This is a genomic window from Ornithinibacillus massiliensis, from assembly GCF_018310345.1.
Lineage (GTDB): Bacteria > Bacillota > Bacilli > Bacillales > Amphibacillaceae > Ornithinibacillus > Ornithinibacillus massiliensis.
Window position 1 is genome coordinate 115,344 of the sequence record NZ_JAGXBY010000007.1, and the last position, 47,737, is coordinate 163,080.

Genomic DNA, 47,737 nt, shown 5'->3' on the forward strand with positions numbered 1-47,737 from the left:
AATGCATTGTTCATAATGTATTGCTTTTTATTGTGAATACTAGGTCCATTTACCTGGATTAGTAAAGTAAAAAAAGAGGAATAGATAGAGTAGAGTTGATTCTCAAATATATGAGATTGACTCGAGGAAGGATTACTTTATTTTATACACTCGGGGGAGGTTTTTCATGAAAAAAAATAAAAGAGAGCATAAACAGATATCGTTACAAGAAATTAACGACAAACGTGCTATATTAATCGAGGAAACATCTAAATTTGGTTTGAATAGTCAACGAGTACTAAAAGTAAGTGAAGAACTGGATACGATGATTATAAACTATATGAGAGATAGGAAATAAACGAAAGAGCAAAATCACATCTTTGACCTCCATTATACGAACCTCTTACGAAATATCCTACATGTTCTACTAGCAACCTCCTCAACTAGATGCTTGGATTTTTACTTGAAAGTGATTAAACTATAAGAATGGCATCAGAATAAAACCTACTTATTCGAATAAACTGTTGTAAATAGATTGATAATATAGGAGGGAAATATATGCTAGGTGCTATCACGAATTTTTTCGACCGAATGGTTCGAAGGTATTTACCTGACGCATTTTTGTTTGCAATTATTCTTACTTTTGTTGTATTTATACTTGGGATGATTTTTACTGGCAGCTCACCTGTTAACATGGTGAAATACTGGGGTGGGGGCTTTTGGGGATTATTAGAGTTTGCTATGCAGATGTCACTCATTGTTGTAACTGGGTATATTCTTGCTAATAGTCCCATTGTGAAAAAAATACTAGGGAGGATTAGTAAGTTAGCTAATTCACCAGGACAAGCAGTGTTATTAGTAACACTAGTTGCGTCCATTGCATGTTTAATTAATTATGGATTTGGTCTAGTTGTAGGAGCGTTACTTGCTATTCACGTTGCAAAACGTGTCCCTTCAGCAGATTATCGTTTACTAATGGCCAGTGCTTATAGCGGATTTTTACTATGGCATGGAGGGTTGTCAGGATCCATTCCATTGTCAATAGCAACAGATAATCACATGCTAATAGAGGAAATTGGTATTGTGCCTGTATCAGAAACATTGTTTGGTGGTCCTAACTTGTTTATCGTTGGAACATTACTATTGACCCTGCCATTATTGAATAGACTACTAATGAAGTCTGCTAGAAATGTGGGGCAAATCGATCCAGAGTTATTAAATTTACAACAGAAAGTAATGGAAATAGAAGAGGAAGAACCAGAGACAATTAAATCGGTCACGCCAGCGGAACGTTTGGAGAATAGTAGAATCATATCCTTACTTATTGGCATATTAGGATTAGCCTTTGTTTTGTACCATTTTGTAAGCAAAGGGTTTGATTTAAACCTTAATATCGTAAACTTTATTTTCCTATTTTTAGGGATTTTATTCCATGGTACACCACGTCGATTCTTAAATAGTGTGTCTGGTGCTGTAAAGAATGCTGGCGGCATTATTATTCAATTCCCGTTCTATGCAGGTATTATGGGAATGATGACAAGTTCAGGTTTATCGGAGCAGTTATCCATGTTCTTCGTTAATATTTCTAATGAAGTTACATTACCATGGCTAAGCTTTATTAGCGCGGGCATCTTGAACTTCTTTATTCCATCAGGTGGTGGACAATGGGCAATACAAGGCGATATTATGATGAGTGCTGCAATGAATTTAGGTGCAGATATTCCAAAGACTGCTATTGCGGTTGCTTGGGGTGACGCTTGGACAAATATGATTCAGCCATTCTGGGCATTGCCTTTACTTGCCATTGCTGGATTAAAGGTCCGTGATATTATGGGATTCTGTGTAATGGTGTTGTTCTTTAGCTTTATTCCAATATCGATAGGCCTGCTACTCTTCTAAATGGAAATACTATAGTGATGGATACATGAAAAAGCAAATCTACTAAGTTAAGTAGGTTTGCTTTTTATATTTTTAGAAATTCTTAAAGCCAGAAAGAGCTCTCCTTCTCTACTTTCTTAGGTGAAATCTCCTGTTTTATGGGTATTATGTTAGATTCATCTACTAAATTTTAAAGTTATGTAAATAATCTTAAAATTACGTAAAGTATTAGTAAATATAAACATGAGTTAACGAGATTGTGGTTTAATAGGTACCGATAACAGGTTTAGACAACCAATCTATATCATCTTTTTATTACTAGGAGGAGAAAGAAGAAAATGAAAAAGATCGTTAGCGTCCTGTTTTTTATTGGTTTGGTTATTGTATTAAGTGCATGTACTAGTGGAAATGCACAAGAGCCAGGTGATTATGATGTTATTGATATCGTTTGGTATCCAAATGAATCTGGTAATGATTTAAAAGCTGCTCGTGATGCTATTGGTGAGGCTATTGCTGATGCAACTGGAAAAGAAGTAAAACATCATTTAACAACAGATTACGCTATCGCAATTGAAACCATCGCTAATAATAATGCTGGTGTAGCATTTATGGGTGCTCAAGGATACATAGAATCAAAAGAGCGTAATGATGCAATTGAGGCCATTGTTGTGACCAGTGGTGCATCTGGTACTTTAGACGATGCAAAGTATCATAGCTGGTTAGCAGTAAATGTTGATGAGCAAGATGATTATAAAGTGAATGGTGAATTTTCATTAGATACAATTGAAGGTAAAAAATTCTCATTTGTATCCAATAGTTCTACTTCTGGATTTGTCGTACCAAGTAACACAATCATGGGACATTTTGATGATAAAGATTTAACAGCAGAAGATTTAATGGAGGGTGGACCATTTTTCTCACAAGTACTATTTGGGGGATCTCACCAAGGGTCAGCGGTAAACCTTTTAAATGGTAGTGCTGATGTGGCAGCTTTCTGTGATTCTTGTGTAGATAACTATGTGGAATTGGCTGAAGGTGAAGAAAATGAAATTGGATCAGTTTACCGTGTTAAGGATGATGCAGAAGAGCCATTTAATACCGTTACAGGTAAAGAGTTCGCTCTAATGAGTGTTACACCAGTATTGAATGCACCTTTTGCAGTTAATAAAGAAGTTCTGAATGAAGAAGATATCAATAAATTAATTGAGGCATTTACTTCTGATGAAATTGCAAATAATGAACAAATCTTTGTACCAAAGGATTCAGATATGTCTGGGTTATTCTCTAAAACAGAAAATGAAAGATTCTTAGAAGTAGAAGACGCTTGGTTCAATCCAATCCGTGAATTGTCTAAGTAAAACATTTATGTAAAGGCTAAAGCATGGAACATCTGAAAGTCTAAAAGAGCAATTAGATAACAAGAGCGATATACAAGTAAAGTGCAAGGATACATTAATACCAGGTCCTTTACTAGGAAGAATGTACGTATATCTCCAAATTGGGGGTATGCGTACTATCCTTTATGATTCAAGTTTTCTAAGATAAGCCGGTAGTACCAGCCTCTTATCACATTTTCACTCAATTACGCCAATATAAACTAGAATAAGGAGTGTTATGTATGGCATTGTTAGAATTAAAGGAATTAAATAAATCCTATAATTCAGAAGTTCAAGTTTTAAAGAATGTGGAGTTCACTGTTAATACAGGAGAATTTGTTTCGATTATTGGTCCTTCTGGAGCAGGTAAATCGACACTATTACGTTGTATCAATCGTATGGTTGACATTGAGCCAGGAAGTGTTTATTTCGATGGTCAAGATGTCGGAGCACAAAGTAAGAAGGAATTGCGTAAATTACGTACGAACATTGGAATGATTTTTCAGCATTATAACTTAGTTCCACGATTAACGGTAATTGAAAATGTGCTACATGGACGTTTCGGTTACAAGTCTACTTTACAAGGTATACTTGGTCGCTTTACTGAGCAAGAGAAGCAAAATGCATTTGACCTATTAGAGAAATTAGGTATTGCAGAACATGCTTATAAGCGTTGTGATCAATTAAGTGGTGGGCAGCAGCAACGAGTTGGTATTTGTCGTGCACTTATTCAAGAACCTAAGCTTATTCTTTGTGATGAGCCAATTGCCTCGTTGGATCCTAATTCTTCAAAAATCATTATGGATCATTTAAAGAAAATATCGGAAGATCTTGGTATTACTTGTATTGTTAATCTGCATCAGGTAGAAGTTGCTAAAGACTATGCAAGTCGGATCATTGGTCTGAAGCAAGGTGAAGTAGTATTTGACGGGCCAAGTCCTTTACTTTCTATAGACAAAATTGAACATATATATGGAATGGAATCAAAAGAATTAATCACCGTATAAGGGGAATAGCAATGGATGTAAAAATTTTACGTAAGAAAAAAATGCAGTTAACCTTAATGTTTATCATTATTATTGTCATCACCTATCTGTCCTCAAGTATAACAGATTTTAACTTTATAGAAAGCATCGCTACCATTCCTGCTGCTTTCACTTGGATTTTTTCCAATTTAATGATTACGCAAGATTCTTTTGAGAAGCTACCAAATATATTAGTTAAACTAAATGAGACGATTTTCATGTCTATTGCCGCAACGACAATTGCTGCATTCTTTTCCATATTCTTAGCTTTACTAGGATCTAAAACAACAAAAACAAATAATATATTCAGTATTATTGCGAGATTTGTTGCATCGTTATCTCGTAATATACCAGTTGTAGCATGGTCATTAATTCTCTTGATTTCATTTGGACAGAATTCATTGACTGGTTTTCTAGCATTATTTGTTGGAACTTTAGGATTTTTAACGAGAGCATTTATTGAATCTATTGATGAAACAAATCAGAGCTCTGTAGAAGCATTGACTGCTACTGGGGCAACCTATTTCCAAATCGTTAGTAAAGCCGTCCTACCGCAAAGCATTCCACAAATGCTTAGCTGGATATTGTTTATGATTGAGACGAATATACGTAGTGCTACACTAGTTGGAATACTTACTGGAACAGGGATTGGCTACCTGTTTGATTTATATTATAAGAATATGAACTATCCAGTAGTTGCCTTAATTACTGCTACTATTGTTATTTCAGTTATTGTAATTGAATTGATATCTAACCAAATACGGAAGGTGATCTTATAATGGAAGTAGGTTTGAAACCTTCTACTATAAAACGAACAAAAAGCGGAAAAATTGATATTAAATCCGGTAACAAGATTGATTTAGTTATCAAATGGACCATTTGGATACTGACTATATTAACTATTCTAGCATTTTTCTTTTTTAACTATATGGGTTTGCAGTTAGAAAGAGCCGTAACGGAAACCTTACATAATCTTAGGGTAATGTTTTTTGAACCTACATTAAATCATTTTAGTTGGGGAGAAGCTTTCTATCAAGTTGGCGTAACATTAGGCTTAGGAATATTAGCTACCATCCTAGGTGCAATTATTGCTTTCTTTTTAGCTTTAATGGCAGCGGAAAATCTATCCAAATCTTGGTTGTCTAAAACAGTGAGAATTTTTGTAGCGTTTATTCGTGCAGTACCAACTGTTCTTTGGGTGCTTATTTTTGCTATTGCAGCAGGACTTGGTAGTGAAGCAGCAGTTCTGGGGATGTTATTCCACTCTGTGGCGTATCTAGTAAAAGCATTCTCTGAAGCATTTGAAGAGGTGGATCCTGGTATTTTAGAAGCATTGAAAGCAACAGGATCTAATTGGTGGCATACAGTCGTGCACGGGATTATTCCGTCTACCTTTACCTATTTACTATCTTGGACATTTTTGCGTTTTGAGATTAATTTCTCCGTTGCAGTTGCCATGGGAGCTGCAGCTGGAGCAGGCGGTATAGGCTTTGAACTCTTCATGGCATCCGGCTTCTATTATGACCTTAGAGAAGTTGGTTTAATCACATATCTTATTCTAATCATTGCCATTATACTAGAATTTATCTCCACTCGCTTGAAGGACCGATATTTTCCTTCGACAGTGAAAAACTAAATAATCCTGTAGCCAAATACGAATTATAGAATCCTAAAACCTTTGGAGAAAATATTCCTTTTCTCCAAAGGTTTTTATAGTTAGTAGAATGAATAACAAGTGCAATGTCGTAGGTATAAAGTACTAGTTGTTTTGCGCAATGGAGATGAAATAAACGAACATGCAAACTTAAAAACTAGTAAACGTAACTGGTATCTCTTAAAAGTGTTCATCGATAATTATGTATAGAATCTTCCAAAGAAAATGGTGGAAATACGTTTAATCTATACAAGTTCCGGGTATAAAGTACTAGTTGTTATTTTAGGACTTATAATAATGTAAAACATTTCATGATTATATTGTCAAATTATTGAATTTTTGTAGAATTGGTGTAGAATAGGTAATAAGTAATAGTAATTAAATACCAGATGTGTTGAAAAGGCAAACTATTCGAAAGAGTAGGACGCAAAGCAAAGGGTCTAATGTTGAAAAACGATGATCGCCTGGCTACCAAAACAGTTTTTGGCTATTCACATATTTGAATAGCTTTTTCTTATGGTATGCAATGAATCATCTCAGTGAAGAAAGCTCCCAATATGTATACACTTATACAATATCAAAAACTACAATTGTCAAACCTTAATACAGGTATGATATTTCAAGTGGAGTGAAGGATATGGAAATCATCAACAATAGATATAGGTTAAAAGAACTTATTAAACAAGAGAAGCATGTCATGGTTTATTCAGCATATGATATGCGTAAAGAAAACAAAGTTATTCTGTTAAGCTTATTAAATAATGAATATTTACCAAAGCCTCTGATTGACTTTTATATCACTCGTTTTCTGGATATTAAACGTATAACGAGTAAAGCAATTATCCGAAATTATAGTTTTAATAAGGTCTTCTATATTGATAACAAACGACAGGTAGACCCGCAATACTTTTTTACTTCGGATTATATTCCGAGAACAGGAGATTTGTTCCAGTCAACAAAAAACATGACATTTGATGAGATTATGGAATGTTTTGTAGAGATATGCTCAGCAGTATACTCCCTCCATTTAAAGGGGTTTGTTTATGGTGCATTAAACCCCTATACTATTCGAGTGTTGAAGGGGGAGGGACACTCCCAAGTGTTACTAACGGATATTGCTACCATACATATGGAACAATTAACCCATGCAGAACGAATAGAAGACCCGGTATATCAATCACCAAAGGTCCTAGCGGGAGTGCCAGAAGATGCAGAAACAGATAGGTATGCTTTAGGTGTTATTCTACTCGCACTCATAACGAAAACGCCTACTATAGAAGAACCTAAAAAACAGTTCACCTCGCTGCTTGAGAAATCGAATGACACCCAAGTGAAACACGTTATTCCTGTTGTTAAAAAACTATTAAATACCGAAAATGACAATACTTATAGCAACCTTTATGAACTAATTGTAGATTTAAATGCTGTACTAGGTACGAACTACTCGATTATAAAAAAAGAAGAAATAAATGGATTAAATCTTTATACCAAGCTTGTTGGCAGAGGAAATGAGATTAGGACTATCATGAGAGCCTACGAAAAGATGATTTCCTATCAGCCTGGTAAACGAATCTTTTTCGTTCAGGGTGCCAATGGTGTTGGGAAAACTCGTTTTCTACGCGAAGCCACCTTTTTACTTGGGCTAAGTAAAGCAAGTGTTTATGCGAGCTATAGCTTGAATCATGCTTCCACAGATAGTAAGCAAATGTGGATTGATATTTTACGAAAATTAATCATGGAGACAGATAATAGCATAGTAGAGAAATATAATACCGAATTAATTAAGTATTTCCCAGAACTTATGGATCAGAATTATAACGATTCTCTTAACTATGCTAATGAACATCATACAAAATACCGCCTTCTAAATCGCATTGCGGGTTTTATCAATGAAAGTATTCAAAATCGGCCAACGGTAATGATTATCGATAATATTCATCTCGCAGATGAATTTACAATTGATACGTTTAACTATTTATGTACAGAAGTATTAGAGAATACGAATCTAACTTTAGTTTTTTCATGTGAGGATCGAGCGGTTTCTCCGAATTCAGTCGCTTCTGAATTTATCTATATGATGAAAAGGCGCCCTGATACAGAAACCATTCGTATGGAGCAATTAGATGAACAACAAACAGGAGAAATGATTCAAAGCATTCTATCCATTTCCTTTACACCTAAAAAACTCTCAAGCAGAATCTATAGTCAGTCCTACGGTAATCCATTATTTATAAAGGAAATTATGAAAGACTTGTATAGCCGTCGAATTCTATATGTAAGTGAAGAAACTGGAAGATGGCAAATTGATTTACCAGAGGAATCAGAGGACTATAATCTCTTAGATTTGCCAAATAATATTGAGCATGCACTAGTCAACCAATTGAAGGATCTTGATCCGGGAAAAATGAATATTCTAACAAGTATCTCCATATTTTCTAAGCCTATTGCCACACAAATAATAGAGAAGCTCTTACCAAACACACTGATGGTGGATGAACAATTAGAGGAATTGGTGAATAAGGGAATCTTGCAGCGGCTTATTGATGATAGCTCTTACTTATATGATTTTCGCAGCAAGATATTGAAGAACGTTGTGTACGATAGAATTTCCCAGCAAGAGAGGATATCGAAGCATCAGCTAGCAGCAACTAGCTTAGCAGAACAGAACGGAGTGGAATTGGAGAAGAACCTCGATGAAATTATTTTCCATTATTCAAATGCTAGAAATAAGGAGAAAGCAAGAATCTATTACCTTGAAAAAGCCAAGTTAATGAAGGGTAGATGGAATACGAAAGGGCAAATTGAAAATCTAAGAAAAGCGCTCGATATAACAGATAATCCTGTAGAACAAACAGCACTTTATCTTGAGATAGGGTCGTTATTAACTGACACAGGAGATACCAGATTAGCTTTTGAGTATTTGGAGAAGGCGGAGCGACTAGCACTGGAAGAAAACTATGTGGACCATTTAATGATGGCATACATACATCTAGCTAATGCGAATCACTCTACCTATCAGCTTTCCAAGGTAAGAGAGTATATCGAGAAGGTAGAACATATTTTAAGAAGCCATCCTAATGAAGCGGCGAGGTTAGAAGTGAAACGTCTTCAAGCTATCTTGCTTACCGAGGAGAATCAAATAGTAGAGGCAGCTGCTCTTTTTGAAGAATTAATTGCAGAGTGCGGTAACAAATTTTTGGAAATAAAGGGGAATGCATACCGAACATTAGGATTTATTTTTGTTCACTTAGGAAAAGCGGATGAGGCTTTAGAAGCCTATCATGAGTCATGTAAACTATCAGAAGAAGTCCAAAATGCGAGAGGTATGCTATTTTCGCTCAACAATATAGGTGCGCTTTATGCAGAGGTTTATGAAGACTATGGCAAAGCAATGGAATATCATTTAGAAGTTAAACAGCTGAGTGAGGAATATGGCATTTATACAAGTGAAGTATTTGCACTAATAAATATTGCAGAATCCTATCTCAATCAATTCGATTATAATACGGCATTTGAACACTTTAACCAAGGGTTAACGAAAGCAGAGCGCTATAATCTCGTTCTCGAGAGGTATATGCTATTAAATTACCTAACACAGGTGAGTTTAGAGCGAAATAATTTTGTGGATGCCTTAGAATACTTCAGTAAATTACAAGTGGACATACAGGATAATCCAAATAAGGGCTTTGATATTGGTGGATATTATCAAACTTGCGCGAAGCTGTATCAGGCTCTTGGTAATTATTTTGAAGCAGAACGTTATTACCAAAAAATAATAGCGTTCCATAGTGAACATGAAAATATGATGAAATACACTGCAACTGCACAAGTCCTCATCAATCAATTACGAGAGCCGGAACAAGACTTTGATGATTTTTTAGTGAAACAAATTGTAAAGGTTATTGACAAAATAACAAACAAGTCAATTAGCATTGAACGACTATGTGAAGCTATACAGCATCTTAGTAGGAAGGGGAAACACCACCAAGCGACGGAATTACTTTCCATGGTAGAAGTCTTAGTTAGTGAGGACACACCATATAGGTTAAAGGCTATATATGAGCATGCGAAGGGAATCGTTGCATTTAACTTAAATCGGTCAAGTTCCATCACTTATTTTGAAAGCAGCTTACATTTAGCGAAAATATCTAAAAGTAAGGAATTAACCGCTCGTATTCAGGCAGATATAGGCAATTATTACTTTAATTCAAAAGCGTATTATGAAGCAGCCGCTTATTATCTAGAAGCTTTTGAAACGATTAAGGAATTAATTCAGCAGCTTCCAGCTGAATATAAATTGGACTACATTAATGGTCGAAGTTTCTCAAGGGAATTTTATCGACTTGATGAAATAAAAAGGTGGATTCAATCCGAACAAGAGCAGATTCTAGATCAAGAGGCGTTGATTCATAAGGTCAGCTCCTTAGATGAATTGCAAGCTATTTTAAACACCGAGCAGATTGATTTCTTTATGGGAAATTATCGGTTTATGCGAAATATTAGTCGTAACTATATGGAAAAGTTATCTGATGGGATTTTTCAACCAGAGGATCTTTTGAAACAGTTAGATAGTGATGTATCGAAAAATCTAACCATGATAGTAAAATTTCTTTCTGGTCGATTCCTTGCGACAAACGGGTATATTCTTTCCGAGGAAAAGGGACAGCAGGTAACCGTTCTTTCTTCCCTAGATAAGGGCGTTAGTATACCAGAAAATCTTGCTATCTTTAATCGTGTTAGGTCCACGATGAAGCCTCTACTCCTATCAGATAGGTTGACGCAGGATAAGGTAGATCATCAATTTCTAGAAAATGATATAAAGGCTATTCTTTGCATCCCTATTATTAAGAAGGCAGAATCACGCCCAATAGTTGGGGAAAGTCATCAATTATTAGGTTATATTTATTTGGAAACAGACCGAATCGTGAATAACTTTAATCCGTCATGCCTAGAGAAGAGTATGGAATTGAGTAACTTCCTTGCGTTACTCTTGGAGAAACGCCAATTATTGATTACTGCTTCGATTGATCGATTAACAGGTGCATTGACAAGAAAGTATTTAGAAGATGCTTTACAAAACACCCTAGATTACACAAGGAAAAATGGCAATGAATTTAGCATTATTATGTTCGATTTGGATAAATTTAAAGGAGTTAATGATCGTTATGGGCACCAAATTGGCGACAAAGTTCTAAAGGAAGTTTCCCAGATTATCTTGGAAAATCTTGATCAGAACAGTTTATTGGGGAGATATGGTGGGGAGGAATTTATTATTATTCTTCCTTCAATCAATATAGAGGAAGCACAGGAAATTGCAGAAGCATTACGCTCTACTGTTCAAGGTCATAAGCTATTAGGTGATAAACAGGAAATAACCTTAAGTATGGGACTAGCCTCTTATCCTGAACATGGTCAAACCGTCCGTGAGCTTATTCTAAAGGCTGACCAAGCATTGTACATTGCTAAGGAAAATGGGCGAAACAACTCTCAAGTTTGGCAAAAGGATTTTGATGATAAAGTGAAGCCAGCGAATAAGCTTACTGGAATCATTTCTGGGGACGAAATTAGGGATGCGAGAAATGTACTAGCATTAGTTGAACTCATCCAATTAACCAATCTTCCTATACCAAGTGAGGAAAAAATCTATCAATTTCTTGGTAGAATAGTTGAAATTATGGAAGCACAATATGGATATATTCTACTCACAGAAGGGCATTCCATCATAAAGTCCTTTGGTAGGAAGTCCCAGGAAGAAGAATGGGTCACTGAATATACCTTTAATCAGCAGATTATTACGACGGTCCTAAAAGAGGAAAGTGGTATGTTTACCATTGATTGGGAAGCAACAGAGAAAATTAACCCCGTTAATGGGTTGCCTGATTGGGATTCTATACTAGCAATGCCAATAACGGCTGATGGAACGGTAAAGGGTGTTATGTATATGGCAGCACCTGCTAGGTTAAAAGAATTTGGAGCGGATGAGTTAAATGTCTTGAACGTGTATAGTGAATTAGTGGCAAATATTATATAATAAAATCAATAACATTTGAATTATCAAACTATAACGAATAGATTTGTCATGAGTAATGAACGAAAATCCTTAGTTAAGCTGGATATAGCAAACTATTCAAATGATAGGACTCAGGTGTTAAGGGAATACAAGTATAATCGCTCATGATAGCCTGACGGACAAATTTGTTGGTTTTATGCATGCATGAATTATTTTGGCTATTCGTTCTTCGAATAGCCTTTTTTTATCGTAATAGGCGAGTTCTTAAACGGTATTCCCATCAACTTAACGAATACGAGGTGAAGTCCATGGAAGTTATTAATAATCGGTATCGACTTGTTGAGCTTTTGGAGCAAAATAGAATCGTATCCATCTATTTAGCTATGGATTTATTCCATGAGAACCGCTATGTCCAATTAAATCTATTAATCTCGGAATATACACCCAGTTCGTTAATTCACTTTTTTGAGAAGCAATTTATAGCAATAAAGAATTTATCAAGTAAAAGAATAGCACGAAATGAACAATTCGGTGCGGTCACCTTTGTAGATAATAAGCCTTATACAGAAAAGGCGTTTTTTTATACGGTAGAATTTGATAGAAAGAATGAATCATACTTCTCGTTGATAAAGCAGTTTTCAATTGATGAGGTAATCGAACAATTCATCGAAATTTGTTCAGCAGTCCATTATGTACATACAAGTGGGTTTATTTATGGATCATTAAATTTGAAGGCAATTTACCCAATGAAACAAGGTAATCGTCTTTTACCCAAATTAAAAGACCTTGCTACCATTGAATTAGAAAAGTATTTTCATCATGATTTAGAGAATTCATATTTTTACTCACCCAAATTATTAGCTGGAATAGAGCCAAATATTGAGACAGATATGTATGCGTTAGGACTAATTCTATTAGCGATGATAACCAAACAAGCTTACATAGAAAATCCAAAGCAGGCGCTTCAATCACTCGAAGACAATCTAGGGCAATCATATCGTGCCCATGATCGACATAGGCTACGTAACCTATTACCTATTATCAAGAAAATGATAGGGACAGAAGAGGATTATCCCTATCTAACTATTCAAGACATGATAACGGAGCTTAGAGAAAGTCTAGATACCGATATTTCCATCATTGAGCAAGAGGCATTGGAAAAGCTTCATTTTCATACCCGTATCATCGGAAGAGATGAAGAACTATCATATGTTTTAAATAATGTCCAGAATATGATGAGCTATAAGCCCAGTAAACGTATTATCTTTGTTCAAGGAGAAAATGGTATTGGCAAGACCCGCTTCCTCCAAGAACTTCATTATTTACTAGAATTACGCAAAGTAACGGTATATGCAAGTTTTCACCTAGGTAGTACTGGGAGTAGTAAAAACCTATGGCTAGATATTCTGCAAAAGCTAATCAGTCAAACAGACTATTCTATTTTACGTAAATATCATGCAGAACTAGTAAAGTACTTTCCGGAATTAGAAAAAGGTGGAGCACCAACCTCATTAGACTATTTAACAGATGATAATAGCGAATATCGGCTGTTAAATCGTATCGGTGCATTTATTAATGATAGCTTACAAGGGAGACCAGCGGTATTCTTAATAGACGACCTTCATCTAGCGGATAGGTTCACATTAAATTTATTACATTACTTGAGCATGAACAATAGTCATCAAAATAATTTGATGTTTATTGTATCAGGTGAACTAAGAGAGGATGGAGAGAAGGATTTTCTAGAAAACTATCATTTAATGAAAAAGCGTTTAGACACCAGTATCATCCGATTAGATCTGTTAACAGAAGATCAAGTAGCAGAAATGATCAGGCAAATTCTGTCCTTATCTTATAAACCACTAAGGCTAACCGAGAAGATATATGCCCGTTCTTTTGGAAACCCATTATTTATACAGGAAATTATGAAGGATCTATATAGTCGAAGGCTTCTTCAGGTTAATAAGGATAATGGTATGTGGAGTGTTTTGCTAGATTATAATGCATTGGAAATTCCGGAAAGTATTGAACAAGTGCTAGTAAACCAATTACGGGACTTAGAAAAAATCGCATTACAAATACTGGAGACCATTGCTATCTATAATAAGCCGGTTTCTAAAAACATAATGAGTGAGTATCTCGAGTTAGACGAAGTATTAATTCATTCTACTGTAGATTATTTAGTTCAAAAAGGAATTATTCATCAATTAGTATCGGATTATGGTTTTCTTTTTGATATTTATAATAAGGTATTGAAGCGGATTGTGTATGAAGCTATTGGTGCTAAGACAAAGATTACCATGCATGCACATGCAGCAGCTTTAATGGAAAAAGCCTCGGATACTAAAATCGAGGAGCTGATTCATCAGTATGAAGGTGCTCACAATTGGGAGAAGTGTCTGGTTTATTATATGGATATTGCTAAGCAACTCCATGTTCAGCATGAAATTAGAAAGGAAGTTCAATATCTTCAAAAAGCGGAGAGGTTAATGGTAAATCCATATGAAAAAACAGAAATTCTGGTGAAAATAGGTGGGCTATGCATTGAAATCAATCAAACAGAACAGGCATTAAAAACCTATAAGTATGCATTGGAAATTGCTGAGAATCATGATTTGCAAGATTTAATTTTAAAAGTACATTTAGAGTTAGGAAATCTATTTGCAACATCCTATAAAGTGGACAATCTGAAGCACTATTTACAAAAAATAGATGAAAACTTCCCTATAATATTGGATAGAGAATCGAGGCTTGAATACAAGAGACTGCAAGCATTACTATTGAACATAAAAAACCAATTAGATGAAGCAGATATCATTTTAAAGGAAATTATTGCGGAAAGCGGGGATGATTTTCCTAGAATAACTGGAAGAACCTACTTATTATTAGGATTCTCTAGTGTGCAGAATAATCGTTACGATGAGGCAATACGCTACTTTAAAAAGGCGATGAAGCTTCTAGAGCATGCAGGATATTTGAAAGGATATTTGGGAGCGATTAACAATATTGGTATTATCTCTCAATCATTTCGAAATGAATTCGATGAGGCAATAAATTATTTTGAAAAGGTAAGGGATATTAGTGAAAAGTATGGTATTTTTGAGACAGAAATTCAAGCATTAAATAGTATAGGTAGAATTCATGCTACTGCATATCACTTTTCTGAAGCATATGATCATTTTAAATACGCGCTTGAAAAAGCACAAGCGGGTCGAGCAAGTTGGCTTTTAAGCCCTCTCTATAATCAACTATGCTTTACATCTGCAGAAATGGCAGAATATAAGCGAGCATTTAAATATTATCACATTATAGAAGCGTTACATAAGGAAGATAACTCTCGTGAATTAGATATATTTGAATACTATAATACGAGCATGAATCTATTTTACTTTATCGGTGACTTCGAGCGTGCCGATGAATTTGGAAAATTGGTCGTGGAGTTTAATAAAGGCCGTGACAATATGTATTCTGATAGTGCCATCACATATCAGAAGCTTCATCTTTTAAGGAATGCTCCACCAGAGCAACTAAAGAAGATTATTTTTAATTTGTTAGAGTTAGTGGAAAAGATACCTCATAATACGTTTAATATAAAAGTAATAACAACAGCATTGGTTGTGTTAAGTGAACGTGGTTATTATTCTTTAACCAGTAACCTGTGTAAAAAGCTGGGGGAATTGTTTACAGATAAAACACCGGATGCTTTAAAAGCAAGATATTTTTACTTTCTTGGAACAAAGGATAGTTCTAAGAAATCAATTTATTATTTAAAGCAGGGGTTGAAACTAGCTAAACGGGGTGAAAATAGGGAGTTAATAGCTAGAATCTTGATGGTATTGGGAGAGTATGCTTTTAAGGCTGAGAAATGGTATTGTGCTGCAAATTATTATTTAGATAGTACCGAATTAGTGAAATCATTAGTGGAAGGTGTGCCGAAGCAATACCAGCTAACTTATGTGAATAATAATCATTATGCTAAAGGGTTTATAGGTCTAGAACGAACTTACAATTGGATATCCGAAGAGCAACATATATTAACTTATAAAGAAAAGGGTAAGCAAGATCAACTATCTCAAGAGGATTTAAATCGATTTCTAGCAAAAGATTATGTTAGCGCATTTTTGGAACATCAGGACTTTATGGAATACATTCGCGAACAGCACATGAAGAAATATTCAAAGGAAATTCGTACAGCCCAGGATATTCTACCAAAGGTCGGCCCTAATACAATAAAGAATATTAATATGCTATTACATTATCTCACAGGGATAACACTTGCTTCGAGGGGAATCATTATTACGGAGAATCAAAAGGAAGAATTAGCAGTTCTAAGCACAACAGATGGGAATCGTGAATTACCACAAAATCGCTATATGATTAATCTCGTTCATGATACAAGAGAGGCTGTTATTTTAGGTGCTAAGGAACAAAAGTTGGAACCCAAAGGATTACAGAGTATCATGTGCATTCCAATCAATCAGAATCACGGTATTTCTAAGCCGTCTATTCTAGGTTATATCTATTTAGAAACAGATTTGCTTGTGAATAATTTTAATGAAGCAGGAGTAGAAAAATGTAAAGAAGTGATGGGCTTTTTAGCTACAATACTAGAACAGCACCAGTTAAAGCTTTCGGCAAGCATTGATAAACTGACAGGCACGTTGACTAGAAAATACTTAGACGATGCTCTATTAGAGGCAATAGATGTATCCAAACGTACAGGGGAACCTTTCAGTATCGTCATGTTCGATCTCGATAGATTTAAGCAGGTAAATGATCGATATGGCCATCAAATCGGGGATGAAGTATTACGAACCGTATCTCATATCGTTATGGATATGCTCGATGAATCTTATACTCTAGGTCGTTATGGTGGGGAAGAATTCATTATTATATTACCAAACATTAAAACGGAAGAAGCAGTAGTATTTGCAGATAAAGTTCGTGAGGAAATTGCGGCACAACAGTTATTAGGGGATAAGTTTGATATAACCGTAAGTATTGGAATAGCGACATATCCGCTTCATGGTCAGCGGGTGAAAGAGTTAATTGAAAAAGCAGATCAAGCTTTGTATGGTGCAAAGGAAAAAGGACGGAATTATACACAAGTTTGGTATAAGGATTTTCTCACTACATCCAAGCAGCAAAATAAACTAGCAGGCATTCTTACAGGAGATGATATTAAGGATTCCAGAAATGTCTTAGCTATGGTAGAGCTCATCCAGCTCCCTATTAAAAACCTATCTTCTGAGGAGAAAATCTATCAATTTTTAGGAAGAATAGTCGAAATCTCGGAGGCACAGGTGGGCTATATTTTATTGTATACGCCAAATGGGGAAAAGGTATATGGAAGGAGAGCACAGGAAGAGGGTTGGTTAGAGCAAGTGTCGATAGAATCAGATATATTGCATTCGGTTTTATTGGAGGAACGTGGACTATATACGATTACTTGGGATGTGAAGGATAAGCATAATAAGATTAGTGGTTTACCAGATTGGGATTCAATTTTAGCTGTTCCGATTATGGTTAATGGAAGTGTACGCGGTGCTATCTATCTTACAGCGCCGAGTAGGTTTAAGGAATTTGGAGCAGATGATTTAAATATGGTAAGTGTCTATAGTAGTTTGCTAGCTGGTATGATTTAGAACAGCAAACTAAAGTGAAGAATTGCAAGCAATAGAAAATCCGAACTACTACTGAAAAATTAGTAATCAGAATTCGTAGTAGCTCGGATTATCTATTTTTAGTATAAGAAAGTATCCAATCAAAGTAGGTGCCCTTCCCTTCCCTTTTCTTAAACGGTAAAGTATAGAAAACCTTTTCGCCAGTATAAGAAAAGCGTAAAAAAGGGTTATCTCTGTTACCAAAATGAGGAAAGAAAGCAGAAAAAGGTAAAAGAGAGCCTGTCTCTGTGCCCCAAATGAGGAAGGAGAGGGAAAAAAGGTAAAAGAGATCATTTCTCTGTTACCCAAAAGAGAAAGAGAAGCGGAAAAAGGTAACGGAGAGTCTGCCTCTGTGCCCCAAATGAGGAAGGAAAGCAGAAAAAGGTAACGGAGAGTCTGTCTCTGGCCCAAAATGAGGAAGGAGAGCGAAAAAAGGTAAAGAGATCAATTCTCTGTTACGCAAAAGAGAAAGAAAAGTACAAAAAGGGAACGGTCTCCCCATCCGTTCCCTTACAAGTAACAAATTCATTTTTATGAGCTATTCTCAGAAATATCTTTTAGTCTATAATATCTGCTCTACTATATATCCTTTTTCTTCTAGGAGAGAGCGGATATGGGGTTCTTGAAGTAGATGTAAGGTACCTACTATGACGAAGTATGTGTCACCGCTATCTTCCTCAAGGAAAGTTGCAATTTTGTCTGCCATTTTATAGTTTCGGTTATCATTAAGTGCTTCCATGTAGGCTTGCTCTTCTGCACTTGTTTCTTGTTCTACCGTTAAGTAGTCTAGCAGTTTGTCACCATCTCCCTCCTTATATAGGGTCAGCAACTCTAGCATTTGTTCATTTAATTCCTCTATTTCGATCAAGGATTCCTCTAGCATTTGGACTTGGAATTCCTCAGATAAATTAGCGAATATGGATAATTGATCTTCCGCAGTCTCAAGGGCAACGATTTCCTTCTGATCCTGTTCTGCGCGATTTAGAAAATATAAGTCGACGCCATCTGTGAAATTAAGCTCTTCCATTATTAAATTCTGTATCAGATTCGATTGAAACCATGGTTTGAATTGGTCAAACATGTCAATGGAATATCCTAGTTCTGTATACACACGGTCAAGTTCCTTATATAAATCCGTAGATAGATGGTCTTGAATGCTTGAGCCATCTTCATATTGGGCATATTCCATATAGATGGCTTGCATTTCAAACATACTGATGTTATTAAGGTCAACTTCTGGAACAATTACATCTGCTTTCGCATAGGCTTCTTCGATTTTACGATTTAAAGGAAAAAAGTCTTCTGTTACAGTGTGGATCGTCCCTTGTAAGTAAACCGTAGTATCACCATGTTCAACCTTCCAAAGATATCCCCCTGGACCGTCTGGTTCACCTCGTACTTCCACTTCTACTTTTGTAATGACCGTTATATTTTTATCCTGAAGACTTTTTACATCCGCATCATCATACGGGTTTCCTCCAATAGATACTTCTTCTAAACTAGCCATTTCCATAAGTGGCGATAAATCCTCAATATTATTGTTTTGTAAATTAAGCTTCGTAACGGAATCTAAATTCTCTATTCCTTCTAAGGATTTAATTCGCTCGTTCGATACGTCTAAGTCGGTAATGGATTGTATATCTTCTTGTAAAATGTCTCCAGAATCTTTATTGATTTCAGCACGGATAACTTTCTCAAGCTGATAGTCTTCAAAATAAATTCCATCCGCTTGATTACTCTGACAGGCAGTTAAGCCAATGATTAGCACCATCATAAAAACGCGTAGCAAATTCTTCAAAAAATCTCCCCCAATGTTGTACAGCAATTAGCAGTATTTTCCACCACTATATCAAATTGCCATAAAGTAGAGCAACCACCATCTCGCAGGATGAGGATCAAAAGTTTTTCCCATCCGTATGCTTTGCTTTCATTAAAAATTTGGCATATGATATGTATTTGGACTTTTATATTCTAAGTAATGGGAGATGAAAATCTTGAAAGGGATTTTTCAACATAAATGGAGTGTCATAGGGATTGCTGTATTTTGTTCTATATTATGGGGGAGTGCTTTTCCTGTTTTAAAGATTAGCTATGAGGAGTTGCAAATGGCTCCGGGTGATATAGCAGCAAAAATTGTTTTTGCAGGTGGTCGATTTTTACTAGCAGGACTAATTGTACTACTTTTTTTATTATGTAGTAACTGGAGGCGAATAAAGGTTACGAAAAAGCAGTTTTTAATCTTAACGATACTTGGTATTGTACAAACATCCTTACAATACTTTTTCTTTTATAATGGACTTGCAAATGTTTCTGGAATGCAAGGGGCAATCCTTTCTTCTGGGGGAACCTTTTTCACTGTCATTTTGGCTCACTTTTACTACCGAAGTGATCGAATGAGCTGGAAGAAATCCGTTGGTCTTATGACGGGATTTCTAGGAATTGTTGTCGCGAACTGGGGGCAAGAATTCCAGATCAGTTTCCAGTGGGATGGTGAAGGTTATATGATACTATCCGGATTAACAGCGGCAATTGCAACGATTATGGCAAAAGAGCTAGCGTCGGGGATTCACCCATTCGCCATTACAGGATGGCAGTTAACCATTGGTGGGGTAATCATGTTAGTGGTTGGATTTCCATTCTTACATGAAGGTGCTATGACATTCACCTCAACTGGGCTCGGTTTATTTATCTATTCGGCTCTTCTATCATCAGTCGCTTTCGCTCTATGGTACTCTGTATTGAAATATAATCATGCAGGCGAATTAAGTATGTATAAGTTTATCGTCCCTGTTTCCGGAGCTGTATTGTCTGCGATGTTTATTTCCGGTGAGATGCTGAATAGTTTTATCCTCGTTGCAATCGTATTAGTAGCGTTTGGTATTATTATTGTAAATTATCATAGTAAGAAAGCATGATATTAAACATGTTCTTCCCAATGAGAGGAAGAACATGTTTTTTATGTAGTAATTGCCATATTTTTTACAAATTTGTCAAAATGAATCGTAGGTACTACATATTTACCAAATAATGGGTTTTTACTGAATGTATTTTCCCTGTTTTGAGGGAATGGTTTGTTAAGAAATTGATATGGACAAACATTAGAAATGAGACTTAATGACTAATGATTTTTGATTAGGTTTAATTGCCTAATTGACAGTTCTAGAATTTACTTTAAAATGACTTAAGAGTAAAAAATAAAGGGGATAGTTTTAATGAAGAGATTATTATTAGTAGTGACGGGACTAGTATTAGCGATGGTCCTAGCAGCATGTAGTTCACCAGAAGCAGATGAAGTATTAGAGTATCACAATGCAGTAGTTGATGAGGTTCATCCATTAATGGATAAATTAGCTAGTCTATATGAGCAAATGACTGTGATGGAAACGGAAGATGAAGTAATTGATTTATATGATAATGAAATCATTCCTGTAGTTAATGAGATTAATGACTATTATGATGGACAAAAGATCGAGTATGATGCAACAAAGGAATACCACAAATTACTTCAAGAGCAGGCTAACTCTCTAGAAGCTACAGTGTTGAAAGAAAAAGAATTCTTCGAGGCACTTCTAGATGAGAATACAACAGAAGAAGAATTGATGACACTAGATCAAGAGGTAGTCGAGTTAAATACGATTACAGAAGAGAAGAATAAGGCGGTTGCCGATCATTATGATTATTTACTTGAGGAATATAACTTTATTGAAGAAGATGAATAAGGATAATTAGTTAAAGAGACTGGTAGGATAGTAGCGATACATATGTAGAACTATTATCCTACCAGTATTTTTGTTAGGTAGGCTTTAAACACCGTAATTCATTTATTTCGTTAGAGTGATCACGGGATTGTCCATTCCTAGTAATGTAAAGAACCTTTGTGTGAACGAATTTTAGGTTATTGCTATTTTACTGAAAATAATGTTAAATATATAAAAGGCCTATATTCATTTGTAGTGCCCTAATTTTTAGTCTTGGGGGGATAGGAATGCTTGTCAAAAATGATTATGTTAATAAGAATGATGTAGTATTTGTAAAAGAAAGTGATAGCCTAGAATCTGTAATGAAGACCCTAGAGGATTCTGGTTATCGGTGTATTCCAGTTCTTGATGAAACGGGAGAGAAATACGTAGGGAATATATATAAGGTTGATTTATTAGAATATGAGCTTGATTACTCCTTGGTTGGCACATTATCAGATTTAGTCTCTGACCGTGAGGGATACATTAAGGAAGACGCCCCATTCTTTAAAGTATTCTCATCTATTAAAAAGCTTCCTTATTTAGCAGTTGTTAATGACTCCATGGACTTTTTAGGGATTTTAACGAATGGCAATGTTATTCAAGTTCTAGAAAATGCTTGGGGAGTACATAATGGTAGCTACTCCTTTACAATCGGTACAATTGAATATGCTGGTGCACTACAAAAAATGTTAAGAATTGTAAATCGACATTGTAATGTACAAAGTGTTATTTCTTTAAATAACAACTCTAATTATGTAAGAAGAGTTTGTATCGTGCTTCCAAAAGAAGTGGATGAAGACTTAGCGGAGAAGATTCGATTGGATTTGGATAAGAATAACTTTACTGTTACAGATATTGAGAAGTTGAATTAGGCAGTTAAACTAACGATAATACAGCTTTGACTTGAGTCCTTTTGCTAATTTAAATAGAAAACTAGGAAGATAGAATGACTATCAAATGGGACAATGCATTTGATAGTCATTTTGCTTTCATCTCTACATTAAGGCACCTCATGACCCATGGATGCATGTAGAATTTCAAACCATTGATCTAATGATAATTCTATATTCAAGGCATTAACTGCTTTTTGGATCCTTTCCTTTTTACTTGAACCTACGATTGGCATTACATTAGCGGGATGATTTAAAATCCATGCGTATAATATTTCATCGATACTACTTCTATCCATTTCAATAGCGATTTTCTCTAATGTCTTACGTAACCGTACTGCTTTATCATCTTCGTTCGTAAAAATTTGTCCTCTTGCTAGTGGGGACCATGCCATGGGAGCGATTTGTTTCTCTAGACAAAGGTTTAACGTTCCGTCTTCCAAATTTTCTAACTGGTATGCTGAAAGTTCAATTTGGTTCGTCACAAGATCTACATCTAAATAAGATTCAAGCATTGTAAGCTGATGACGCTTGAAATTAGATACCCCAAAGTGTCTGACTTTCCCAGAAGCTTTTAATTCGTGAAAGGCACTCGCAACCTGTTCAGGATCCATAAAGGGATCTGGTCGGTGAATTAATAACGTATCAATATAATCTGTCCGGAAATTCTTTAAAGAATTCTCTACAGATTGGATAATATGGCGTTTTGATGTGTTGTAATGATGTGACTTGTGTTCCGGTCGATTAGGAGACGGAATGACAATCCCGCACTTGGTCACGATCTCAATGTTTTCTCGAAGTCCAGGCTTAAGTGCAAGTGCATTACCAAATAGCTCCTCACATTGAAATCCACCGTAAATATCGGCATGATCAAATGTAGTAATCCCTTGTTCCATACAATATTCAATTAAGTCTACAAATTGGTCGGCACTATATTTCCAATCAGCTAACCGCCATAAACCGTGAATAATTCTAGAAAAAGATAAATCCTCTGCAAGCTGTATTCTTTCCATGATTAATTGGCTCCTTCATTTAACGTTTTCATCCTTTACATTATCTCTAGCACTGAGTAGGTGCCTAATTAGGCTATTTCCTTCAATTGGTTGAAAATTCTTTACGACTACTATACTCCTTTTTCTTATGCTTGTCTTTGAAAATGTGCTTATAGATCACTTAAGACCGCTGTGCTTGAATAGCCTTTCGGGATAAACGATCAGCATGTCCATTCTCTTTTTCTGGTATCCACTTGATGAAGAAATAGGGAAATTTTGCTGTTTTTTCCCGAATTGCTTCTAGTAAAGGGAGGAATGTTTTGTTTTTGGTAAAATCATTGTCTACCACTTGTACAACGGTTTGGGAATCGGAACGAAAGGATAGAATTTCATTTGGGAACTCTTTTTCACATATCTCTAGTGCTTTAATTACAGCATAAAACTCAGCTTCATGATTTGTCATGATACCAAGAGGGAAGCTATATTCATACTGTTTTTTTTGTCCTTTTATATAAATGCCAGCACCACTAATGCCTGGATTTCCACTAGCAGCCCCGTCTGTATATACTTCTATCAAGATTGCTTCTCTCCCTGCTACTTAGAATTCATCTACATATTATCATACATCCCATTTAAGGAAAAAAATTAGTGAAAGGCAACCGATCTTATCCTTTATTATAATGCATTGACGAAATAATTAATTATTTGTATATTTATAAAAATAAGAAAATTATAACGACTGATTAAAAGGGAGAAGTTATCATGAGAAAAATTTTTATCAATGGGAAGTTTTATACCTTTGATCCGGTAAAGCCATGTGTAGAAGCAGTTGTCGTGGAAGAAGGTAGATTTATTGATATGGGTACAAAGGAGGAAATAACGTCATATTGGGGGAGTTATGAAACGGAGATAGTTGACTTAGGCGGTAAAACTGTTACTCCGGGATTAATTGATAGCCACCTACATCTGTCATCGATAGCTATCAATTTATTAAACCTAGATGTAACTGGGGTAACCTCGAAAACTTCTATGCTTCAGATAATCAAAGATAAAGCAGCAAACCTCTCACCTGGAGAATGGCTAGTTGGGAGAGGGTGGGATGAAAATTTATTTATAGATGGTGGTATTCCTACTATTAATGAACTAGATTCTGTTTCTCCACATAATCCTCTTTACATTCCACGCGTTTGTGGTCATGCAGCATTAGTGAATAGAAAAGCCTTGGAGGTTTGTCATTATCATCGTGATATGATAATGCCTCAAGGCGGTTCAATTGAACTAGATGAAACATTAAAGCAGCCGACAGGGCTTATTCTAGAGTCTGCAGCAGACATTTTTACAGCTCATATTCCGGAATATTCTTATGATGATTTAAAAGGTGCACTACGGCAGGCGATTAAGCTTGCTATTAGACAAGGATTAACAAGTGTACATACAAATGATACCAACAATTTAGGAGGACTTCATAGTACGTATCGGATGTTCGATGAGTTATTAAATCAAGAGAAACTGGGACTTCGTTGTAACCTTTTAATTGATTATGATTACTTAGATGATTTGAAGGAATCTAGTATGTATGCAGGGTACGGAAATGAAACGTTAACGATTGGGGCAGTAAAGCTTTTTGCAGATGGGGCATTTGGAAGGAGAACCGCATTATTATCAGAACCTTATGCGGATGATCCAAGTAATGTTGGTGAGGCAATGCACACAAATGATGAACTATATGATTTAGTTCGGAAAGTGAGAAATCTATCCATGCCTATTGCAGTTCACACGATCGGGGATAAAGCATTAGAAAATATATTGGATATTTTAGACCAGTTCCCAGTTGTAGCTTACCGGGATCGATTGATACATGTACAAGTATTACGGGAAGATCTAATTAATCGATTAGCAGTACCTAGTCGTATTGCTGATTTACAGCCGAGATTTGTTGTAGGTGACTTTCCTTGGGTGGCGGAAAGACTTGGTCCAAAACGGATGAATCTAGCCTATGCTTGGAAAACTTTATTGAACTCAAATGTTATTTGTGCAGGTGGCTCGGATTCACCAGTCGAACCAATGGACCCATTGTTAGGTATTCATGCGGCTGTAACAAGAAGAGCACCTGGAGACCGGCACAAGGGGTGGAATTCCGAGGAGAAACTCTCGATGTATGATGCGTTTAAACTATTTACAAAAATGGGGGCATATCCAACTAATGAAGAAACATTAAAGGGAACAATATCAAGAGGGAAGCTAGCAGATATGACAGTTTATTCAACTAATCCATTTGAAATAGATGATCCAGATGAGCTTTTAGAAACAACTATAGAAATGACCATAATTGGTGGGGATATTCACTACCAAAAATCCTTGCATCAAACAAATTAGAGTCTAAGGGGGGATAAAGGTATGGGAGATTTATTAGAGAAGGTCGTCGGATTCTTATGGGGATTACCACTTATTATTACAATCTTATTCGTAGGGGTATATTTTACGCTGGCTACGAAGTTCTTCCAATTTGTCCATTTACCTCACATTTTGAAAACAACTCTAGGAACCATTTTTAAAAAGCAGGACAAGGAAGAAAAGGGGAAGGGAATTCTCTCTTCCTTTGAAGCGGTAAGTACAGCTGTTGGTGGCTCAGTTGGAGTTGGTAATATTGGTGGTGTTGCGACTGCCATTGCTGTAGGGGGACCAGGTGCTGTATTGTGGATGTGGATGTGTGCTCTAGTCGGGATGATTATTAAAACGGTGGAAGTGACACTATCTGTTCATTATCGTAATACAGACGAAAATGGTGATCCTTACGGCGGACCAACCTATTATATGGAGAAAGGTCTTGGCGAGGAGAAGAACTTTAAGTTTTGGATGATTCCGGCAGTCATCTTTGGTTTTGGTATTTTCGGTACGTTCTTTTTTACCTTACAAAATTATACGGTATCAGAGGCTGTTAGCTCTACATTTGGAATCGGAATGATTCCAGCATCGATTGCTTTAACAGTAACTATTTACTATATCATTTATGGTGGAATTAAACATATTGGAAAAGTGGCATCTCGGATTGTTCCATTTATGGTGCTGTTTTTTATTCTTTCCGGTCTTTTCATTATCGTTAGTAATATTGGTCAAGTTGGTGAAGCATTCGGATTAATTTTTTCTGGCGCATTTGGAGGAACAGCCGCTATTGGAGGTTTCACCGGTGCTGTAGTTGCTCAAGTTATCCAAATGGGTATGGCTCGTTCGGTATACAGTAATGAAGCGGGATGGGGTACATCACCAATGGTACATTCTACAGCCAAAGTAGACCATCCTGTAAAACAAGGTATATGGGGTGCTTTTGAAGTCTTTGTTGATACCATTGTTGTTTGTACGATTACCGCATTGACAATTATTGTGACCGGTGTGTGGTCATCAGGATTGTCTGGTGCAGAACTAACATTAACTGCTTTCGAAGTTGGTATAGGGGAAATAGGGCGCTATATTATAGCGGTATCTGTCGTTCTATTTGGTGTAACCACTACTACTGGCTGGTATATTTATTACGATATATTATTGAGACATTTATTTAATAAACGTGACTCTAAGATCAAGCGTGCATGTCTACGTTTTTTTAGTTGGTTTTACCCGATACCGGGGCTCGCTATGGTCATTTATGCAGTAAGTATAGGGATGCCAGGTGCCGCAGTGTGGTATTTTGCAGACATAACTTCAGCCATTCCAACATTTATAAACGTAGTAGTCATTTTATTATTAAGTAAACGTTTCTTAAGCTTGTTAAAGGATTATAAAGCTAGATATTTAGGGATAGGTAAGATTGATCCTGACATTGTGTTATTTTATGAGGATAAAGGTACGTCATCTAAAGATTCAAACGTGATTTGAGATTGGAAAAATAATTAATGTAAACCCGAATGATACTTAGCTCCTTAAATATGTACAGACGAAAGCAGGGTGGATAGAGCACGCCCAGAGGCACTGGGATGCACCACGAGTCCACTAGAAATGCTACATAGCGGGCTTCCTGGTGCAAGGAAGATTACCTAGCCTAGCTCAACAGCTGCCCGATGGCAAAGAAGACACTGCGAAGGTACTTTCGAGCAGATGTCGCACTTGTGCTGTGATAAAGTGCAAAGAAGACACTGCGAAGGTACTTTTGAGCAGATGTCGCACTTGTGCTGTGATAAAGTGCAAAGAAGACACTGCGAAGGTACTTTCGAGCAGATGTCGTCCCTGTATTGGAAGTAACCACATGTATATTTCCGGAGCGGGTCTTTGCTCATCATTCGGTTTTTCCTTTAAAGTGAATACTATTGTCCTGTTATTTTTGTGATTTTTTAGTAAATTTTATATATTCGCATTGCCTAGATCAACACTTTAGGATAGTATTTAAGTATTGTTATAAATTACCACTTTTATTCCTTTGGGGGCTTGGGCGATGCGTATTGTTCTAAAGCATATTATACATAATATTTTGGAGAAGAGGCTAAGGTCGATTATCGTGCTTCTTACGATTTTGCTGTCTACTTTGATTTTATTTATTGGCCTTAGTTTAAATGAAATTATAAATAACACGTATACAACTATGTTACAAGGTTCTTATGGTACTGCTAATGTAGTTGTATCGAAAAAAGCGGAAGATGGTATTCCTTTCTATGAGTCTACTAAGCTAGATATAGCAGATATTCATATAGATAATCGTTTAGATATGATACAAGCAATTGGTAAATCATTCTTAAATGATGAACATGTTACAGTGACATTATATGGCTTAGACCCCCAAGCAGCTTTTGAGATGCAAATTGTAGATATCCTTACTGGCTCCCAGGAACTTGAGGGTAATTCTGTGATTATTAGTCAGAAAACGAGTTCTACATATGATTTAGTGGTTGGAGATAGGATAGATGTAAGCAGTGGCGGTAATTCTTATGACTTTAGGATAGCTGCTATTAGTAAATCAGATGGTATTTATTATTCGGAAATGGGAGACATTCTACTTCTTGCTCAGCCGGACCAGGTAATGGAAATGCTCGGCGGAGGAGATATGGTGTCGAGTACTCTATTAGAAGTACCGGGTACGGAACTGGACACAGCAATTACTAGTTTAGCGGAGACGAATCAAGGCTTTACCATACAAAAGAGTAGTGCTGCAGATACGATTATGCGAGATGAGCAGACCTTCCAAACGGTTATGATGCTAGCGATTATTATTATTGTGTTAATCAGTGCATATGTTATTTCATCCCTTTCCAAGTTAATTATTACGGAACGTATGCCTGTTTTAGCTACTTTTCGCAGTGTTGGAGCTAGCAAAGGGATGATGAATCGGGTATTAATTTTGGAGTTCTTCATGTATGGGGTAATTGGAGCGGTCCTAGGGATTATTTTAGCTGTGTTCCTACTCCCGTTTGCAGCGGATCTGTTTAATGAGTACAAGGAATATGGTATGGAAACAGTAGTCGAATATAATATGATCTATTTAATCATTTCGGTAGTATTCGGAATGATGTTCCCAGCACTAGTGAGCTTTCTCCGGATAGTGAGAACGAATGCCAAACCTTTAAAGGATGTGCTTTTCAATACATCGTCTACATTAGAAAAACGCTCGAGATGGACGGTTATTCTCGGAATCGTATTCTTCTTCATTGCTTTTGTGATAAATGGATTCAATAAATATGATGATATGCTACTTTCTATTGTATCGATTTTGTTATTGTTTATTTCCATTGTGTTGTTAATGCCACTATTGTTGAGTGGGTTTTCAAAGTTATTGTCTCTATACTTTAAGAGGAGTCGATCGGGAGAATTAGGACTGGGCATTAAAAATATTGCTAACAATAAGATTGTTGCAAACAATGTCAGTATGATTATTGTCGTTTTTTTACTATTAATTATGGTAGGAATTGCAAGTGAAGGAATTAATTATTATGTAACAAAGGCAGTAAGTAAAGATTTTGATGTAGTTGTTACACTTAGTGATCGTAATGATTCGCTTGTTCATGACATAGTGGAAATGGATGGAGTAGCTGATGCTTATCTTCAAGCTGTAAGTTTGGGGAAATCCTCTATTAATGGAAGTGAAGGTATTTATGGCGTATTTGGCGTAGACGATTTTAATGAGATAGGTGAATTCTATGATGGGATAAATTATCTCGAAATAGATGAAGAACGATTAATTAGCTTAGATAACCCGGTTATATTAGATGACTACTATATGAATAAATACGACATACATATAGGAGATTCGGTACAAATACAGCCAATTAATAGCCATTACGAAAATCTAGAGAACGCTGGTTCAGTAACATTTATTGTAGCTGGTTCGATGGAAAGCGCTGGATTTGCCTCAAGTCGCGATAGTGCTTTAATTCCAATGGAAATCTATGAGGATTATTTTGAGCCTCTCTTTTATGAATTAACGCTGAAGCAGGAGGAAGGAATAGTAGCGGAGGAATTAAAAGAGAATATAGCAGACTACTATAGTAACTATTCACTAGAGGTAGCGACTTTTGACGAGAGGATAGAGGCACAGAAAAGCACGATTGATACATTAATTAATGGAATCACAATTATTATTGGTTTAGGTATGATGGTGGGGATTCTTGGAATTTCAAATAATCTTATGGTCTCCTTCAATCAGCGGAAGAAGGAATATGCCATTCTCTATTCTGTATGTATGAGTAAAGGGCAAATAGTGAAAATGATATTCGCCGAAACGCTCCTTACATTTATAACCGTAGCTGTCATTGGGCTTTTTGGTGGATTCGCAATAAATTTCTTATTAACTAAGTTCTTTTACGCTATAGGGATGGTGACCGATTTTCACTTTACGTTCAAACTTTATGGCATTTTATGTGGGGTGGTTGCGATATTATTAGCTTTATCAACTCTCTCACTAGTTCGAAAGGTTTTTAAGCTTCATATAATGAAAGAATTGCGATATGAGTAAAGGTTCTCAAGGGGGGCTAATGGAGATGTTGGAGAGTATTGTTCGGACAGAAAAGTTATGTAAGAATTTCAAAGTGGGAGCAAATGATATCCCAGTGTTAAAAAACATTGAGATTTCGATTGAATCAGGCGATTTTGTTTCCATAATGGGGCCATCCGGATCTGGTAAAAGTACGTTATTGTATTTACTTGGAGGGATTGATCAACCAACTTCTGGAAAAGTGTTCATTCAAAATCAAGATATTAATAAAATGAAGGATAAACAGAAAAGTATTCTACGAAGAAGAACAATGGGCTTTGTGTTTCAGTTTTATAATTTAGTACAAAACTTAACAGTAGAAGAAAATATTTTACTTCCGGTTACGATGGATAAGAAGAAGACAGCTGATTATAAAGAGCAGCTGGATGAGATATTAGAAATTGTGGGTCTTTCAGAACGAAAGAAATATACACCGAGAGAATTATCCGGGGGACAGCAACAACGGGTTGCCATTGCTCGAGCGTTAATCCTAAGTCCAGCACTCATACTAGCAGATGAACCAATTGGGAATTTGGATAGTAAGACAGGGACAGCAATTATGGAGCTTTTCCGTCGTATTAATCAGGAAAAGGGAATTACGATTGTCCAGGTGACACATTCTGAAGAAGCGGCTGAATATGGTAATCGATTAATTCGGATGAAAGATGGAGAGATAGTTGAGCCAGTGTTGGTTTAACACGAATAGAGATGTAGGGAGTATTTTCCCTGCATTTTTTAATGCCACTTTCAATAGATAACGCATTGACTCCATTCTTTTTATTCCTAAGCTTGGCAACAAGAGAAAAAGATTGACCTGAAGCATATTAGGGAATAGAAAAAGAATATTGATGGCATAGGATAGTAATAGAAAGGGGTATTGTAGACATCATGAAGACAACTAGTAAGAAGCTGAGGCCAATATTAAAAGAGATTTTCGATTATTTACATGCAAACCCAGAAGTAAGCTGGAAGGAATTTCAGACTACGGAATATATTAAAGGGTTACTTGCGAATAAGAAGGTAAACATTCAATGCTTCCCGGAAATAACTGGTTTAGTAGTAGAAATTGGTAGTGGGAAGCCGGTTGTAGCACTACGGGCCGATATGGATGCACTTTGGCAAGAGGTTAACGGTGAATTTAAAGCAAACCATTCATGTGGTCATGATGCCCATATGACGATTGTATTAGGTGTGCTGTTTACACTTCTTGAGGAGGGAACTCCAGACCAAGGAACGTTTCGATTTATTTTCCAGCCGGCTGAAGAAAAGGGAGATGGAGCGTTGACACTTGTAGAAAAAGGGGTTGTGGATGATGCTGATTTTCTATATGGTCTTCACCTTCGTCCAATTCAAGAATTAAAGCACGGTCAGTTCTCGCCAGCAATTAGGCATGGCGCCTCATGGTCAGTTGATGGAGTTATTACAGGAGAAGATGCCCATGGTGCTAGACCACATCTTAACGCTAATGCAATTCAAGTGGGGAGTGAGTTTTTTCAGCATTTGAATAATATTTATATAGATCCGATGATTCCGCACTCGGTAAAGATGACGAGCTTCCATGCTGGAGGAGAGAGCACTAATATTATCCCTGGGAATGCTACGTTTTCTATTGATATGCGTGCCCAAACTAATGAAGCAATGGAGGAGCTCTTGGAGAAAGTGGAGCGAATTGCTAATATGCTTTCCAACTATCATGGAGTAAAAATTGATCTATCGATAAGCTCAAGTGTTGCTGCCGCAGTAATCAATGAGGAAGCAACTAATTTAATGGAAGAGGCTATTGTGGAGACAGTTGGCAAAGACCACTTAATACCGATGATTACAACAACCGGGGGAGATGATTTTCACTTTTATACCATTAAGAGACCATCTTTAAAAGCAACCATGTTAGCAGTTGGATGCGATTTAGAACCAGGGCTACATCACCCACAAATGACGTTTAATTATCAAGCAATCGAACCAAGTGTGGAGATTCTAGTAACGGTATTACGAAGGACTGTAAGGAAGTATCAAGGTTAGGAGGGAGATTATGGGGATAGAGATTAGAGAAATAACAACATTGGATGAACTGTATCAGATACAAAAAATTGAAGAAATCGTCTGGCAGGATACGCCGATTCCGATTCACCAAACATTAACCGCATTTCATAATGGTGGTGTGCTAATAGGAGCTTTTTTAGGAGGAAACATGATTGGTTTCCAGTATAGTTTTCCAGGGTTTGATGGACAAGAGGTGTATTTAGTATCGCACGCACTAGGAATTCTTCCGGCATATCGTAAGTCTGGGCTTGGAGAGAAAATAAAACGTAAGCAACGAGAGGTAGCAGCGGACAAGGGATATGATAAAATGATTTGGACATATGATCCGCTTGAAAGTGTCAATGCTTACTTGAATTTACATAAATTGGGTGGGATAGCAACTACCTATAGAGAAAATTATTATGGGACAATGGATGATGGATTAAATAAGGGACTTGCTTCTGATCGATTGGTAATTGAATGGCATTTTCAAAGAGAAACTGAGCCATTCGATGGTACAATTGATTCTTCCCAATTATTATTGGAAATGGGACAGAAGATGGAGCCAAGGCGAACAGATGTGGTATTTGACTCTGATTGTGAACAGTGGTTTGTTGCCATTCCAGCTAATATTCAAGATATGAAAGCAACAAATATAGAACATGCTATTCAATGGCGTAGCAGTACTAGAGAACTATTTCAATTATTATTTTCAAACGGTTATACGGCTAAAGATATTATTCGTGATGAATATGTCAGTTATTATTGCTTTGAAAAATGATTAGGAAGAAGGGTGTAACATGACAATTCCATTAATAAACATCATCATCCATCGACTCAACATGAGAATGATTGATCCATTTGCAACAAGCTTCGGCACCATGCAGGGCAAAGAATTCTATATCGTAGAAGTGGTGGATACAGACGGGAATCATGGCTACGGAGAAGGGGTCGCATTTTCTATTCCTTGGTACACAGAAGAGACGATAAAGTCTAATTTAGCTATCATTGAAGACTTTTTAATTCCTATTTTAAGAGATAATGCAATTGAACATCCAAATGAGGTGTTTCCATTATTCGAACGATTACGTGGCAATAATATGGCTAAGGCTGCTATAGAGGGAGCGATATGGGACCTTTATGCGAAACGGCAGGGTGTACCGTTAGCAAAAGCTCTCGGTGGCAAAAAGACGGAGATTGATGTGGGAATCAGTATTGGCATACAGCCAAGCGTAAAAGAATTATTGAATAAAATCGAGCATTTTCTTGAGCAAGGGTATAAGCGTATAAAGTTGAAAATTAAGCCTGGTCATGATGTGGATATGCTTCATGAGGTGCGAAAGGCTTTTCCAGATACACCAATTATGGCAGATGCAAATTCTGCCTATACCCTAGATGATATAGAATTGCTGAAGCAGTTGGATGATCTAAATCTAATGATGATTGAACAGCCCCTACAGCATCATGATATTATCGACCATGCAAAACTTCAAAAGGAATTACAAACCCCGATTTGTTTAGATGAGAGTATTCACTCGTTGTATGATGTCCAAAAGGCAATAGAACTAGGAAGCTGTAAAATTATAAATATAAAAGTAGGCCGTGTTGGGGGCTTATCTGAATCAATCAAAATTCATGATTATTGTGAGGATCAAGGAATCCCGGTGTGGTGTGGAGGAATGTTAGAAGCTGGTATCGGGCGAGCACATAATGTAGCGATTACGACTTTAGCTAATTTTATTTTACCAGGGGATACCGCAGGGTCCTCTCGATATTGGAAGAAAGATATTATTAAACCAGAAGTTGTAGTAGAAAATGGCGTAATCAAAGTACCAACAGCCCCTGGAATTGGTTATGAAGTGGACGAAGAAGCGCTAGAAGCGTTTCGCTTTGAAAAGTTGGAATTTCCTATGTAATGGTATCGTGATGGTAGCGGAAATTAATGAGAAGACAGAACCTTTTAGATGATTAACACACCTAGCCCTCTTTGGAAAATGTATTTCCGAAGTGGGCTAGGTGAATGATTATTATATCACGAGATTATAAGCGTGCGCCTAATACAGTGCAATGATATAGATCACTCATTCTGAGCATCAAAATATTCTACTAAACCGTTTGTAATTGCTTCGGCAACCTCTGTTTGGTATTCGTCGGTTTGAACCTTCTCCAAATCACTTGGGTTTGATATAAAGCCAAGTTCAAGCAATACAGCGGGATTTTGATTATATTTTAGAACATAATAGTCCTCTTGCCTAATCCCCCGGTCTGTCATATCTAGTTCTCCAACTAATGCGGAATGAATTTTCTCAGAAAGCTCCTTACTTTTATTCGTGTTAGCGTAATACGTATTAATACCATTTACCTTTGGATCGTTAAAGTAATCGTAATGTAGACTTATGAATACATCCGTTTCATGGACGTTACTTTGATACGCCCGATTTTCAAGAGTAATAAACGTATCATCTGCTCTAGTAAAGTTTACCGTTGCCCCTTCTGCTTCTAAGTAATTGGCTAGCTTTGTTGCAGTAGATAGTGTCAGATCTTTTTCACGTACGCCATCATTTACTGCTCCAGGATCCTTGCCACCGTGGCCTGGATCAATCAAAATGTTATAGCCATTTAATTGATGTTTTCTAACGGTAATGGTGTCTTCTGAAATCTGCATGTGATTTTGTTGGATATATCCCATTGGCAAATAATCTAATGGTTCAGTAACATGGTCAGGTGTATAGTGATTAAAATTATCCTCTGTCTGTGTGGATATATCATCTTCCTTGGCTTTCTCTTTCATGTCATCCTTAACTTCTGCTTTTTCTTCAGATTCCTCCTCCACTTCTTCTTTTTCTTCTAATTCAATTTCTTCCTCTTTTATCGTGTCACTGTCTTCTAGTAAACTATCATCATTTTCAACTTCTATTGTTTCTTCTATTAATAGAAGTTCTTCTCCATATACCCAAGCAGGCTCTCCATCGAAGAAAGTTTTGACCCATCCATTCTGTTCTTCGAATGTTCTTAGTCTATCTCCTTCAACTAATGTTCCAATAACATCAGCTTCATGATTAGGAGCGGTTCTCATAACGGAATCTGCTTGAACTTCAAATAATTTAACATGGTTATTCTCGGCTGCTTCTGCATGTGCATTCGTCACTGATATAAAAGAAAATAACATAAGCATAAACCCTGTCATCCAAATTGTATTGACAACTTTTCTCATATTCTCTCAATCCCTTTCTGGTAAATTATGAATCTAGTAGCAAGGATGGTCAGAAAATAATAGATTTAAACATAAATGTGTAAGTTTTTATTTTTTAGGTAAAAAGAAGTGGTTTAACGTCTCTCTTATCTAGTTAGTTAGCCTCCTTTTATTAGGAGGCGCTATTACTTATGTAGGAGTGGTTGGGAAAGGTTAGTCCATATTCTACTACTAGCCTTTGTATAAAATGGTAACGTTCGTGTTCAAGTACTGTCGAAAACTCTGTTAAACATGAGATAACAGCTATAAATTTCCAAATAATAACATGATAGGACATAAGCTCTAGAATAATGAAGTAGACAATTGTAAAGGAGTTAGGGCAAGTTATCTATTAGCATTTTATTAGTTTAGGTTAGTGGTATAGTTTTTTCGAACTAGAAAAGCTAAATATATATTCCTTTTTCTTCTGTTTACATGAAAACATTACAAATTTTTTCTTACTCTTCGCTATGTTCAACATGATCTTCTGTTTTTCGGCAGTCTAAATAAAGCTATTAGACTATCTAGTAAATGGTATTTTCTAACGATTCACTATTCAAATTTTTCTGTTAATATAGGGACATTGAGTCATAGGAGTATAAAAAATAGTAGTTTCTTAATAGAAAGGTCGGGTGATAAATGAAAAAAATACTAGTCAGCTTCCTTGTCATGATCTCGTTGATAGCTGCATTTCACGTTTCAGTATATGGGGAGTTCTTTTTTGACAAAAAGAACGTAAGCACGGCTATCCATAACTTGGAAAATATGATGTTCCAAAGAGAAGTTGCCATCACGGACCATTTAAAGGATCAACAAGAACAGCATCTAAATCAGATAAAGGTCAAACTAACCGAGTTGCATGAAGATACATCTAATATGACAGCGGTACGCTTACAACAATATAAGGAAAGCTATCTTTCAGCAATTGATACGTTAACCTTATCTTTAGATGAACCATATGAAAAGATAGCGAAAGAAAAGAGTAATGTATTAAGTCTAGAGATTGAAGCAGAAGTAGTCGATTATTTGAGTCAATTATTAGTTCGGAATCAGAAAAGCAATCATTCAACTATTTTAGAATAAAAGGGGAGATTAATGATGAAAGTACGTAAAGGGTTGAAAAAGAAATTATTAGTAGGGGTAGCTGCGGTTGGAATCGTTGCAGGATCAGGAATTGCACTTGCCAATACGGATGCTGGTGCACAGCTTCGTGCCTGGTATGAAGGTATGTTTTCTAACACGGTAGAGAATATTGAGGCGAGTGTAGAAGAATATGGTCAAAGCAAGCTCCCAGGATTACAAGCAGAATATGAACAATTAAAAGCTACAGCACAAATGGATATTGATTTAACGAGAGAACTTGAAACAGGTAAGTCCTTATCAGAAATCATTAATGCGAAAATAAGTCATTTGGAATCGTTGAGCGAAGAAGAGCAAGCAATTTTAGCGGGAATTGGGCTAGAGTTCTACAATGTATTTCTAGATGGTTATTTTGAAATCCAACGTGTTCAGCAGGAGGGGTTAGATTATGCGAATAATGATTTAACTGCTTATACTGGTGAACTTGGACAAGAAGCGATGGCGACCATGACATCAGATATAAATACTGCTAGGGATCAGGCTGTACAAGAGCTAGAAGAAGCAATACAGCAGGCCCAAGAACAGCTTGCTCAAGCATTAGATACGCAAGAAGAAATTACCATTAGAAATTTACAAAATCAAATCGATTGGGCTATTGAGGACTTAAGAGAATCGGTAACATCATTACTTGATGGATTAGTAGAAGAGCAAGAACAAATTATAATTGCTCATGCACAGCAATTGGAAGATCAAGCAAAAGCGGCTCTTGATGATGTAGTGAATGGTATCAATTAGGAAGAATTACGAGGCAGATAGAAAAGAGTAAAATCCTTTCCTGCCAGGATAAAAAAGCGAACACATTTATTACAAGACAAGCGAATGCGAGTTTTTCTAACAATACGGATGTCTCAGAATAGGGCCTCACTCCACAGAGAGGGTCAGACGGACGGGACATCCCTTTCTATTGGCAGATAGGAAGGTAGAAACCTATTCCAGCCAACATAAGAAAAACGAATACATTCCGTAAAGGACGAGCAAATGCGAGTTTTTCTAAGGAGGTATATATATGAAGAAAGGCAACAAATTATATTTACCAATAATTGGAATTGGAATCGTCCTAATCATTATGATAAGTAGTGTGAAGGTAGTATTTGCTAACGAGGATATTGCTTATATGTTAAAGAATTGGTTTGATGAAAAGCAGTCCGCTTCTATAGAAGAAATAGAGAGGACGATTTCTCAGGAAAAAGAAAAGCAGACAACTCGTCTAAAGAGCGAAATACACGAAGCGATTCAATCAGCCGAAAGCCAGTATGAAGTATTCCTAGAAGAAGAGAAAACAAAACGGAAACAAGAATTAATAGACTATGCGGATCAATTAATTTCTAATTATGATGTTAGTGTAGAAGCGGACCAAGTATTAATAGAAAAGTTAAATTGTCTCATAACAAAGACAGAAATAGAAATGGACATCGTATTAGGCAAGAAAGATACCAGTCAACTTATCGATTGTGGAGAATTACAAGTTAATGATGCTAATTAAAATGTAATTCAATTCTATGAAACATGTTCAAGGACCTCTTTGATATGGGAATAGAACGTATACAGAATCTCACCATTGGTAGGTGATGCTATTGGAAACAAGTATCGTAATGGAAGATAGGAAGAATGAAAGTGAAAAGGAACGTAATGATAGCAGGTTAGGTTGGATAGGCTTTATTTTTTGTTTAGTAATTGCTTTTTTAGTTTTTCGGTTTGTTATTGGTTTCATTGTTATTTCCGGGGATTCTATGAACCCGACACTAGAAAATGGAAATGTAGTATTATCAAGTAATATCTTTTTTACTGTGGATCGACATGATATTATTATTTATCGCGACCATAATGGATTTGATGTGGTCAAACGAGTAATCGGTTTACCGAATGATCGCATTATGATTCAGGATGGTTCGATAGTTGTAAATGGCCAGATGATGAACGAACCATATAGGATGGGTGCTTTTAATGACATGGAAGAGGTAGTGGTTCCTAAGGATGCTTATTTTGTAGTGGGAGATAATCGTACTCCTGGTGAAAGCTTAGATAGTAGGAGTAGTAATGTGGGACCGATTCATAAAAGCACTATCCAAGGAAAAGTATTGATTTCTCTTTTTCCATTTTCTTTGGCATTGAATAAATAGTGCCAAATAGAATAGGTGTGAAGTGGTAAGTTTACTATCTAGGCGGGATACTAAAGGAATAAACTACTCCATTTACCAATCTATTAAAAAATCCTCTAGCAAAATGGCTAAAGGATTTTTCTATTTATTTCTTTTTACGTTTACTTAATCTACCAAGGATAAATGCACCTGCTGCAACCCCAAGTACTGTATTGGTTTTCTTATTGAAAACTTGCTTCACCATTAAGTTCATGTTTTGTGGACGCTCTGCAAGACGACGCATGTAGTAACCATACCAATCATCTCCGAATGGAACATACGTACAGAAGTTGTAACCTTCTTTTGCTAATTCCAATTGCATGTCTTTGCGGAAGCCGTAAAGCATTTGGAATTCAAACTTGTCCAATGGAATGTCGTTTTCTTTTACGAATTGCTTTACATGATTAATAATATGATGATCATGCGTTGCGATCGATGTGAATTTCCCACTTAATAAGTGATATTCGATTAATTTAAGAAAGTTCTGATCAATATCTTTCTTATCCTGGAATGCAACAGTTTCAGGCTCTTTATAAGCACCTTTCACTATACGTAGGCGATAATCCTTATATTTTTCAATGTTTTTAACGGACTCAAAAAAGTATGCTTGGATAACTGTACCAATGTTATCAAAATCTGTAGAAAGCTCATCAATTAGGTCAAAGGAAGGCTTTAAGTGACCATAGTCCTCCATGTCAAAGTTAATGAAAATATCATACTCATTTGCTTTTGATACAATATCTACTAGATTTTGTTTGCAAAACTCATAATCAATATCCAGTCCAAGCTGAGTAGGCTTTAATGAAATATGTGCATCCACTTCATTTACTCGGATAGCTTCAATCACTTCCAGAATCTGATTCTTCGCTTTTAATGCTTCTTCTTTTTCTGTAACAAATTCTCCTAAGTTATCAATTGTTGCGGAGATGCCATGACGGTTTAATTCCTTTACACTTTGAATCATTTCTTCAATATTGGTACCGGCTACAACGGACTGAGCACCTAATTTTAAACCATATTTTTTTGCGGCATTGTTTAAAAATTGATTTTGTGACATCCCGATGAAGAAATCCTTTAAATTCATCATGCATACCTCATTTACTATTTTTCTTTTATTATATCGGATAATAGGGTTTTCTGTCACTTGCGGGATATTGCGTGCAATATATTGCTTTGGTTTTGGGGTTTCTAACTGTAGATTGGGTTCATCTGATATGGTCTTGGGTGCATCTAACTATAGAATGGGCTCATCTAATATTGATAAGGGAGCATCTCACTCTGGTAGTAGATAGTTACATTATCGAAAAGATTAAAATTAGATACTTAATTAAGCATCGTGTATATTACCTAGTTAAAATAACCTATTTTTCGAATGGTTGTTGTTTCGTTTTTTGTATTAAGGTAGGATAGTCCTATGGAATAGTTAGATAATTTTTCCTATTATGATTAGAATTTATATTTTCTAACATTCAATTGAAAGAGCAAACCCGTTGAAAGACGGGGGCGCAAAGCCACAGGTCTAAAGCAGTGTTGCTATGACGGCTGGGTTGCCAAGTTGAGTTAAATGGGCATTCTGGCTTAGAATGCCCGTTTTTAATTATAAGGAGGGACATATTAGTTTAATAGACCTAAGCCAACTACTGACAAAAATAGAATAGTAATAGTTTTAGTATACGTATAGATAAATTTAAGAATCTATCATGTAGTACATAGCGCCTTTCACTAACCTGAGAATTTAACTTAACAAACTAGGAGAGATTCTATGTATAGAAAGAGAAAGAGAAAGAGAAATAGAAGAATGAGAAAAGTCTTCATTATAGCACTTATATTATTATTAATTATTACAGGATTGCCAATTTCCACACTATCGGCAACAAGTGACTACAATAATAGAATAGTCGCTGAACCTAATTTGATGGATCCGAAGTCTATTGTGGATTTTTTACCACAAATAGGGCAAGATCCCGTGGCTTTTCCAAGTCCAGCCCAGCAGGTACAACCATATTTACCTGTACAAATGAGTGGTGAAACAATACCCTCTACTGCACCACAGGAAAGAAGCTATGATTCTAGTACAGAAGATATACTGTCACAAACATTTGACCATCCAGTAGATTTAATAACTGGGAAGCTAAACTTGTCCGAAGTGGACCTTCATTTGCCAGGTATTGGCCTTGATTACATTGTCGAGAGGTCCTATGTATCTGATATGGAAGATAACCTGGAATGGGTAGATTCATTGTTTAATGAGCTCCGAATATCAGGTAATTATTCCATGTCAGAAACAAGGTTTGACGGAAGTGTTAATAACTACACCTTTGTCCAGGGGTCAGATGAGTATTTTATTACGAGCTATGATGATGATCCGCTAATTAACTATGAATTAGATAAAGGCACCTATGAGGTAAGTGAAGATGGCTCTACTATCGAGCGTGTTGAACATGAAGATGGTACTACCCGATATGTCGTTACCAAGGCAGATGGTTCGAAATTAACCTATTTCAAATACTATGCACCTTGGCGTTATGGTGAATTAGAAGGAGATTTGCCAGAGGGAGGAGAAATTCCTGATTATCCACAGCAGGATCCGAAATCTGGAAAAATGATTCGCTATGAAGATAGAAAAGGAAATGTGCTAACATTTGATTATGATGCAAGCGGAAACCTTAAAACAGTTAAGGATACAACTGGTCGTATCACAACTTTGACTTGGGAAAATGGCCGTATTTCTACTATAAAAGATCCGTTTGACCGATTAGTACGTTATACCTACGATAACAAGAATCGACTTGAAAAAGTAACACAGGCAGATGGCAGACTAGTTGACTATGGATACGATAGTAATAATCGGATAACGTCCATTTCCGATAATCAAAAGACAATGGAATTTTCCTATAATAATAATGATCAAGTGATAAGTGTTAATATCCATGGTAAGGAGTACTTCCGATTATCATATCAGGATAAGAGCACCAAAGTTACCGATGCGGCACAAAACGTTTGGAAATACGAGCACGACGGAACGAACGTAACGAAGGTAGCCAATCCACTTCAGGAAGTTACAACGTATACCTATAAAGATGATTTGTTAACTAGCATTAGTTCTCCACAAGGCAAGATTAGCTATACCTATGATGATAATGGCAATATAACAACTGAGACCAATCTTGCTGGCGGAACTACAAGCTATGTGTATGATTATGAAGATAAAGATACATGGGAGCAACCAGTTGAAATTATTAATCCTTTAGGTGGAAGAACAAAGTTTGAATATGATGCCCAAGGGAATGTCACGAAACGTAGTGATGCTACAAATGTATACACTAAGTTTACGTACAATGATCGTGGGCTACTAACCCATTTAACAGATGCGGATGGGAATATAACGGAATTAATTTATAATGACCAAGGTTTTGTGAAGGAAGTCATTGATCCTCATAAAAATAAAACAGTTTACACACGTGACAAATTTGGCCGTGTATTAACGGAGACATTACCGAATGGAATAACGGTTTCCTATAGCTATGATAAGCGTGGTAATATCCTTACTCGTAAAGAAGGGGAAAGTATAACAACGTACACCTACGATAACAATGGGCGACTAGATTCTGTAAAGGACTCCATAAACCGAGTAACTTCCTATACGTATAATAGTCAAGGGCTTGTTGAGACAATAAAGGACGTAACAGGTACAGCAGAGTATACGTATGATGCTTTAGGGAATATAAAAACAGTAAAAACACCACAAGGGGAGATATCGGAATATACACGTGACCAACTTGGTAGACCGAAAATCATAGAAAGACCTACTGAAAAGCTTGAGTATTCTTATGGTCCATTTGGCGTTCAAAAAGTAACTATTACTAGTGATTCAAGCGTGGAATACTTCTCTTATTCTTACGATGACCGAGGGAATTTAATTAATATTGTGGATAATTTTGGCCGTATGGTTTCCTTTGATTATAATGTTCAGGGGCAGCGGACAAAATTAGTGGATCCTATTGGACGTGTGAACAAATGGACATACGACAAAGTAGGACGCCAAAAAACATGGACAGATTCGAATAATAATGTAACAGAATATGTTTACGATAATAATGGTCTGTTAAAGACCACTTTACATCCAAATGGTGCCAAAACCACCTATGAATATGATGCTAATCAACGTCTAGAAAAGAAAGTATTACCTGATGGTACAGTTGAGCGATATGGCTATGATAAAGCTGGACTATTGACAAGCGTTACAAATGGTGCAGGAGAAAAAACGGAATATGTGTATGATTCACAAGGGAGATTAAAACAGTTAGTAGACCCAGCAAAAGGTGTAACTGAATATGAATATGATAAAGCTTCTCGTATTACAACTATCAAAGATGCATTAGACCAAGTTACGTCCTATGTCTACGATGCATTGAACCGAGTGATCAAGCATACGGATACGGCTAAGCGAACGACAGAGTTCGTCTATGATAAATATCATCGGATAACTGAGATGACGGATCGGGCTGGACTAGTTCACCAATGGAATTTTGATGAAGCGAAGAATGAAGTTATTTATACTCGACCAGATAAAGAAACGTTTACTTATCATTACGGTGAAAACAATCGATTAACAACCATTACGAATCCGAAAGGTGAAAGGACAGAATTAAAATACGATGACAGAGGTCATTTAATAGAAGAAATAAACCCACTAGGACAATCTAGTAAGTGGGAATATAACGATGTAGATCAACTAGTAAAGGAAATAGATACTGGTGGTCATGCTACCTCCTACACGTATGATGATAAGGGGAGAGTACAGTCTGTAACGGATCCACTTGGTCTAAAGACAACCATTGTGTATAACGATTATTACAATCAGCCTAAGGAAATAAAGGACCACCGTGACGGTATAATAAAGTACCAGTACGATGTAATGGGTAGAGAAATAACTTATACAGATCAAAATGGTAATGTTTCAAGTATCACTTATGATGAAATTGGTCGTGTAAAAACAACAACGAATCCACTTAAAGAAACCTATTCCATGCAATATCATCCACTTGGTGGAATTAGTAAATTAACCGACCCAGAAGGTGGAATTTGGGAGTATTCTTATGATGCGTTAGGGCGCATGACAACACAGAAGGATCCAGAAGGTAATATTACGAGGTCTAGTTATGATGCAGCAGGACGAGTAATTTCACAAACAGATGCTCTGGATAACGTTTATCAGTGGACTTACAATGTGAATGATCAAGTAGAAACACAAATAGATCCACTAGGAAGCAAAACGATATACACGTATTCGCCGTTTGGGGATTTAGAGAAAATTACAGATCCGCTAGAAAATGAAATTACTTATGAATATGATGTTCTAGGTAGACCTATAAAGGTAAACGACCAGAGTGGAGCTAATACGAACTATGTATACGATGCGTTAGGACAAGTAAAAGAAATTACTGATGCTTTGGGTTATACAACCCATTTTACATATGATGCACTTGGTAATATAACAAAGCAAATCGATCCTTTGGGGAATACGGCGTCCTTCACTTATGATGCGTATAGCCGAATTACAAGTGAAACGGATTACCGAGGAAATAAAACAACCTATGCGTATGACAACATGAAAGGTATTACTACTATTACCAATCCATTAGGAGATACAACGAAACTAACCTTTGATAAATTAAATCAATTAATTACGGAAACCGATGCAGCTGGAGAAACGACAACCTATGAATATGATGCTGCCGGTCGATTGGTAAAGGAAATCAATCCTCTTGGCCATGCTGTTAGTGTAGAATATGATGGTACAGACAATGTGATTGGATATATAGATCAAAACAACCAAAAAACAACCTACGAATATGATGGTGTTGGAAATATCGTAAAAGAAGTTGGCCCTTTGGAAGATGTGACGGCTTATGAATATGATGCTAATTATCAATTGAAAAAAATCATCGATGCACGTGGTGGCGTAGCTGCATTTGATTATGATGCTCTCGGCAACCTGATAAAGGAAACGGATCCTGAGGGTGGCAAGTGGACGTATACCTATGATGCATTGAGCCGTTTAACAAAGTCTACTGATCCATTAGGAGACGATTATTCATACGAGTATGACGCTCTAGGAAGAGTACTAAAGGAAACTGACCAATTAGGTTATACCGTAACCTACGACTATGATATACTGGGTCGAATGACAGAGCAGAAAGATAAAGAAGGCGGGAAATGGAAATATAGCTATAATCCAAATGGCTGGATAACAAGTGTAATAGACCCATTAAACGATAAAACTAGCTATGCTTATGATGAAAATGGAAACATAATGAAAGAAACCGATGCTTTAGGGCATAAACAAGAGTATGTATTTGATGAACTTAATCGTATGACGAAACATATTGATGCTGCTAATTATACCACTACTTGGACATACGATAAGATTGGTAATGTTGTCAAAGAGACAAATGCCCTTGGTGAAGCCACGACATATAGTTATGATGCATTATCAAGGTTAGTAGAAGAGAAGACTCCTAGTGGCTCTGTCTGGAAGTATCAATATGATCCAGCAGGTAACTTAATAAACGAAACAAATCCACTAGGGCATTCAACAATATATACGTATGATGCCACGAACCAATTAACAAAAGTTACAGATGCATTAGATAATGTTACAAACTATCAATATGACCCTACCGGTAACCTTATAGAGGTTAAGGATGCTAATGGTAACGTACGTAAATGGGGCTATGACTTAAATGGTAATGTCATTGAAGAAATAGATGGACTAGGGAATAGTCATGTCTATTCATATGATTTAGCAAATCAGTTAGTAGAAGAAATTAATCGTAACGGACAAACTATTTCATATGATTACACCCCTCGTGGTGAAGTAAAGAACATTAATCTAGAAGACTTTAAACAAGAGTACGAATATGATGCTCTAGGCCGCTTGACACACATGAAGACGCCAGATTCAGAGGACTCCTTTACATATGATGCGTTAGGACGAATCAGCGAACAGCTAAATCACAACCTAGAAAAGCAGTTGTTCTATACTTATGATGCAGTAGGCAATATGCTAAGCACTACAAACAGTGAAGACCGTACGATAACATACACCTATGATAATCGTAATTTGATGACATCCATTATGGATCCAGATGAAAATGTGAGCGGGTTTCATTATGACGAGCTTGGGAGAATTACAACACAGAAGTTAGCAAATGGTAATCAAATCAAGCAAACTTATACAAAAGATGGTCAGCTTGCTTATATCGAAAATCGAAATAATGAAGGGATCATTTCTTCGTTCAACTACGAGTATAATGATGCAGGTCAACGTACAAAGCAACTGGAAGAAGATGGATCGGTTACATCTTATCATTACGATGAACTTAACCGATTAACAGCAGTTGATTATCCATTAGAAAAAATGCAGGAAAAAACGCCTGAATTCCCTGATTCTAGAAAATATAACCGCACTGAAGATACGAAGAAAACGACAGAAGAAAAAGAAACAATCATTAAGGGTAAGTCAGTGGCTAAGGATGCTAAAGAGTTAACTACTGGGGAGAATGGCAACGATGTTGAAAAAGAATTTAAATCTCGAGTAACTGTACCTAATGATTCAGAAGATAATGAGGAAGAAACAGAGAAACTAGAGGAACCAGGTTCTAATTCAGAATCAGTTACGGATAATGAGACGAATATGGGGAAAATCATTACGGAAGCTAATTCTAAAGAAACTGCTCCAGAAGAAGAAAAAAGCTTTTTTGAAAAGGTTTGGCAAGATATTAAGGACTTCTTCTTAGGAATATGGAATGGGATTAAATCTTTATGGAATTGGTTTATTGGTTTATTCACTTCTACAGCATCCGCTACACCTTTAGAGCCTGCCGTAATGGATGTTAGTGGTGGGAATGTAACAGTTAAAGCTTATAGTTCTGAAGTAGGTAATAATAAAACAGAAGAAAGCGTTAAGGCAGAACCAATCGATGGTTCTAGACCTGAAGGTTATGCAAAGCTTGGTGCTGATGAAGGAACTAATAAACAGGGAGGTTTCCCTGAAGAACCAAAATATATGGTTGATGCAGTTGATTATGTAGAATATACGTATGACGCAGTCGGAAATCGATTGACCGAGGAAGTTGATGGTCAAATTACCGAGTTCTTCTACAACGGAAACAATCAGCTAACTAAAGCTGGTGATAGAACCTTCAAGTATGATGCAAATGGAAACATTATCGAAGAAAAAAGTTTATTCGAACAACGAAGCTACACATATGATGCAGCAAATCGTTTACGTGCGGTAATGTTCGGTGATGATAGCTATGTAACCTATGGCTACGATGCACTAGATCGCAAAGTGTATCGTGAAAGTGGTATGTGGCGTACACTGGGCAATCCTATTAAGGATGGACATCCTGGTAAAGGGAAAGGACTTGAAAAGGATAACCCTGGTAAAGGAAATGGAAATGGAAACGGAAAAGGTGTAGGTAGCAGCGACCATCCAGGCAAAGGGAATGCATGGGGGCTGTACAAAAAAGGTGAAGGCAAAGAAAAAATGGAGGTTGTGGAAACTCGCTACCTTTATGAAGGACAAAGCCATCTTGTGCATAAGGAATACAGCCCATCTGGGTCACCATACGCAGAGTACTACATTGGAGCCAACAACCGAATCGTTTCCCAAAAGATGTTTGGTTACCACGGTCGAAGTATACCGGGCCATGACCCAACTATGAAAACAACTGGTGGTATGATGTACTACCATTATGACGGTATGTCTACTGTTAGTGAGTTAACAAATCGTCATGGAACCGGAATCCAAAGCTATCGTTATGATGCCTTTGGTGGACTGGTGAATGGTATTACCGCACCGTTTAATACGACTAGTTATACAGGTCACAGTTATGATCAAGATGTCGGCTTAATCGACATGCGTGCACGAATGTATGATCCAACGACTGCGAGGTTCATCCAAGAGGATACGTATGCTGGAACATTAGATAACCCACTATCACAGAACCGGTATTCGTATGTAATGAATAATCCAGTGAAT

The 47,737-nt window shown here is 36.5% G+C and carries 28 protein-coding genes and 2 riboswitches; of the genes, 23 read left to right on the forward strand and 5 right to left on the reverse strand.

The window, feature by feature from the left end:
* Window positions 1-166: 166 nt before the first annotated feature.
* From KGF86_RS17300 to KGF86_RS17335, 8 genes are all read left to right on the forward strand, one after another.
* Window positions 167-337 carry an aspartyl-phosphate phosphatase Spo0E family protein gene (locus KGF86_RS17300; protein ID WP_186870761.1) on the forward strand — a complete coding sequence of 57 codons (171 nt, stop codon included), beginning with the start codon at window positions 167-169 and terminating at the stop codon, window positions 335-337.
* Between the two features lie 200 nt (window positions 338-537).
* Entirely contained in the window at window positions 538-1,878 is a 1,341-nt protein-coding gene (locus tag KGF86_RS17305; protein WP_211742559.1) for a short-chain fatty acid transporter, read from the forward strand.
* A gap of 317 nt (window positions 1,879-2,195) precedes the next feature.
* Window positions 2,196-3,215, forward strand: a complete 1,020-nt coding sequence (locus KGF86_RS17310) for a PhnD/SsuA/transferrin family substrate-binding protein (protein WP_211742560.1) — start codon at window positions 2,196-2,198, stop codon at window positions 3,213-3,215.
* 260 nt (window positions 3,216-3,475) lie between these two features.
* On the forward strand, window positions 3,476-4,240 hold the full coding sequence (phnC, locus tag KGF86_RS17315; protein WP_186870493.1) for a phosphonate ABC transporter ATP-binding protein: 765 nt from the start codon (window positions 3,476-3,478) through the stop codon (window positions 4,238-4,240).
* Between the two features lie 11 nt (window positions 4,241-4,251).
* Complete coding sequence (phnE, locus tag KGF86_RS17320) at window positions 4,252-5,037, forward strand: phosphonate ABC transporter, permease protein PhnE (protein WP_186870492.1); 786 nt, start codon at window positions 4,252-4,254, stop codon at window positions 5,035-5,037.
* Window positions 5,037-5,894, forward strand: a complete 858-nt coding sequence (phnE, locus tag KGF86_RS17325; RefSeq protein ID WP_186870491.1) for a phosphonate ABC transporter, permease protein PhnE — start codon at window positions 5,037-5,039, stop codon at window positions 5,892-5,894. The genes phnE (KGF86_RS17320) and phnE (KGF86_RS17325) overlap by 1 nt, the downstream gene beginning before the upstream one ends.
* A gap of 409 nt (window positions 5,895-6,303) precedes the next feature.
* Window positions 6,304-6,388: riboswitch (cyclic di-GMP riboswitch) on the forward strand.
* Window positions 6,389-6,549: 161 nt separating this feature from the next.
* On the forward strand, window positions 6,550-11,943 hold the full coding sequence (locus KGF86_RS17330) for a diguanylate cyclase (protein ID WP_186870490.1): 5,394 nt from the start codon (window positions 6,550-6,552) through the stop codon (window positions 11,941-11,943).
* Between the two features lie 287 nt (window positions 11,944-12,230).
* On the forward strand, window positions 12,231-17,567 hold the full coding sequence (locus tag KGF86_RS17335) for a diguanylate cyclase (protein WP_211742561.1): 5,337 nt from the start codon (window positions 12,231-12,233) through the stop codon (window positions 17,565-17,567).
* A gap of 580 nt (window positions 17,568-18,147) precedes the next feature.
* Here KGF86_RS17335 and KGF86_RS17340 read toward each other — a convergent pair.
* On the reverse strand, window positions 18,148-19,383 hold the full coding sequence (locus KGF86_RS17340) for a TraB/GumN family protein (protein WP_186870486.1): 1,236 nt from the start codon (window positions 19,381-19,383) through the stop codon (window positions 18,148-18,150).
* Between the two features lie 196 nt (window positions 19,384-19,579).
* Between KGF86_RS17340 and KGF86_RS17345 the strand changes: the two genes are divergently transcribed.
* From KGF86_RS17345 to cbpA, 3 genes are all read left to right on the forward strand, one after another.
* Window positions 19,580-20,500: a DMT family transporter gene (locus KGF86_RS17345; protein WP_211742562.1), complete on the forward strand. Its 921-nt coding sequence runs from the start codon at window positions 19,580-19,582 to the stop codon at window positions 20,498-20,500.
* 297 nt (window positions 20,501-20,797) lie between these two features.
* Complete coding sequence (locus KGF86_RS17350; protein WP_186870484.1) at window positions 20,798-21,304, forward strand: hypothetical protein; 507 nt, start codon at window positions 20,798-20,800, stop codon at window positions 21,302-21,304.
* A 266-nt stretch (window positions 21,305-21,570) separates the two neighbouring features.
* Entirely contained in the window at window positions 21,571-22,197 is a 627-nt protein-coding gene (gene cbpA / locus KGF86_RS17355) for a cyclic di-AMP binding protein CbpA (protein WP_186870483.1), read from the forward strand.
* 128 nt (window positions 22,198-22,325) lie between these two features.
* Here the strand turns inward: cbpA and KGF86_RS17360 are convergent, their stop codons facing one another.
* The gene (locus KGF86_RS17360; protein WP_211742563.1) at window positions 22,326-23,228 is read right to left on the reverse strand and encodes an aldo/keto reductase; all 903 of its coding nucleotides are present in this window, start codon (window positions 23,226-23,228) and stop codon (window positions 22,326-22,328) included.
* Between the two features lie 160 nt (window positions 23,229-23,388).
* Complete coding sequence (locus tag KGF86_RS17365; RefSeq protein WP_211742564.1) at window positions 23,389-23,784, reverse strand: ribonuclease HI family protein; 396 nt, start codon at window positions 23,782-23,784, stop codon at window positions 23,389-23,391.
* A gap of 185 nt (window positions 23,785-23,969) precedes the next feature.
* Here KGF86_RS17365 and KGF86_RS17370 point away from each other — a divergent pair, with 185 nt between their 5' ends.
* From KGF86_RS17370 to menC, 7 genes are all read left to right on the forward strand, one after another.
* Window positions 23,970-25,583, forward strand: a complete 1,614-nt coding sequence (locus KGF86_RS17370; protein WP_211742565.1) for an amidohydrolase — start codon at window positions 23,970-23,972, stop codon at window positions 25,581-25,583.
* A gap of 21 nt (window positions 25,584-25,604) precedes the next feature.
* A complete protein-coding gene (locus KGF86_RS17375; protein WP_186870479.1) occupies window positions 25,605-27,077 on the forward strand; it encodes an alanine/glycine:cation symporter family protein in 1,473 nt (490 codons plus the stop codon).
* A 553-nt stretch (window positions 27,078-27,630) separates the two neighbouring features.
* Window positions 27,631-30,141 carry an FtsX-like permease family protein gene (locus KGF86_RS17380; RefSeq protein WP_211742566.1) on the forward strand — a complete coding sequence of 837 codons (2,511 nt, stop codon included), beginning with the start codon at window positions 27,631-27,633 and terminating at the stop codon, window positions 30,139-30,141.
* Window positions 30,142-30,160: 19 nt separating this feature from the next.
* Entirely contained in the window at window positions 30,161-30,856 is a 696-nt protein-coding gene (locus KGF86_RS17385) for an ABC transporter ATP-binding protein (RefSeq protein ID WP_211742567.1), read from the forward strand.
* A 191-nt stretch (window positions 30,857-31,047) separates the two neighbouring features.
* Entirely contained in the window at window positions 31,048-32,178 is a 1,131-nt protein-coding gene (locus KGF86_RS17390) for a M20 peptidase aminoacylase family protein (RefSeq protein WP_186870477.1), read from the forward strand.
* A gap of 10 nt (window positions 32,179-32,188) precedes the next feature.
* Window positions 32,189-32,959 carry a GNAT family N-acetyltransferase gene (locus KGF86_RS17395; protein ID WP_186870476.1) on the forward strand — a complete coding sequence of 257 codons (771 nt, stop codon included), beginning with the start codon at window positions 32,189-32,191 and terminating at the stop codon, window positions 32,957-32,959.
* A gap of 19 nt (window positions 32,960-32,978) precedes the next feature.
* The gene (gene menC, locus KGF86_RS17400; protein ID WP_186870475.1) at window positions 32,979-34,094 is read left to right on the forward strand and encodes an o-succinylbenzoate synthase; all 1,116 of its coding nucleotides are present in this window, start codon (window positions 32,979-32,981) and stop codon (window positions 34,092-34,094) included.
* Window positions 34,095-34,255: 161 nt separating this feature from the next.
* Here the strand turns inward: menC and KGF86_RS17405 are convergent, their stop codons facing one another.
* On the reverse strand, window positions 34,256-35,392 hold the full coding sequence (locus tag KGF86_RS17405; RefSeq protein WP_211742568.1) for an N-acetylmuramoyl-L-alanine amidase family protein: 1,137 nt from the start codon (window positions 35,390-35,392) through the stop codon (window positions 34,256-34,258).
* 657 nt (window positions 35,393-36,049) lie between these two features.
* On the opposite strand from KGF86_RS17405, the gene KGF86_RS17410 reads away from it, so the two are divergent.
* The 4 genes from KGF86_RS17410 to lepB all read left to right on the forward strand — a co-directional run bounded on the left by KGF86_RS17410 (window position 36,050) and on the right by lepB (window position 38,670).
* Entirely contained in the window at window positions 36,050-36,493 is a 444-nt protein-coding gene (locus KGF86_RS17410; RefSeq protein WP_186870473.1) for a hypothetical protein, read from the forward strand.
* A 15-nt stretch (window positions 36,494-36,508) separates the two neighbouring features.
* On the forward strand, window positions 36,509-37,285 hold the full coding sequence (locus KGF86_RS17415) for a hypothetical protein (RefSeq protein ID WP_186870472.1): 777 nt from the start codon (window positions 36,509-36,511) through the stop codon (window positions 37,283-37,285).
* A gap of 271 nt (window positions 37,286-37,556) precedes the next feature.
* Window positions 37,557-38,033, forward strand: coding sequence for a hypothetical protein (locus KGF86_RS17420; protein ID WP_186870471.1), 477 nt, complete (start codon window positions 37,557-37,559; stop codon window positions 38,031-38,033).
* A gap of 91 nt (window positions 38,034-38,124) precedes the next feature.
* Entirely contained in the window at window positions 38,125-38,670 is a 546-nt protein-coding gene (lepB, locus tag KGF86_RS17425) for a signal peptidase I (protein WP_425516505.1), read from the forward strand.
* Between the two features lie 124 nt (window positions 38,671-38,794).
* On the opposite strand, the gene KGF86_RS17430 is transcribed toward lepB, so the two are convergent.
* Window positions 38,795-39,772: a proline dehydrogenase family protein gene (locus KGF86_RS17430; RefSeq protein ID WP_186870469.1), complete on the reverse strand. Its 978-nt coding sequence runs from the start codon at window positions 39,770-39,772 to the stop codon at window positions 38,795-38,797.
* Between the two features lie 386 nt (window positions 39,773-40,158).
* A riboswitch (cyclic di-GMP riboswitch) is annotated at window positions 40,159-40,243 on the forward strand.
* A 207-nt stretch (window positions 40,244-40,450) separates the two neighbouring features.
* On the opposite strand from KGF86_RS17430, the gene KGF86_RS17435 reads away from it, so the two are divergent.
* Window positions 40,451-47,737 (forward strand): RHS repeat-associated core domain-containing protein (locus tag KGF86_RS17435; protein ID WP_211742570.1); only part of this gene is annotated, 7,287 nt, incomplete at its 3' end.

What these genes read in the sequence shown, in the direction of transcription:
- KGF86_RS17370 (WP_211742565.1), top strand. Translation starts at nt 23,970, where the DNA reads ATGAGAAAAATTTTTATCAATGGGAAGTTTTATACCTTTGATCCGGTA.
- phnC (WP_186870493.1), top strand. Translation starts at nt 3,476, where the DNA reads ATGGCATTGTTAGAATTAAAGGAATTAAATAAATCCTATAATTCAGAA.
- KGF86_RS17305 (WP_211742559.1), top strand. Translation starts at nt 538, where the DNA reads ATGCTAGGTGCTATCACGAATTTTTTCGACCGAATGGTTCGAAGGTAT.
- menC (WP_186870475.1), top strand. Translation starts at nt 32,979, where the DNA reads ATGACAATTCCATTAATAAACATCATCATCCATCGACTCAACATGAGA.
- KGF86_RS17385 (WP_211742567.1), top strand. Translation starts at nt 30,161, where the DNA reads ATGGAGATGTTGGAGAGTATTGTTCGGACAGAAAAGTTATGTAAGAAT.
- KGF86_RS17405 (WP_211742568.1), bottom strand. Translation starts at nt 35,392, where the DNA reads ATGAGAAAAGTTGTCAATACAATTTGGATGACAGGGTTTATGCTTATG.
- cbpA (WP_186870483.1), top strand. Translation starts at nt 21,571, where the DNA reads ATGCTTGTCAAAAATGATTATGTTAATAAGAATGATGTAGTATTTGTA.
- KGF86_RS17310 (WP_211742560.1), top strand. Translation starts at nt 2,196, where the DNA reads ATGAAAAAGATCGTTAGCGTCCTGTTTTTTATTGGTTTGGTTATTGTA.
- phnE (WP_186870491.1), top strand. Translation starts at nt 5,037, where the DNA reads ATGGAAGTAGGTTTGAAACCTTCTACTATAAAACGAACAAAAAGCGGA.
- KGF86_RS17415 (WP_186870472.1), top strand. Translation starts at nt 36,509, where the DNA reads ATGAAAGTACGTAAAGGGTTGAAAAAGAAATTATTAGTAGGGGTAGCT.
- KGF86_RS17330 (WP_186870490.1), top strand. Translation starts at nt 6,550, where the DNA reads ATGGAAATCATCAACAATAGATATAGGTTAAAAGAACTTATTAAACAA.
- KGF86_RS17430 (WP_186870469.1), bottom strand. Translation starts at nt 39,772, where the DNA reads ATGAATTTAAAGGATTTCTTCATCGGGATGTCACAAAATCAATTTTTA.
- KGF86_RS17350 (WP_186870484.1), top strand. Translation starts at nt 20,798, where the DNA reads ATGAAGAGATTATTATTAGTAGTGACGGGACTAGTATTAGCGATGGTC.
- KGF86_RS17375 (WP_186870479.1), top strand. Translation starts at nt 25,605, where the DNA reads ATGGGAGATTTATTAGAGAAGGTCGTCGGATTCTTATGGGGATTACCA.
- KGF86_RS17410 (WP_186870473.1), top strand. Translation starts at nt 36,050, where the DNA reads ATGAAAAAAATACTAGTCAGCTTCCTTGTCATGATCTCGTTGATAGCT.
- KGF86_RS17360 (WP_211742563.1), bottom strand. Translation starts at nt 23,228, where the DNA reads ATGGAAAGAATACAGCTTGCAGAGGATTTATCTTTTTCTAGAATTATT.
- KGF86_RS17420 (WP_186870471.1), top strand. Translation starts at nt 37,557, where the DNA reads ATGAAGAAAGGCAACAAATTATATTTACCAATAATTGGAATTGGAATC.
- KGF86_RS17395 (WP_186870476.1), top strand. Translation starts at nt 32,189, where the DNA reads ATGGGGATAGAGATTAGAGAAATAACAACATTGGATGAACTGTATCAG.
- KGF86_RS17380 (WP_211742566.1), top strand. Translation starts at nt 27,631, where the DNA reads ATGCGTATTGTTCTAAAGCATATTATACATAATATTTTGGAGAAGAGG.
- phnE (WP_186870492.1), top strand. Translation starts at nt 4,252, where the DNA reads ATGGATGTAAAAATTTTACGTAAGAAAAAAATGCAGTTAACCTTAATG.
- KGF86_RS17335 (WP_211742561.1), top strand. Translation starts at nt 12,231, where the DNA reads ATGGAAGTTATTAATAATCGGTATCGACTTGTTGAGCTTTTGGAGCAA.
- KGF86_RS17390 (WP_186870477.1), top strand. Translation starts at nt 31,048, where the DNA reads ATGAAGACAACTAGTAAGAAGCTGAGGCCAATATTAAAAGAGATTTTC.
- KGF86_RS17300 (WP_186870761.1), top strand. Translation starts at nt 167, where the DNA reads ATGAAAAAAAATAAAAGAGAGCATAAACAGATATCGTTACAAGAAATT.